Source organism: Streptomyces sp. NPDC051172, from assembly GCF_040682555.1.
Lineage (GTDB): Bacteria > Actinomycetota > Actinomycetes > Streptomycetales > Streptomycetaceae > Streptomyces.
The window spans coordinates 1-40,733 of record NZ_JBFBBE010000084.1; the positions used below are offsets into that span (position 1 = coordinate 1).

A 40,733-nucleotide genomic window follows, 5' to 3' on the forward strand; every position below is an offset into this window, starting at 1 on the left:
CGCAAGCGGGATCAGTGATCTCAACCTTGCTGAGGCGTTCGAGCTCCGTTAGCCGAGCCGGTTGGACCGCCCCTCGGCTGTCGGCCGGGTCAGACCTTCAGCGTCCTGATCGACGTCGGGGCGTGCCCCGGCTCCGTCGCGAGTTCCTCGAACTCCACGACGTTGCTGATGTCGTTGGTGGTCGACATGGCGATGTTGGTGACGCGCTCCAGGATCGCCTCGACGACGACCGGCACCTGGAACTCGGCGGCGAGCTTCTTGGCCTGCTCCAGGGCCGCACCCAGTTCGTTCGGGTCGGTCACCCGGATCGCCTTGCAGCCCAGGCCCTCGGCGACCTTGACGTGGTCGACGCCGTAGACGCCGAGCTCGGGCGAGTTGATGTTCTCGAACTCCAGCTTCACCTGGAAGTCGATGTCGAACGCCCGCTGCGCCTGCCGGATCAGGCCGAGGTAGGAGTTGTTCACCAGGACATGGACGTACGGGATCCTGTGCTGCGCACCGACCGCCAGTTCCTCGATCATGAACTGGAAGTCGTAGTCGCCGGACAGGGCGACGACCTGCGCCTCCGGGTCCGCCTTCGCGACACCCAGCGCGGCCGGGACGGTCCAGCCGAGGGGGCCGGCCTGGCCGCAGTTGATCCAGTGGCGCGGCTTGAAGACGTGCAGCATCTGGGCGCCGGCGATCTGTGAGAGGCCGATCGTGGAGACGTATCGGGTCTCGGGTCCGAACGCCTTGTTCATCTCCTCGTAGACGCGCTGCGGCTTGATGGGGATGTCGTCGAAGTGCGTACGGCGCTGAAGAGTTGCCTTCTTCTCCTGTGCCGAGGCCGCCCACGCTGAGCGGTCGGGCAGCCTGCCGGCCGCCTTCAGCTCCCTTGCCACCTCGACGAAGAGCTCCAGAGCCGCCTTCGCGTCGGACGCGATGCCGTAGTCCGGGGCGAAGATCCTGCCGATCTGGGTGGGCTCGACGTCGACGTGGACGAACTTGCGGCCGGCCGTGTAGACGTCGAGCTTGCCGGTGTGGCGGTTGGCCCAGCGGTTGCCGATGCCGAGGACGAAGTCGGACTCCAGGAAGGTCGCGTTGCCGTAGCGGTGCGAGGTCTGCAGGCCCACCATGCCGGCGTTCAGCTCGTGGTCGTCGGGCAGGACGCCCCAGCCCATCAGGGTCGGGACGACCGGAGTACCGGTCAACTCGGCGAACTCGACGAGGAGTTCGGCGGCGTCGGCATTGATGACACCGCCGCCCGCGACGATCAGCGGCCGCTCGGACTCGTTCAGCAGCCCGATCGCCTTCTCGATCTGGGCGCGGGTCGCGGCCGGCTTGTAGACCGGGAGCGGCTCGTACGTCTCCGGGTCGAACTCGATCTCGGTGAGCTGCACGTCGATCGGCAGGTCGATGAGGACCGGGCCGGGACGTGCTGAGCGCATCAGGTGGAAGGCCTGCTGGAAGACGCCGGGCACCTGGGCGGCCTCGAGTACCGTGACGGCCATTTTCGCGACCGGCCTGGCGATCGAGGCGATGTCGACGGCCTGGAAGTCCTCTTTGTGGATCACGGCGGTCGGGGCCTGGCCCGTGATGCACAGGATCGGGATGGAGTCCCCGATCGCCGAGTACAGGCCGGTGATCATGTCGGTCCCCGCGGGCCCCGAAGTGCCGATGCAGACACCGATGTTGCCCGCGTGGGTACGGGTGTAGCCCTCGGCCATGTGCGAGGCGCCCTCGACATGGCGGGCGAGGGTGTGGTTGATGCCGCCGGAGGCCTTGAGCGCCGCGTAGAACGGGTTGATCGCCGCACCGGGCACACCGAACGCGTTGGTGACGCCCTCGCGCTTGAGGATCTCAACTGCCGCACGGGCAGCGGTCATACGTGCCATCGAGTACTCCTGCTTCGGCTGTCGGACCAGCCCTCCCGTCGCGCCCCGCGGTGAGCTCTTCCGTAATCGGCTTCCATTCACAGTTTCCACATTGTGGAAACTATTTTCTGCTATCTGGAAGCAATGTAGGTGGGCGGAGGAAGGCCGTCAAGAGACGGACAAGCGGGGGCCCGCTGGAGGACGATGTGGGCCATGTCAGAGAGCGTCTCGGTGCGCTGTCCGGCCTGTCGGCGCGAGCACCTCTACGTGGCGCCGTCGTATCCGTGCACGTGCGGGGCGCCGGTCGCCCCGTCGCTGGACCGGCACGGGACGGCGACGGCCGTCGCCCATCGGGCCTGGGCGGAGGACTGGGTCACCCTGCAGTGCGGCTCCTGCGGCCGCCGGGACCAGTGGCCGCGTCCGGAGCTGGGCTGTCCGTGCGGCACGGTGCTGCGGATCCCGGTGGCCGGACAGACCGCCGCGGCACAGGAGAGCGCCGAGGCCGCCCCCGCTCCGGCGAAGCGCCGCCGGCCCTTCCAGCCCGTCACCATCCGCACCGCCCGGGACGCGGTGACGGCCGCCGCCGTGTATCTGCGCTGGCTCGGCTACCGGGACATCCGCCGGGCCGACCAGCGGCCCCCCTCCGGCATCGGCATCGCCGCGCGCGGCCTGCTGGCCCAGGTCGACCCGACCGTGCGCCCGGCCTCACTGCGGGACGTGGAGTGCCTGTGGCTGACCGCCATGACGGAGTCGGCGGGCTGCGCCTACTTCTCCCTGGCCGGCTACACCACCGACGCCCGCTCCCGGGCGGACACCCTCGGCGTGCCCCTGTTCGTCCTGGACCTCACGGGCGCCCCGCAACCGGTCAACGGCCTCGCCGACGAACTGGACGCCACCGGCGTGCGGTAGCCGTGGGCACCCCCGCTCGGTGCGGTACCGCAGAGCGATGTCGTAGCAGCCCGGGACGGTGAGCAGGTCGACGATGATGCCGGCCGGCCGGGACGTGGCCTACGAGCGGCGCAGCGGCCGCACCGGTCCGGGCGCGGGCCGGCCAAGCTGCAGGGCGGAGGAACTCGGCTCGCACCTGGGCGGACAGAGCGCGGACGCGGACACGGGCCTCGTCGATCTGCTGGAGCGCCACGGCTTCGAACCCCGGCCGTCCTTCTGACGGGCGATGCTGCGTGCTGCTCCAGCCGGCCGCCTGGCTACAGGGCGTACTTCTCCCGCAGCTCGACCTTCCGCACCTTCCCGGACACCGTCATCGGGAAGGCCTCCAGGATCTGCAGCCGGCTCGGCACCTTGTAGTGGGCGAGCCGGCCCTCGCAGAAGGCGCGCACCTCCTCCAGGGTCGGCGGGTCGGCCGGGTCGCGCGCGATGGCGCAGGCGAGGACCTCCTCGCCGTAGCGTTCGTGCGGTACGCCCACGACCTGGACGTCCGCGATCTTCGGGTGGCCGTAGAGGAACTCCTCGATCTCGCGCGGGTAGATGTTCTCGCCACCCCGGATGATCATGTCCTTGATGCGGCCGACGATCTCGACGTAGCCGTCCTCGCGCATCACCGCCAGGTCGCCGGTGTGCATCCAGCGGCCGGGGTCGACGGCCTCGGCCGTCTTCTCGGGCTCGTTCCAGTAGCCGAGCATCACGCTGTAGCCGCGCGTGCACAACTCGCCCGGGACACCCCGGGGTCGGGTCACTCCGGTCGCCGGGTCGACGACCTTCACCTCGATGTGCGGCAGGACCCGGCCGACCGTCCCGGTGCGGTGTTCCAGGTCGTCGTCCCTGCGGGTCTGCAGGGAGACCGGGGAGGTCTCCGTCATGCCGTAGCAGATGGAGACCTCCTCCATGTGCATCTCGGCGACCACCCGCTTCATCACCTCGACCGGGCAGGGCGAGCCCGCCATGATGCCGGTGCGGAGGGTGGAGAGGTCGTAGCTCGCGAAGTCGGGGAGGTTCAGCTCCGCGATGAACATGGTCGGGACGCCGTACAGGGAGGTGCAGCGCTCCTGCTGGACGGCTTCGAGGGTGGCCTTCGGGTCGAAGGACGGGGCCGGGATGACCATGCACGCGCCGTGCGAGGTCGCCGCGAGGTTGCCCATCACCATGCCGAAGCAGTGGTAGAAGGGCACGGGGATGCAGATCCGGTCCTGCTCGGTGTAGGCGATCAACTCACCCACGAAATAACCGTTGTTGAGGATGTTGTGATGGGAGAGCGTGGCCCCCTTGGGGAAGCCCGTGGTGCCCGAGGTGTACTGGATGTTGATGGGGTCGTCGCAGGACAGTTCCTCGTACGAGGCCTCGGCCGTCCCGCGGCCGAGCAGCGCCTGCCAGCTCGGGTCGCCGATGTACACGACCTCGCGCAACTCGGGGCAGCGGCCCCGCACCTGGTCGACCATCGCCCGGTAGTCGCTCGTCTTGTGGCTGTGGGAGGCGAACAGCAGGGAGATACCGGCCTGCTTGAGGACGTACTCGACCTCGTGGGTGCGGTAGGCCGGGTTGATGTTCACCATGATCGCGCCGATCCGGGCGGTGGCGTACTGGACCAGCACCCACTCGGCGCAGTTGACCGCCCAGATCCCCACCCGGTCGCCCTTGGCCACCCCGCTCGCCACCAGCGCCCGCGCCAGCTCATCGACGTCCGCCCCGAATCGGGCGTACGTCCAGCGCCGCCCAGACTCCACGTCCACCAGCGCCTCGCGGTCCGGCCAGGCAGCCACGGCCCGGTCCAGGTTGGCGCCGATGGTGTCCCCGAGCAGGACGGTCGGGCTCGTCCCGTGCGTGTACGACAGTGCCGTCACCGGAAGTCCTCCTCGCGGTACTCGTCGGCCGAGCCCGCGGCGGTCGCCTCGCGCAGCTCGATCCGGCGGATCTTGCCGGAGACGGTCTTGGGCAGCGGCGCGAACTCCAGGCGGCGGATGCGCTTGTAGGGGGCGAGGACCTCGCGGGAGTGCTCGAACAACACCTTCGCGGTGTCGGGGCCCGGCTGCCAGCCCTCGGCGAGGACGACGTACGCCTTGGGGACGGCGAGGCGCAGCTCGTCCGGGGCGGGCACGACGGCCGCCTCGGCCACCGCCTCGTGCTCCAGCAGGGCGCTCTCCAGCTCGAAGGGGCTGATCTTGTAGTCGGATGCCTTGAAGACGTCGTCGGCGCGGCCCACGTAGGTGATGTAGCCGTCGGCGTCGCGGGAGCCGATGTCGCCGGTGCGGTAGTAGCCGCCGGCCATCGCCTCCGCCGTACGGTCCGGATCGCCGTGGTAGCCGGTCATCAGACCGACGGGCCGGGCCGACAGATCGAGGGCGATCTCGCCCTCGGTGGCTCCGGGGGCGCCCGTCACCGGGTCGAGGAGCTCGACCTCGTAGCCCGGGCTCGGCCGTCCCATCGAGCCGGTCTTGAGTTCCTGCCCCGGGCTGTTGGCGACCTGCACGGCCGTCTCGGTCTGTCCGAAGCCGTCCCGGATGGTGATGCCCCAGGCGCGCCGGACCTGCTCGATGACCTCGGGGTTCAGGGGCTCGCCCGCCGCCACGACCTCGCGCGGCGGGGTGCGCAGCTGGGTCAGGTCGGCCTGGATGAGCATCCGCCACACGGTGGGCGGGGCGCAGAAGGTGGTCACCCCGGCCCGGTCCATCTCGGCCATCAGCCGGGCCGCGTCGAAGCGGGTGTAGTTGTGGATGAAGACGGTCGCCTCCGCGTTCCACGGGGCGAACAGGTTCGACCAGGCGTGCTTGGCCCAGCCGGGCGAGGAGATGTTCAGGTGCACGTCACCGGGCTTGAGGCCGACCCAGTACATCGTCGCCAGGTGGCCGATCGGGTACGAGGTGTGGGTGTGCTCGACCAGCTTGGGCCGGGCGGTGGTGCCCGAGGTGAAGTACAGCATCAGCGGGTCGTCCGCGAGGGTCGGGCCGTCCGGCGTGAAGTCGGCGGAGGCGGCGTACGCGTCCTCGTAGGCCCGCCAGCCCTCGGGGGCCCCGCCCACCGCGATACGCGTGTACGTGCCGGGCACCTCGTCGAACTTGCCGGTGTCCTCGGCCCGTACCAGCACATGCCGGACCCGCCCGCGGTCGACGCGGTCCCGCAGGTCGGCGGGGCCGAGCAGCGGGGTGGCCGGGATGACGACGGCGCGCAGCTTCATCGCCGCGAGGGCCGTCTCCCACAGCTCGGCCTGGTTGCCGAGCATGACGAGGATCCGGTCCTCGGCGCGGACACCGCGCTCGCGCAGCCAGTTCGCCACCCGGTCGGAGCGGTCGGACATCTCCGCGAACGAGACCCGGACCTCGCTCCCGTCCTCCTCGACGATGTGCAGGGCGGTCCGGTCGTTGCCGTCGGCGATGACGTCGAACCAGTCGAGCGCCCAGTTGAAACGCTCGGGCCTGGGCCAGCTGAAACCCTCGTACGCCTTCGCGTAGTCCTCGCGGTGCTCCAGCAGGAAGTCCCGCGCACCGCGGAAGAGCTCCGTCGCCGTCGTCATCGTCGTTTTCCTCCTCGCCTTCTTTGGTCGTTCACCTCCGGGGCGCTCCCTGCCGGTGTCGAGGACCCGACCGTGCTCAGCCCTTCGGGCCTGCGCACGCTCGGGCCCTCGACACCGGCGCGCCCCTTCGGCTCACTCCGGTACCGGACCATTGCCGGGCGGCTCTCTGTCATCGTGTAATCCGTGATGCACGTCTCACTACCCCCGAACGGGGGTGTGCGCTGCAAGGAGAGGGCGAGCAGGTGACAGCAGACGCGGCCGGGACGGTCGAGATACGCAGTGCGCTGGTACGGCTGCGGCGCACGACCGGGCTGCCGGTCGCCTTCGGCGGTCTGGTGGAGCCGGGGCGCCGGCACATGCGCATCAGCGAGCTCAGCGGCACCGAGACGCCCGCGCTGAGCGGACTGCCGGTGACCTCCGGCAACGGCCTGGGCGGCCGGGCGGTGGCGCTCGCCCGGCCGTGCGCGGTGACGGACTACTCCTCCTCGCGGCAGATCAGCCACGAGTACGACATCCCGGTCGCCACGGAGGGACTGCATTCGATCCTCGCGGTTCCGGTGGTCGTACGCCGCCGGGTACGGGGTGTGCTCTACGGCGCCCTGCGCACGGCGCAGCCGCTCGGGGACCGGACCCTGGGCGCGGCGATGGAGGCCGCGCGGGACGTGGAGCAGGCGCTGGCCGTGGGGGACGAGGCGCGGGGGCTGCTGGCGGCGGCCGCCCGCAGCGAGCCGGAGCGGGGTCCGGCGGCGGGTGCCGCCTGGGAGCAGGTGCGGGAGGCCCACGCGGCCCTGCGGGCGCTGGCACCGCGGATCGCCGACCCGGCGCTGCGGGCGGAACTGCTCGGCGTGTGCGGGCTGCTGACCCCGAGGACGCGGGCTCACGGGGTCGATCTGGCCCCCCGTGAACTGGATGTACTGGCCTGTGTGGCGGCGGGGGCCACGAACGCGGTGGCCGCCGAGCGGCTCGGGCTGCGTACCGAGACGGTCAAGGGGTACCTGCGGTCGGCGATGCGGAAACTGGGTGCTCACACGCGGGGCGAGGCGGTGGCCGCGGCGCGCCGGGCGGGGCTGCTGCCGTAGCGCTCCATTCGTTCACCGGAGCCTTGAATTTCTCCATGCCTGACCGTTGTTATATCCCTCACCACGGCGTCCGTCCGAATTTCAAGGGGAGATTGCCTAGAATTTGGCCCGAACACGACACTCGGAGGGGAGCGGTGACCGTGCGAGGGGACTTGAGGGAGCCTGCCAGACGCCACCCCGACCTGGTCATCGGCCGGGACGAGCTGCTCAGCGCGGCGCGGGAGCAGCTCGCGCGGGGCGGCAGCGTGCTGCTCCACGGCCCCGCCGGAATAGGAAAGTCGACCGCTCTGCGGGCATTGGCATCCGAATACGGGACAGCCGCCCGCACCGTGCTGCGCTGCTCGGCGACCGAGTCCGAATCCCACCTCCCCTTCCTGGCCCTCGCCGACCTGCTCGGCCTGGTCGTGGACCAGGTGTACGACAAGCTGCCCGCCGCCCAGCGCACGGCACTGGAGTCGGCGCTCACCGGCCGCGGCGAGTCCACCCTCCAGCGCGACGGCCTCGCCCTGCGCCTGGCCGTCCTGTCGGCGCTGCGCGCGCTCGCCGAGCAGGGCCCCGTCCTCGTCGTGGCGGACGATCTGCAGTGGCTGGACCCCGCGAGCGCGGAGCTCCTCGGCTTCGCCGCCCGCCGACTGGGCGACACCCCGGTGCAACTGCTGAGCGCGGTACGCACCGAGGGCCAGGAGTACGACCGCCACCTGAGCGCCTCCCCGCCCGACACCCTGGCCGTGCGGCTCGGCGGGCTCTCCCGCGCCCAGGTGTCCGCGCTCCTCGACCACCGCGGCTACACCGGCCTGCCGCGGTCCACCGTCCGGGACATCCACCGCACCAGTGGCGGCAACCCGTTCTTCGCCCTCGAACTGGGCCGGGCCCTGGCCGAGAGCCCGACCCCGCCGCGGCCCGGCGAGCCGCTGCCGGTGCCCACCTCGCTGCGCGCCCTCGTACTGAACCGGCTCGACATGCTCTCCGTCGAGGCCCGCCGCACCCTGCTGGTGGCCAGCGTGGGCGCCCGTCCCACCCTGGCCCTGCTGCACGAGGCCGGCCGGGAGAACGCCGAGGCCGAGACGGCGCAGGCCGCCGAACTCGGACTGCTGGCGACCGAGCCGGAGGGCCCCGCCGTACGCTTCGCCCATCCGCTGATCTCGGCCGCGCTGTACGCGGAGGCGCCCGCGCAGGACCGGCGGGCCGCACACGCCGCGCTGTCCACGGCGGCCTCCGACCCGATCGAGCGCGCCCGCCATCTCGCGCTCGCGACCACCGGCACCGACCCGGAGGCCGCGGCCCGGCTCGCCGAGGCCGCAGCCACGGCCCGGGACCGCGGGGCACCCTCGGTCGCCGCCTCGCTCGGACTGCTCGCCGCCCGGCACACCCCGGCCGACGGGGAGCCGGGCCCGGACGAGCGCCGGCTGGAGGCAGCCGAGGACGCGATCACCGCCGGCGAGGTGGACCTCGCCCGGGACATCGCCCGCGACGTGCTGACCCGGGCCGCCGAGCCCGCGGACCGGGTGCGGGCCTGGATGGTGGTCATCGAGGCGGCCGGGCAGGCCCTCGGCGAGGTCGACACCGTCTACCCGCAGGCGCTGGCCGACGCCGGCGACGATCCGGGGCTGCTGGCCCAGGTCCACTACCAGCTGGCCTGGCGCGGACTGGTCGTGGAGGGCGACTTCGCCATCGGCCGGGAGGAGGCCTCGCACGCCGCCGAGCTCGCCGCGCGGGCCGGCGACCGCCGCACCGAACTCCTCGCGCTGGCCTTCCAGGCGACGACCGAGACCCTGATGGGTCACCCGGACGCCCCGGCGACCATCAAACGCGCGCTGAAGGAACCTCAGCTCCCCGACGTGGCCTGCCACCACAACGGGGCGGGCGCGACCCGCTACCGGTGGCTGATCATGAGCGACCAGCTGCCCGAGGCCCGGTCCACCGTCAACGCGCTGCTGCGCGAGGCACGCCGGCGCGGCATGGTCGAGAGCGAGGTGCACTTCGTGCGTCTGCTCGCCGAGACGGAACTGCGCTCCGGGCACTGCGGCCGGGCCCTCGACCTGGCCCGGGAGAGCATGCGGCTGGCCCGTGACTCGGGGATCGGCGAGATGTCCTCCGCCGTGCTCGCCTCCCTCGCGGAGGCCTCCGGCGGGGACGTGGAGCGGGCGCTGACGCTGGGCCGCGAGGCGGTGGAGCTGGCCGAGCGGGCCGGCGACCAGATGTACATCTCCCGGGGGCTGACCGCGCTCGGGCACGCCCAACTGGTCGCCGGGGACGCCGAGGGCGCGGTCCGCTCGCTGCGCCGGGTGCGGGACCTGGAGAACGGGCTCGGCATCACCGACCCCGCGCGCGGCCGCTGGCACGGCGACCTCGCCGAGGCCCTCGTCCGCATCGGCGAGACCGACGAGGCGCAGCAACTCCTCGACGTGGCGCGCGAACACGCCCTGCGGCTCGGGCGCGCGGGCGTGCTGGCCGTCCTGGACCGGGCCGAGGCACTGGTGCGGGCCGCACGCGGGGAGCACGAGGCCGCGCTCGCCCAGTTGACGTCGGCGCAGGACCGGCTCGCCAAGCTGGGCTACGGCCTGGAGGAGGCCCGCGCCGCGTTCGCGCTGGCGTCGCTGCGTCCCGGCCGGACGGGGCGCGCGTCGTACGACGAGGCGGCCCGGCTGTTCCGCCGTTGCAGGGCGCTGCCCTGGGTGCGTCAGGTGGAGGCGGCGGCCGTGGCGAGCCCGGTGGAACCGATCGCCCCCACCGCCGCGTCGGAGGGCCTGGAAGGTCTCGCCGCGATGGAACGTCAGGTCGCCGCGCTCGTCATGGAGGGCGCGACCAACCGGGAGATCGCCGCGCGGCTGTTCATCAGCGTGAAGACGGTCGAGGCAACACTGACCCGGGTCTACCGCAAGCTGGGGATCCGCTCGCGTGTGGATATCGTCCGTTTGGCGGCGGCACGGCGAGCGAAGTGACGGCGCGCCAGGTTAACTGAACCCGACCGAGGGTTTTCCCTTACACAACCCCCTAGGGGGTTCCCTCATTGGGAGCCGGGGGTTCCGCGTCCTAGCTTGAGGACGTGCCGCTCGCCCGGGCATACGGGGGTCGGTCCCGCGGCCCCCGTGCTCAACCCCCCACGCCCGCGCGACCCCCACCGGCAACCCCCACTGAGGAGACTCATGTTCGGGTCCAACCGTGCCAGGAAGACCGCCGCGGTACTGACGGCGGCCGCTGCAGCGGCCGCCACCGCACTGCTCGGCGCACCTTCCGCGGCAGCCGCGCCCCAGCCCATCGTGGGCGGCTCCACGACCACGACCACGGCCTACCCGTTCGTCATGCAGATCACGGACGCCTCGCAGAACCAGTTCTGCGGCGGCACCCTCGTCTCCGCCACCAAGGTGATCACCGCCGCTCACTGCATGGTCGGGGAGAGCACCGGCAACGTCAGAGTCGTCGGCGGCCGCACCTATCTGAACGGCACCAACGGCACGGTCAGCAAGGTCAGCAAGATCTGGATCAACCCGGACTACACGGACGCCACCAACGGCAACGACGTGGCCGTACTGACGCTGTCGACGTCGATGCCGTACACGACGGCCTCGTACGTCTCGTCCTCGGACACCTCGGTGTACGCGGCCGGCACCACCGCCCGCATCCTCGGATGGGGCACCACCTCGGAGAACGGCAGCTCCTCCAACCAGCTGCGGACCGCGACCGTGCCGATCGTGGCCGACGCCGGCTGCAAGAGCTCCTACGGTTCTGACTTCGTCCAGACCGACATGGTTTGCGCCGGATACACATCCGGCGGCGTAGACACCTGCCAGGGCGACAGCGGCGGTCCCCTGCTCATCGGGGGCGTCCTGGCAGGGATCACTTCATGGGGCAACGGCTGCGCGGAGGCCGGGTACCCGGGTGTGTACACCCGGCTGACCACCTTCTCCAGCCTGGTGACCGCGCAGGTCAACTCGTAGGACGAGTGCTCCAGAAGATCTCCTGAGCACCCCTCAGGTGAGAGACAAGGGGGCGTTGCGGGCTACCACGAGCAGCTCGCAGCGCCCCCTTTCCATGCGCTGCTCGTCGCGCAGGTGGCACTACTTGTCGGCGGTGAGCTTGCCCGCCGCGCCCCAGCTGTCCGTCGGCACCTCGTGGATCCACACCTGAACGGTCTCGGCCGGGATCCGGTAGGCGTCGACGAAGGCGTCGGTGATGCGCTTGACGAGGTCCCGCTTGAGCTCGGTGTCGCGGGGACCCTGCTGGACGGTGACGATCGGCATGACTGAACTCCCTTGAACAGGCTGCTTGTCGGGGCCTGATGCGGCCCCTTTCGATGAGTCCAGTCCATCGCGTCGGGCGCCCGTGACCAAGAATCAGACCGCGACCGCAGCGATCAGTTCTCGTGATCGCCGCAGGCCAGCAGCAGGGTGTCCAGGTGAGGGGGCGGGGCACTCACGGGCACGGCGAGGCCCGTCGACAGGGCGAGGCCCGGCGCACGGAACGGTACGAAGGCGACGCGGGGGCTGCGCAGCACGCGCGCGTGGGACGCGTACACGACGGTCCACAGCGGGCGGCTGCCGATGGTGGCGGGGGTGTCCTGGAGGGAGCCGCTCGCCGGTCCGGGCAGCGGCTCGAACCCGGCCTCGTAGCAGGCGCCGACGACCAGGTCGACCAGGGCGGGGTTGTTGCGGCGCTCGGTGAGGGCGAGCGGGACCTCGGCCAGTTCCTCGATGCCGATCTCCGCGCGGCCGGCAAGCGGGTGCGTGGCGGGGAGGGCGGCCACCAGCGGATCGGGCCACAGGGGCAGCACGCGTACGCCCGACACCGGTTCGACGGCCCGTACGAAAGCGGCGTCCAACTGGCCGCCCGCGACCCGGGCCAGGCGTTCTGCGACCGGCAGCGAGAACAGCTCGACGGGCACGTCCGGCGCGCGGCGCGCGAACGCGGCGAGCACACGGTCGAGATGCGTACCCAGGCCCGTGCTGGTGCCGATCCTCAGGCCGGGCGGCGGGGCGACGACGGCACGCGCCCGGTCGGCCGCCGCCAGCACCTCGCGCGCCTCGGGCAGCAGCCGCTCCCCCGCCGCCGTGAGCCGCACCCGGCGCGGCGTCCGGTCGAACAGCTCGGCGCCCAGCTCCCGCTCCAGGCGCTGTATCTGCATGCTCACCGCGGACTGCACGATGTGCAGCCGCTCGGCCGCCCGCCCGAAGTGCAGTTCCTCGGCGACGGTCACGAAATAGGTGAGCTGCCGCAGTTCCATGGGCTCGACTCTAGAGGGGCCGGGCGGGCGGCTGTTTGAATCAGCGCCCGAGGGACGCGAGCGGAGCTGAGCTTCGCCGCGATGTCCCTGCTGGTGATCGTGGTGCCGAGCCCCAGCGTCCTGTTCGTCATCGGCCGCACGCTCGCCCACGGACGCCGTACGGCGGTGGCGACGGCGGTCGGCAACGTGTTCGGCTCGTATCTGCTGGTGGTGGCGGTCGTGATCGGGACCGCACCTGGTTCGCCTTCCCCCATGGACCGCCGTCTGTCGACGATCGGCGGCGCGGGCGGCTCCGCGACGACCGGGCTGGGCCTGACGGTGGCGGTGACGGGCCGGGCGGACTGAGCCCTTACGGCATCACGGTCCCGAACCGGATGTCGTACGACGTCCCCGGATGCATGGTGTCGAGCATCCGCGCCGCTTCTTCCTCGAGTTCCGCGCGCTGGGCCTTGCCGAGTGCGCCGAACGGCTCGATGACGAGCGCGCCCTCCGCCAGCCTCCACACCCCCGCCAGGAAGCCGTCGACGAGGAACGTGCAGTACGCCTGATTGCCCACCCAGCTGCGCCCCCAGTACTCGGCCGGAACGACCCGGGTGCGGTCGGCATGGGAGAGGAGCAGGTTGTCGAACTCGGGGAGGAAACGGGGCGGCGCCGGAGTCTCCGCGTCGGGCCGCGGCGCCTCCGGCAGATCGAAGAGCTCGACGCCACTCTCGTCCCGAAAGGTGACGAGCCGCGGCCGAAGCCGCTCGAAGACATCACGCAGCCGGGTCAGCCCGGCCCAGGTCTGCATGTCCTTGACGGATGCGGGCCCGAAGGCGGCGAGGTAGCGCAGGACGGTGGCGTCGGGGGACGGGGCGGTTTCGGCGGGGGGTGCGGACGAGGTCTGGGCGGCCGGCGAGGCCGCGGTCGGGGCGATTGCACTCACCGGAGTGGTGCCCGGCGCAACCGCGGCGAGCGACACCGCAGCCGACGAAGTCACGCCCGGTGCTGTCGCACACGGCGAAGCCGCGCTCGGTGTGGACACACTCGACGAAGCCGCACCGTCTGCAGCCGGGGCGGGCGAAGCCGCACCCGGCGCCACCGCGGCCGGCGAAGCCGCGCCGGGGGCAACCGCACTCGACGCAGCCCGGCCCTCTGCAGCCGCGGCAGGCGAAGCCGCACCCGGGACAGCCACAGACGACGAAGCCGCGTCCGGTGCCACCACAGCCGACGAAACCGCGTCGGGGACAACCGCAGCCGACGAAGCCGTGCCTTGTGCGGTCGCGGCGGGCCTGGCCACCTCCGGTGCAGCCGCGGTCGACGAAGTCCCGCCCGGTGCTGTCGGGCTCGGCGGATTCGTGACCGGTGAAGTCGCGGTCGACGAAGCGGTGGCGGGGGGCATCGAGCGGGCGGCCGGGGTGCGGCCCAGCCAGTGTTCCGCTGTGGTCAGGGCGACCTGGCCGCTTTTCCCCCACAGTCCGCGCGGGGTGACCTGGACGAGGGGGAGCTTGCAGCGGGCGGCGATGGCGAGGGCCTGTGGGTCGGCATCCGGCCACTCGGCCTGCAGGGCCTCGCGCAGCTGCTTCATGGTGCGCGGCTCGGCCTCGACGAGATCGCGGGCGAGGGCGGCGAGTCGGTCGAGGTCCACGCCCACAAGTCCCTTGCGGAAGTTGGTGAGTTCACGGTCACGGGCCGACTGGACGAGCGGACGCAGGGTGAGGGCGTCGGCGGCGGTGTGGGTGTGGATGGTCGAGCGCATGGTGACGATACGGACGACCTCGCGGTCCGCCATCAGCCCGGACAGCTCCTCGGGGGTGAAGCCGTCGAGGCGGGCGGCGAGCGCGTAGTACGGCGGCTTGACGTTCTGCGCCTGGAGCCCGAGGAGATGCTCGACGGCGGCCTTGGCCGAGAGCGGGGACCGGCGCAGGAGCAGCTGCCGTTCGAGGGTCGCGCGGTTGAGGGCGCGGGTACCGAGCACAGGAGCCGTCACCGTCGTCTTCGTCATGCCCCGCACGCTAGCCGTGCTTGCGGACACCTGCTGTCCGCAGGTCTCACGGAGCCCCTGACGCCCAGGCCACCCCGGCGCCGTTTTCCAATACCCCCTAGTACCCGACCGTGCCGTGAAAGCCCCGGACGGCCAGCGACAGTAGGGGCCGACGGTTGGTGAGGAAGGACAGGGCGGGTGTCGGCGCGGTCTCCACCTCGGTGCGGCCCGCCGTCGGTCGCCCCTGGATGCGCAAGGGGACACGGCACATGGTTCCGTCAGGCAGCTCCTGGACCCGACGGGCGCGGCAGCCGTGGTCCCCGTGCGGGTGGCTCGCAAGCGCTGCACGAATCCCCGAGCTACTGGGCACCGCCACTCTGGAACGTGCCGGCGTCATGTCGTCCCCCGGTCTCGGAGTTCGGTCTCGTACGGGCCGCGGACGGCGGCCTCTGCGTCCTGGGCGATGGCATCCGTGCCGAGCAGCGCGTCGATCATGTCGTCGGCCCAGTGGGGCAGCAGGGCGGTGAGCGACAGCAGGCGTGCCGCGCGCGGTACGAACACCTGCGGGCGGGGCCGTTGAAGGACGCCGGCGACCGCGTCGGGCGGGCAGAACGCGGGGCCGGATACCGGCTGCGGCAGCGGTGTGCACCATGTACGGCAGGATTGCGGTGACGTGGATGCCGTCGACGCGCAGTTGCCCACACATCGAGCCGCCCGAAGTGCGCCTCGGCGGTTCGGGCGGCCCCACCCCGCGTGCTGCTCCAGTGACGACAGCGACCGGTGACGGACCAGTGACGGTGCCTTCCCTGCGCGGCCTGCGCACCGGGCGCCGGTTGCCCCTATCTCCATGCACGTCCCTCCAAGGTTGCCGGTCCCGGTCCGTCACCGAAGGAAAGGAGGAAGGCAGCCAAGTGTTGTTGCGAGGACGACGAAGCCGCGTCACATGTGATCGTCCGATCAATCCGATGGGCGCCACCTGGTCGCGCCATGGTCGTTGGGTCAGGACGTGATCAGAAATGTCGATCGTCCGACCAGAATGACGGAGCGCACGAGCAAGCTCCGATTCACCCTGGCTCCTGCGCCCTTGTCCATCGCCGGCACCGCCCTGCCGGCCGGAAGCGCACAAGGTGCCGTGTCGGTGGCCTTCGCGGGCCAGGTACTGGTCACAGTGCACGCTGCGCGGGTCTCCGGCTCCGGCCTGACGGCCTCCCCTGCGGGATCCGGCCGTGGCGGGCTGCTGCCGGCACTGGCGACACGGCCGGGGCACGCTCGCGTGGAGGACGCCTGCGCCACGCCCACCGCTCAACTGCCCCTCGTCGGAGCAGCGACGGCAGTCGTCCGTATCGACCGGGCCTCCGCCACAGGGCTGACGGTGGAGCCGGGCAAAGTCACCGCGCGACCCGTGTCCCTGACCCGGCCCACGGGTCTGTTCAGCATCGGCGCGCGCAAGGTCAGCGGCCGCGAAGTGCGCACCGAGCCGACGGACTTCACCGCCGGGACGATCACAGCCGGTGGAGTCACCATCGACCTCCACCAGGGCGAGGGCGGCTGCGCGCGGGAGGAGCACCGGTGACCGCCACAGTCGTCACTCATCGATGGTCGAGGTGGCGGGAATGGCGAGGCGGCCGCCCGTTCGCCGCCGGGCTTTTGCTGGCTCTGGGCGGGCTGGAGATGATCTGCGTCTCCTGGAGCGGCCTGGGGTTCCTGCGGTTCACCGGCACGGCGGGCGCCGCCTCGTGGACCTTGGGTGCGTTGTTCGCCGTGGCCGGGCTGACGACCTGGCACAACCCGCCGCTGCGCTACTTCGCCGGAGTTCTGTCCGCCGTCCTGTCCCTGGTCAGCCTGATGGCCGCCAACCTCGGCGGCCTCCTGCTCGGCTTCCTGCTCACCGCCGTGGGCAGCGCGCTGGCCCTGGCCTGGGTCCCGCAGCAGCCCGCCGCCGATGAAGAGGAGGCGTGAGAAGAACCCGTCCGCGGTGTGCACGCTCCCGCCCTGCGCCACGGGTACGCCATGTGCCGGCGCGCCACCCGCTCCACCGGGGAGATCGAGTACGCCGTCTCGCTGTTGTTGCCCCCGCCGCTGCGGCTCGCCGTCTGGGCGCTGTACGGCGCCGTAAGAGCCGTCGACGACCTGGTCGACACCGAGACCGACACCGAGACCGACACCGAGACCGACGAGGCTGTCGCCGGCGTGGGGCGGGCCGAGCGGCTGGAGGCATGGATCGCGGCGTTCGACGCGGACCTGCGCGAGGACACCAGCACCGACCCGGTCCGGCTTGCCCTGATCGACACCATGCCGACCTGGAATCTGCGGCCGGAGTTCCTGCACACCCTGTTCGAGGAACTGCGTCAGGACGTCCATGGCCGGCACTTCGCCACCTGGGAGGAATGGAGGCGTTACAACGGCCTCGTCGACACCCTGCTCGTGCTGCGGACCGGCTCGTTGCTGCTGCGGGCCGCGGGCCTGCCCGCCGAACCCGAAGCCCCGGCCACCGCCGTGCCCGGCGAGGCCGCGGCCCGGCAGACGGCCGTCGACGCCGTCCACCTCACCGACGCGCTCGTCGACCTCGCTGACGACCTTGGTCGCGGCCATGTCCCGCTGCCCCAGGATGCCTTGGACCAAGCCGGCGTCCGGCGCGCGGACCTGCTGAAGCGGCGCGGCACCCCGGCCTACGAACGCATGGTGCGGGATCTGGCGGACCGGGCCCGCAGCCGGTTCGACCGCACCCCTGTCCCGCCCGTGCTGCACCCGGCCGTCGGCATCACACCGCACCCGCCGCTACGGCACCGTCCCCCGGATCCCCGCTCCCGCACCGGCGCCCGCGTGAGCGGCTCCCTCGGAGGGGGCACCCGCCCGCACGATGGTCTTGCCGGTGTTCCGGCCCCGCAGCATCCCCAGGAACGCGTCCACGATGTGCTCGAACCCGTCGACCACCGTCTCGTCCGGAGCAAGCCGGCCGCTCTGCAGATGCGGTACGGCGAACTCGTACAACTCCTCCTGCAGATCCCGGTGGTTGCTGACCAGGAAGCCTTCCATGCGCAGGCTCTTCTCCACGATGTCCGCGTAGTTGAAGCGCGGCGGTGGCGCGTCGGGGGTGTTGTACTGGCTGATCGTGCCGATGCGGACGATACGTCCGAACTCACGCAACGCCCCTACGGCTGCGGCCAGTTGGTCGCCGCCGACGTTGTCGACGAAGACGTCGACGCCGTCCGGTGCCGCCTTGGCGAGCAGGTCGGCGGCGGGTCCTTCGTGGTAGTCGAAGACGGCGTCGTAGCCGACCTCGCGCATGAGGTGGCCGGCCTTCGCGGCCGAGCCCGCACTGCCCACCAGCCGTCCGGCGCCGAGCAGGCGGGCGAACCGTCCGGTCGCGGTGCCGACCCCGCCCGCCGCGGCCGACACGAACAGGTCCTCGCCCTCCTTCAGCCGGGCGATCCGGGTCAGGCCCACATAGGCGGTCAGGCCGGTGCCTCCGAGGACACTGAGGTACGCGGTCAGGGGCACGCCGTCGAAGCGGGGCAGCCGCCGGGTCTCCTCGGGTGCGACCACCGCGTGGGTGCGCCAGCCCTGCCGGTGGAACACGATCTCGCCCTCGGTCAGCCCGGGAGTGCGCGAGGCGATGACCCGCCCGATGGTGCGGCCCTCCAGCGGGGCGTGGAGCGCGAAACCGCCGGGCACGTCGTCCATCATTTCGCGGTGATAGGGGTCGACGGACCAGTAGAGGTTCTCCACCAGCGCGCTGCCGGGAGCGGGGTGGGGAAGCGCGGACTCCATGAAAGCGAAGTGTTCGGCGGTGGGGAAGCCGTGCGGGCGGGCGGTCTGCTGCACGGTGAGCGCGGTCTCGTTCATGGCCGGACCGTAGGGCGGGAATGCGCCCGGCGGGCAGCCGGTTGGGCTCATGCGACGCCCCGTTCCATGAGCAGTTCTCATACGTTGAGGTGAGCGCCCCGTGGCCCGCACGACCGACTCCGATCTCGCCCCGCACGAACTGCGCGTTCTGGTGGCGGTCGCGGACACCGGTGGTTTCTCGGCCGCGGCCCGGGCACTCCGGCTGACGCAGTCCGCGGTCTCCCACTCGGTGCGCGGCAGCGAGCGCAAGATCGGTGCCGTGCTCTTCGACCGCGGCCGCAGCGGCGCCCGCCCCACCCCCGCCGGAGAGAGGGCCGTGGCGCACGCCCGCCGTATCCTCCGTCTGTTGGACGTCCTGACCGCCGAGGCGCGCGGTGCGGCCCGGTCCGACGCGGCGGAGGGGCCGCTGCGGATCGCGGCCTTCCGCAGCGCGGCTCTCCATCTGCTGCCGCCCGTCCTCGAGCGGCTGCGCGCGCGACATCCCGGGATCGAGCCGCGGGTGCGGATCGTGCGCGAGGTGGGGCGCGGCACCGCGGGCGAAGTCGCCGACGGGAAGGCCGACCTCGCCATCGCCACGCTGGGCGGGTCCGTGCCGCTGCCGCCGGGTCTGGTCGCGAGCGGCCTCTTCGAGGAGCCGTACGCCCTGGTGCACGCGGCGGGACACGCCGCCCCGCGCTCACTGCCGCTGGTCGACTGGGCCGAGAACTGCGGCTCGTACACCCGTGACTGGTGGGCCGCACAGGACTGGATTCCGAAGGCGACCGTCGAGGCCGAGGACGACGGAGCGGTGCTCTCCCTGGTGAGCGGAGGACACGGAATGGCGATCATGCCCGCCCTCTCGCTGGTCGGAGCACCGGACACGGTCGGGATCGCCGATCTCGGTCCCGGGCGTCCGACACGTCAGGTCGGCTACGTCACCACCTCCGAACTGGCCGGATCCGCCGTCGTGCGCGCCTGCGTGAGGGAACTGCGGGCCACGGCCGTGCATCTGCGACTGGCTGCGGGAACCTTGCCAACAGCCGCGCCGGCCTGAGGAAATCAAGCCCATGTCCTCCTCCCCCGCCACTCTGGCCTCCTACGTCGAGTCCTGGCACCCCGAACCGGTCTCGGACCGGGACGCCCTGCCGGCCGGGCCGGCGGCGGCTCTGTCGGCGGTGCTGGACCTGCCCGGTCCGGCCGCCGAAGTCGGTGATCCGCTGCCTCCGCTGTGGCAGTGGCTGTACTTCCTGCACTGGCCGCCCCGGCAGTCCATCGGCCCGGACGGGCATCTGCGCGACGCCCGCTTTCTGCCGCCCGTCCCGAGCCGTCGGCGGATGTTCGCCGGCGGACGCTGCACGATCAGCGAGCCCCTGCTCCTCGGCGAACCGGCCGAGCGGATCAGCAGTCTGGCCGCGGTCGTCCCGAAACAGGGCCGCAGCGGAGAGCTGCTGTTCGTCACCGAACGCCAGGAGTTCCGGCAGCACGGCCGTACCTGTCTGGTCGAGGAGCAGGACATCGTCTACAGGTCGGGCGCGGGCGCCGCTCCCCGGCACCCGGCCACGCCCGACGACTCTGCCGTACCGGAGGCGGAGGGTCCGTGGCACCTGCGGCTGCAGCCGGACGAGACCCTGCTCTTCCGGTTCAGCGCGCTCACCGCCAACGCCCACCGCATTCACTACGACGCCCCGTACTGCCGTGCCGTCGAGGGCCATCCGGGCCTCGTCGTGCACGGCCCGCTGCTGGCGGTGGTGATGCTGGAACTGGTCCGCCAGAACACCCCGAAGCGGCAGGTGCGGTCACTGTCCTACCGGCTGCACCGTCCGGCATTCGCGGGCGAACACCTCCTCGCCTACGGCACGCCCTCCGACGGACAGGCCCGGCTGCACATCGCCACCACTCGCGAGAGCCGGCACGCGAGAGCCGAGGTGACCTTCGCCTGAGCCGGAGGAGCCCGAGTTCCGGGTGCGACCAGAGGCGGGCTCTCTCCCCTGTTGCGACGGCAGATGTCAACGCTTTCCCCTTCCAAGGCTCTTCCAGGACGGTTCCGGGCACTCGGGCGGTCCGAACGAGGGACATTGCGTGTGTCAGCGGGGTGCGCCGAGACGCAGAGCGCCAAGGTGTCCGCCATGAAGAAGAAGATCGTGCGCTTGTTCGCGCTGTCGACCGTCCTGACCTGCCTGCTCGGTGCCGCCTCCGGCGAACCGAAGGAGGGGGCGGAGTACTTCCGCCTCAAGCACCCGGTCAGCGGTGTGCCCGCGCGGGAGGTGGCGGAGCTGTTCTGGTACGACTGCCCGCACTCCTACGAGCTCGAGAAGCCGCTGGAGGACTGGGCGGCACGGCAGAGCCCCCCGGTGAAGGTGGTGCGGATCCCGGCCACCTGGGAGGACCAGCCCGACATGGTCGCCTACGCCCGCCTGTACTACACACTGGACCGGCTCGGCCTCGCGGAGAAGGAGGCGATCCCGGTCTTCCAGGCCGTACGGGACGAGGGCAAGGACCTGACCACCGAGCGGAACGTCGTGCGGTGGGCGGTCAGGCAGGGGCTCGACGTGGCGGCGGTACGGCACGCCTACACGTCGAAGCAGGTCGACGACGCCGTCAAGGCCGCCCCCGCACTGCGTGAGCGTTACCAGGTGAACGAGATGCCCACCGTGGTCGTGGGCGGCCGCTACCGCACCACGCCGATGCTGTTGGGCAGCGCGGCCAAGACCATCTCGGTGCTGGACCACCTCTATCGCACCTCAGCACGTCACTGAGCGACCGCCCGGCAGGCGGGAGCTCAGCGGTAGGTGAGCAGTCGGCGGCCGTCGCCGGTGAAGTGGGCGTGGTCGTTGAAGGTGAGGAGGCTGGTCCCGGAGCCGCCCACGACGAGGGTGGTGACGGAGGCGTTCACGACGACGCGGTTGAGGGCGACCACCGAGGCGGGCGGCAGCGACAGCAGGGTGCCGCAGAGCGCGGCGAGGACGCCGCCCGAGGTGACCACGACCGCGTCGCGGCTCTGGCCGAGGGTCGTGGTCAGCTCGGCCAGGGCCGCGGTCGCGCCGCCCGCGAACGCCGTCCAGCCGGTGGGGCCGGTCTCGGCGGTGTCCTCGATCCACCGCCTCAGGGCGTGGTCGAGGACCACCTGCACCGCGCGGGAGTCCGCCCGGTCGTCGGGCCCCGGGTGCTGGGGGTAGCGGGACATCAGGGCGGTGTGGTCGTACTCGTTCCAGCGCGGGTCCTCGGGTGAGGGCTTTTCGAAACCGGCCGCGTCGGCGAGGAGTCGGGCGGTGTCGCGCTGGCGGGTCAGCGTGCCGGAGACGACCTGCGGGTCGCGCAGGCCGCGGCGGGCCAGTTCCCGGCCGACGGCGGTGCCCTGTTCGCGGCCGAGGGCCGACAGCGCGTCGTAGTCCTGCGCGCCGAAGGAGGCCTGGCCGTGGCGGACGAGGCAGATGAGCGGCATACGGTGTTCCTGCTTCCTGCTTCCCGCACCTCGGCGGTCGGTACGGCGGATCGTCGGGCGTCGACGTGGACGTGGACGTAGAGGCCGATCAAGGTAGTCGACGGGCTGTCATGCAGTCGCGGGCGGTCCCAGCCTGCGTTCGGCCAGGGCCCTCGCTTCGTGCAGCGGGGTCGTGCCGTTCGTGCGTGACCTCTCGAGCAGCAGGCGTACGGTGTCGCCGATGCCCAGCACCCGTCGTACGGCCTCTTCCTGGGTGCAGCCGTCGCATTCTCGGCCCAGGGTGAACACGACGCCGCCCGCGCTCGCGACGAAGTCCGGTACCCACACGATGTCCTGCTTCGCCAGCAGGTCGGCCGTCGAGTCGTCGGTGAGCTGGTTGTTCGCCGGGCCCACCACCAGACGTACGTCGAGCCGAGCGACCGTCCCGGGGCCGAGTACTCCTCCGATCGCGGCCGGTACCAGCACGTCCGCCCGGGTGCCGGGCACCTCGTGGGGTTCCAGCCAGCCGAAGCCCGCGCCCACGGCGGTCTCCCGTTTCGCCGTGTCCACGTCGGAGACCAGCACCCGTGCGCCGTCCGCCGCCAGGCCCGCGGCGACACGGCTGCCGACGGAGCCGAAGCCGCTGACGACGACGGTGCGGCCGGTGAGCGAGCGGGAGCCGAAGACGTGCTCCGTGCCGGCGCGCAGGGCGGCGAGGACTCCGGTGGCCGTGGGCGTGCTGGACGTGCCCGTGCCGCCGTGCTCCTCGGGCAGGCAGAACACGTAGGGGGAGGAGCGGCGCAGCACCACCATGTCGTCGGGGGTGGTGCCCACGTCGGGGCCCGCGAGGTAGGAGCCCTCGAAGGAGGCGATGAAGTCGCCCATGTCGGCCAGTGCGGCCGCGCGCAGTTCAGGGGTGAGTTCGCTGTGCTCGTCCAGGGCGATCACGCTCTTGCCGCCGCCGAAGTCCAGTCCGGATGCGGCGCATTTGAAGGTCATCGCCTCGGACAGGCGCAGCGCGTCCGCGAGGCCCTCGCGCCAACTCCCGTACCGGCGAAGACGGCAGCCGCCGACGGCGGGGCCCAGCGCGCGGGAGTGGACCGCGATGATCAGGGGCAGCCCCGAGCGGGGTCCGCGGCGGATCGTCACCTCTTCGTGCTCGATTGTTTGCGTCATGGCCCGGAGGTTAGGGAGATGTTCCGGTCCGTGGACGAGGTCCCGAACGAAATTCGGGAGCGGTGAGGGAAGGCGATCGTGGACGAACTTGATACGGCGATCCTGCGGCATCTGCAGGAGGATGCGCGGCAACCCAACCGGGCCATCGCGCAGAAGGTCGGCATCGCGCCGTCCACCTGTCTGGAGCGGATCCGGCTGCTGCGGCAGCGCGGCGTGATCCGCGGCTATCACGCCGAGGTCGCGCTGCCGGCGCTGAACCGGAGCGTGCAGGCGATGGTGGCGGCGACGGTCCGGCCGCTGAGCCGGGAGGTGGTGGCGGAGTTCGAGCGGTCGGTGTCCCGCCTGCCCGAGGTCCTGTCCGTGTACACAATGGCGGGCAGCGACGACTTCCTGGTGCATGTCACAGCGCAGGACATCGAGCACCTGCATGCGTTCCTGCTCGACCGGTTCACCGAACGCCGTGAGATTCTGAGCTTCCGCACCATGATCATCTACCAGCACCTGACCAACCAGGTGCTGGATCCGCTGCCGCCGCCCTCGGGCTCCGGCTCGGTCACACGCTGAGCGGACACAGCCGGGCGTCACCAAGTCAGGTGCAGGCTCTCCGGTGAACGGTGGATCATCGTCGGCCGCATGGTGACCGGACGGTCGTCCGCAAGCCGCAGTCTTGGCAGCCTGCGGGTCAACTCCTCCAGGGTGAGCCGGAGTTGCTCGCGGGCCAGCTGGGAGCCGGGGCAGCCGTGCACGCCGAGGCCGAAGGCGAGGTGGCGCTCCGGGGGGCGGGTGATGTCGAACTCGTCGGGGCGGGGGTGCCGGGAGGGGTCCCGGTTGGCCGCGCCGAAGGCCACGAACAGCACGGTGCCGGGCGGGAGTTCGGTACCGGCGAGGGTGACCGGGCCGGTGGTGACACGGCGGAACCCCTGCAAGGCGGTGTCATGGCGGGCGGCCTCCTCGACGGCCGCCGGAATCCGCTCGGGCTCGGCGCACAGCAGCTCCCACTGGCGGGGGTGCCGGAGCAGGTGCAGGACGGTCGTGCCGATGAGCGCGGTCGTCGTCAGATGCCCGGCAATCAGCAGGTTCTGGAGATGGGCGACGAGTTCGTGCCGGTGTTCCAGGGTGAGCTCGTGCTCGCCGACGACCGATGTGACGAGTTCCGTGCACAGGTCCTCGCGGGGGGCGGCGTGCCGCTCCCGGGCGTACCGGTCGAGGATGTGCTGCATCGCTACGACATCCTCGGCCGCGGCGATCTGCTCGTCCTCCGCCAGAGGGCGGAACAGGAGCTCCTCGGCGCGATGGCCGCCGTGTACGACGGCGGGCACGTCTGCGGGGTCGAGGCCGACGATACGGCCGATGACCTCGCCGGGGAGCTTCCCGGCGTACGCCGACATCAGCTCGACGTGCCCGTCCTTCATGAACCCGTCCACCAGGGCGGCGGCCCGCTCGGCCGCGTACGGCAGTACGGCCGCGACGCGTGCCGGTGAGAGCCCGCGGACGATCGGCGCCCGTAAGCGCTGGTGCTCTGTGCCGTCGGCGGTGACGACGACGGGCCGCCCGCCGAACCCGCTGCCGAGGACGGCGAGCGCGGCGGGCCCGGGCAGCACGTCGGGAGTCAGCGCGTTCGCCGACGAGAAGTCCTCCGGCCGGCGCAGGACTTCCCGTACGTCGGCGTCACGGGCGACCAGCCAGGCGTCGAGCTCGGCGACGTGGGTCAGGCCCTCGGCATGTCGCGCCCGTTCGTAGTGCGGGTAGGGGTCGCGTTGCAACTCGTCGAGTCTGCCGTGCAGTTCACGGTCCACGGGACGCCCTCCCGGCCGGCGGTGGTGCGGGGTCGGGCTCATCGTGCCGTACGGGTGTGCGAGTGCGGTAGAGGGCTTCCGTGCGCGGCAGGTGCCTTTCCGGGTCGGCGTCCTTCCGAGCGGGCCGGGCCGCATTGCGCAGCCGGCGTCCTGTCTACGCATTCTGGCGCTCGCGCCGCTGGGCCAAGTGCGTGACGCGCGGATGAACACCCCGCTGAGCAGCCCGGATTCCCTACGATTCGTCACGTGGTCAACTTCCTCGTCCAACGCACGGCACCGCTCCCCCTCGACGAGGCGTGGCGCCGCCTGACCGAGTGGCCCCGGCACGGCGAAGTGGTTCCGCTGACCCGCGTCACGGTGACCACTCCCCCGCCGACGCACGAGGGCACGGTCGTCGTGGCCCGTTCGGGACTCGGACCGCTCGCCTTCGACGACCGGATGGAGGTCACGGTGTGGCAGCCGCCGACGGACGACGCGCCCGGTCGGTGCCGGCTGGAGAAGCGCGGCCGGGTCGTGACGGGGTGGGCGGAGATCGAGGTGCGGCCGGGGCCCGGGGGCCGCAGCCGGGTGATCTGGCGGGAGGAGCTCCGCGTCCGGCTGCTGCCGGGCTTCTTCGACCCGCTCCTGCTGCGGACGGCCCGGTACGTGTTCGGGCGGGCGGCGAACCGCCTCCTCAGGATGCCGTGATGCCCGCCGACCGCGGCCACTGGGAGCACCACTTCGCGGAGGGCAAGGGCTTCCACCGCCCCGATGCCCGCGAGATACGCCTGCTGGGCGAGGCGCTGGGAACGCACCGCGGCGCCCGGGCCCTCGACGTCGGCTGCGGCCTGGGCACGTACGCCGCCGCACTGGCCGGCCTCGGCTACCGCACGCTGGCCGTCGACTGGGCCGATGCGGCGGTGGCGGCGACGCGGGACCGGTACGCGGACCTGGAGCCTCGGCTGGAGGTCGCCCGGCTGGACTTCGAGGACGCGACGGCGCATCTGCCGCCTGCTGCCTTCGACCTGGTGACGATGCGGCTCGTCTTCGCGTTCATGGCGGACAAGGAGGCGGCCGCCGAACGCGTGCGCGGGCTGTTGGCGCCGGGCGGCGCGTGGGTGGTGACGACATCGCTGGCTCAGTGGCTGCCCGAGGACCGCCGGCGCATCGGGCTGACGGCGGCCGAGGTCGGCGGGCTCATGGGCGGCTGGGGCCGGGGGCACTGGTACGACCTGGAGCCTGGCGTACTGCGCGTCTTCGTGCTGCGGGCACCGGCCGGCCGAGCCGATGACCTGCGGTGCGGGCTGGGCGGGCGGTGCTGATCATGCAACAGTGGGCGCCATGACGGCAGTTGACGGCACGGTCATGGTGGACGAGGTCGAGGAGCTCGCGGCGGACGGCCTGCGGTGGCTGCTCGCGGCGGCACGGGAGACGGAAGGCGGCGGTCTCGGCTGGACGGGCGTCCACTCGGACGACGAGCTCGACCCGGCGTTCTACGGCGGTACGGCCGGGGTGGTGCCGGTCCTCCTGGAGGCGCGCCGGCATTTCGGTGACGACTCCTACGGCGAGGCCGCCCTGCGCGCGGCCCGCAGCCTGGCCGCGGCCGTCACCGAGGTCGACGACGACTCCCTGTACTTCGGCCGCACCGGAATCGCCCTTGCGCTGCGGGCCGTCCACGACGAGCTCGGCGACGGCACTGCCGAAGCCGCCGTGGGCCGGGCCCTGCACATGGTGCGGTCGCGCTTCGACGGGGCCCGCTGGGGCGAGCTGTTCGAGCTGATGGGCGGCAACGCCGGGATCGGGCTCGGCGCTGCGGAGCTGGGCGATGCCGAGTTGGCCGTACTCGCCCTGGAGCCCTATCTGCGTACGGCCGAGAAGACCCCGGCGGGCGTGCAGTGGGCGCACCGTCCGGACCGGGAGTCACGTCTGAACCACATCTCGCACGGCACCCTCGGCATCGTCGCCGCGCTGGCCCGGGTGGGCCGGGCGACCGGCCGCGCGGACTTCGTGGAGGCGGCGCTGGCGGGTGCCGCGGACGTCGTGTCCCGCGACGAGGCCGGCCCCGACGGCTTCCTGGTCCCGCACTCCGACCCGCTGTACCGCCCCGACGTGGTGCAGCGCATCAGTTACGGGTGGTGCCACGGCCCGGCGGGCGACGCCCAGGTCTTCCGGCTGCTGCGGGACGTCACCGCCGACCCGGCCTGGGCGGCCCTCGGCGACCGCTGCTGGCAGACCGTGACCGGTTCCGGGATTCCCGAGCGGCTGCGCCCCGGGTTCTGGGACAACAACGGCCGCTGCTGCGGTACGGCCGGTGTGCTCGCCCTGGCCTGCGACCGGATGGCCGAGCAGGACGACGGTGCCGGCTTCGCCCAGGCGCTCGTCGCGGACCTCGCCACCCGGGCGACCCGGGACGGCGACGGCACGCGCTGGTCGAACGTCGAGCACCGGGCCGCCCCGAGCGCCCTCGAACCCCACACCGGGTGGGCGATGGGCAACGCGGGCATCGTGCGGGAGCTGCTGCGCTTCGTGCGGCTCGGCCGCGGCGGCGACCCGGCGTACGCCTTCGGCTGGCCGGACCAACCCGCTGTGCGCCGGGCGGTCTGAGGCCGTCGCGTGCCGCTCAGGCCACCGACCCGATCCGCCCCCTCGGCACCGACGCCGTGTCGCGGTGGATCGGCGTGTGCGCCCCGGTGAGCGAAGCCCCGCTGCCGCCGCGGCGGTTGGCGACGATCTCGGACGCGATCGACAGGGCCGTCTCCTCCGGGGTGCGGGCACCCAGGTCCAGACCGATGGGGGAACGGAGACGGGCCAGCTCCAGCTCGGTGACACCGACTTCGCGAAGGCGTTCGTTGCGGTCGAGGTGGGTGCGGCGGGAGCCCATCGCGCCGACGTAGGCCACCGGGAGGCGCAACGCCAGCTGCAGCAGCGGGATGTCGAACTTGGCGTCATGGGTGAGGACGCACAGGACGGTGCGCGCGTCCACGGACGTCTGTGCGAGGTACTTGTGGGGCCACTCGACGACGATCTCGTCCGCCTCCGGGAAGCGGGTCCTCGTCGCGAAGACGGGGCGCGCGTCGCAGACCGTCACGTGGTAGTTCAGGAACTTGCCGATCCGCACCAGCGCGGACGCGAAGTCGATCGCGCCGAACACGATCATCCGGGGCGGGGGGACGGAGGACTCCACCAGGACCGTGAGCGGGGCCCCGCAGCGTGAGCCCTGCTCACCGATCTCCAGGGTGCCGGTCCGCCCGGCGTCCAGGAAGGCCGCCGCCTCCCCGAGCACCGTGTGGTCCAGTTCCGGGTGGGCGCCGAAGCCGCCCTGGTAGGAGCCGTCGGGGCGCACCATGAGCGCCCTGCCCTGCAGTTCGGCCGGTCCCGACACGATCCGCGCCACCGCCGCCGCCTCCCCACGGGCGGCGGCGGTCAGCGCGGACGCGACCACCGGGCGGGCGGGATCACCGGCCCGTACCGGCGTGACGAGGATGTCGATGATGCCGCCGCAGGTCAGGCCGACCGCGAAGGCGTCCTCGTCGCTGTACCCGAAGCGCTCCAGGACGGTTTCGCCGTCCACGAGCGCCTGCCGGCACAGGTCGTACACGGCGCCCTCCACACAGCCGCCCGAGACCGAGCCGATCGCCGTGCCGTCGGCGTCCACCGCGAGGGCGGCACCCGGCTGGCGGGGTGCGCTGCCGCCGACGGCCACCACGGTGGCCACGGCGAAGTCACGTCCCTGCTCGACCCACCGGTTGAGCTCCTCGGCGATGTCCAGCATCTCTCGGTCTCCTAACGGGGTTGGTGTGGAGGGCCGTTCAAGGGCGTCTAGTGGACGCCCATCCAGCTCTCGATCGGATTGAGGGCGAAGTAGACCAGGAAGACGGCCGTCAGGCCCCACATGAACGCCCCGATCTCCCGCACCTTGCCCTGGGCGAGCTTGATCGCGACGTAGGAGATGACTCCGGCGGCGACGCCCGCCGTGATGGAGTACGTGAACGGCATGATCACCACGGTGAGGAAGACCGGGATGGCGGTGGCACGGTCGGCCCAGTCCACATGGCGGGCGTTCATCATCATCATGGCGCCGATGACCACCAGGGCCGCGGCCGCGACCTCGCCGGGGACGATCGCCGTCAGCGGGGTGAAGAAGAGGCAGGCCGCGAAGAACAGGCCGGTGACGACGGAGGACAGGCCCGTACGGGCGCCTTCGCCGACGCCGGTCGCGGACTCGACGAACACCGTCTGGCCGGAGGCGCCCGCGACACCGCCGATCGCGCCGCCCGCGCCGTCGATGAACAGCGCCTTGGACAGGCCCGGCATCCGGCCCTGCTCGTCGGCCAGCTTGGCCTCGGTGCCGACGCCGATGATGGTGGCCATCGCGTCGAAGAAGCCGGCCAGGACGAGCGTGAACACGATCATGCCGACCGTCATCGCGCCGACGCTGCCCCAGCCGCCGAACTCCACCTTCCCGAAGATCGAGAAGTCCGGCATGGACACCGCGCTGCCGTGCAGTTCGGGAGCGCCGCTCGCCCACTGCTTGGGGTCGATGACGCCGAGTGCGTTGAGCAGTACGGCCATCACGGTGCCGCCGACGATGCCGATCAGGATCGCGCCGGGGACGGCACGCGCCTGGAGCATGAAGATGACGAGGAGGGTGGCGGCGAACAACAGGACGGGCCAGCCCGCGAGTTCACCCGTCGGGCCAAGCGTCACCGGAGTCGCCTTGCCCTGGTGCACGAAGCCCGCCTTGACCAGGCCGATCAGGGCGACGAACAGGCCGATGCCCATGGTGATCGCGTGCTTGAGCGCGAGCGGAATCGCATTCATGATCATCTCGCGCAGGCCGGTGACGACCAGCAGCATGATGACCACGCCGTACATCACGCACATGCCCATGGCCTGCGGCCAGGTCATGTGGGGCGCGACCTGCGAGGAGAGCACACCGGAGACGGAGAGGCCGGCGGCGAGGGCGAGCGGCACCTTGCCGAAGAAGCCCATCAGCAGCGTGGTGAAGGCCGCCGCGAACGCGGTCGCGGTGATGAGTGCCTTCTGGCCGAGCGTGTCCCCCGCCACGTCCTTGCCGGACAGGATCAGGGGGTTGAGCAGGAGGATGTACGCCATCGCCATGAAGGTGGTGATGCCGCCGCGCACCTCGCGCGCGACCGTGGATCCTCGCTTGGATATGTGAAAGTACCGGTCGAGCCAGGACCTGCCGGCCGGGATACGGGTTCCTTCACCCGCATCGCCGGCGGTGGCCGTCGGCTCAAGTGACTGCTGGGTCATGTGGGCCTACTCCCAAGGTTCACAGGGGCACCCGCGATTGCCTTCGGCGGTGCGGGATTTGGGAAGGTGCTTCGGCCGCACGACCCGGGGGACGGCCCGAGACGAACGATCTGGTTGCTCCGGGCGGCGCGGAGTGTGTGACGTTCCGTGCGCCGCCCGGAGGTCTTTCACACGGTTCCGGTGAGGTGCTCGGGCCGGACCGGGGTCCTGTTCAGCTCCAGGCCGGTCGCGTTGCGGATCGCCGCAAGGACAGCCGGAGTCGAGGACAGCGTGGGTGCCTCGCCGATGCCCCGCAGCCCGTACGGGGCGTGGTCGTCTGCGAGTTCGAGCACGTCGACCGGGATGATCGGGGTGTCGAGGATGGTCGGCAGCAGGTAGTCCGTGAAGGACGGGTTCCTGACCTTCGCGGTCTTGGGATCGACGATGATCTCCTCCATCACCGCGATGCCCATGCCCTGGAGGGTGCCGCCCTGGATCTGGCCGAGGACGGACAGCGGGTTGAGCGCCTTGCCGACGTCCTGGGCGCAGGCCAGCTCGATCACCTTGACCAGGCCGAGTTCGGTGTCGACCTCGACGACGGCGCGGTGCGCGGCGAAGGAGTACTGGACGTGGCCGTTGCCCTGGCCGGTGCGCAGGTCGAAGGCCTCGGTGGGGCGGTGCCGCCACTCGGCCTCGACCTCGACGGTCTCGCCCTCCAGCACGTCCGCCAGGTCGGCGAGGACCTCGCCGCCGTCGGTGACGACCTTGCCGCCTTCCAGGAGCAGCTCCGCCGTCGCCCAGGCCGGGTGGTAGGTGCCGAACTTGCGGCGGCCGATCTCCAGGACCTTCTCGCGCACCAGCTCGCAGGAGTTCTTGACGGCGCCACCGGTGACGTACGTCTGCCGCGAGGCGGACGTCGAGCCGGCGGAACCGACCTGTGTGTCCGCCGGGTGGATGGTCACCTGCGCGACGCCGAGCTCGGTGCGGGCGATCTGCGCGTGGACGGTGACACCGCCCTGGCCGACCTCCGCCATGGCCGTGTGCACGGTGGCCACCGGCTCGCCGCCGACGACCTCCATGCGGACCTTGGCGGTGGAGTAGTCGTCGAAGCCCTCGGAGAAGCCGACGTTCTTGATGCCGACCGCATAGCCGACACCGCGCACGACGCCTTCGCCGTGGGTGGTGTTGGACAGACCGCCGGGCAGCTGTCGGATGTCGGAGCCCTCGCTGGACTCCCACTGGCGCTCCGGCGGCAGCGGCATCGCCTTGACGCGGCGCAGCAGTTCGGCGACGGGGGCCGGGGAGTCGACCGGCTGCCCGGTCGGCATGATCGTGCCCTGCTCCATCGCGTTGAGCCGGCGGAACTCGACCCGGTCCATGCCCACCTTGTCGGCGAGCTTGTCCATCTGCGCCTCGTAGGCGAAGCACGCCTGGACCGCGCCGAAGCCGCGCATGGCGCCGCAGGGCGGGTTGTTCGTGTAGAGGGCGATGGCCTCGATGTCGACGTCGTCGATGACGTACGGGCCGACGGAGAGCGAGGAGGCGTTGCCGACGACCGCCGGGGAGGCGGAGGCGTAGGCGCCGCCGTCCAGGACGATCCGGCACTTCATGTGGGTGAGCTTGCCGTCCTTGGTCGCCCCGTGCTCGTAGTAGAGCTTGGCGGGGTGGCGATGGACGTGCCCGAAGAAGGACTCGAAGCGGTTGTAGACGATCTTTACGGGTTTGCCGGTGCGCAGCGCCAGCAGACAGGCGTGGATCTGCATCGACAGGTCCTCGCGGCCGCCGAAGGCGCCGCCGACGCCGGCGAGCGTCATCCGGACCTTGTCCTCGGGCAGGCCCAGGACCGGGGCGATCTGGCGCAGGTCGGAGTGGAGCCACTGGGTGGCGATGTAGAGGTCGACGCCGCCGTCCTCCGAAGGGACCGCGAGACCGGACTCCGGGCCGAGGAAGGCCTGGTCCTGCATGCCGAAGGTGTACTCGCCCCGGACGATGAAGTCGGCCTTCTTGGCGGCCTCTTCGGCGTTGCCGCGCACGATCGGCTGACGGTGGACGATGTTCGGGTGCGGGACGTGACCGATGTGGTGGTCGTCGCGGTTCTCATGGATGAGGATCGCGTCCGGTGCGGTCGCGGAGGCCTCGTCGGTGATGACCGGGAGCTCGCGGTAGTCGACCTTGATCTTGGCGGCCGCGCGGCGGGCGGTCTCCGGGTGGTCGGCGGCGACGATGGCGACCGGCTCGCCGTGGTGGCGTACCCGGCCGTGCGCGAGGACCGGGGTGTCCTGGATCTCCAGGCCGTAGTTCTTCACCTCGGTCGGCAGGTCGTCGTACGTCATGACCGCGTAGACGCCCGGCGTCTTCAGCGCCTCGCTGGTGTCGATCGAGACGATCTCGGCGTGCGCGACGGTGGAGCGCAGGATCTGGCCCCAGAGCATGTCCTCGTGCCACATGTCGGACGAGTACGCGAACTCGCCGGTGACCTTGAGGGTGCCGTCCGGGCGGAGCGTGGACTCACCGATGCCGCCCTTGGTCTTCGAACCCTGGGTGACCTTGGTGGGAGTGCCGATGGGAGCACCGTTGGTTGGCATCGGTCAGACCGCCTCTCCCTGCCGGGCGGCCGCCAGACGGACCGCGTCCATGATCTTCTCGTAGCCCGTGCAGCGGCACAGGTTGCCCGACAGGGCCTCGCGGATGTCCGCGTCGGTCGGGTTCGGGTTGCGCTCGAGCATCTCGTCGGCGGCGACCAGCAGACCCGGGGTGCAGAATCCGCACTGGACGGCGCCGGCGTCGAGGAACGCCTGCTGGATCGGGGAGAGTTCGGTGCCCTCACCGGTCTGCGAGTCCTGGCCCTTGGCCGCCCATTGCTGAGCGTCCTGCAGCGAGGTACCACAGGCCCCGGAGGCGCAACCACCGTGCTCGGCGCGCTGCTTGGCGAAGTCAGCCAGCCCCTCGACGGTCACGACCTCGCGACCCTCGACCTGACCGGCGGCCACCAGGCAGGCACACACGGGCACGCCGTCCAGGCGGACCGTGCAGGACCCGCACTCGCCCTGCTCACAGGCGTTCTTGGAGCCGGGAAGCCCGAGGCGCTCCCTCAGGACGTACAGCAGGGACTCGCCTTCCCATACGTCGTCGGCTTCCTGCGGACGTCCGTTGACGGTGAAGTTGACGCGCATCACGCAGCTCCCTCGGTGGTGCGGCGGGCGCCGCGGTACGACTCCCAGGTCCAGGTCAGCGTGCGGCGCGCCATGACGCCCACCGCGTGCCGGCGGTAGCTCGCCGTGCCCCGGACGTCGTCGATCGGGTTGCAGGCACCGGAGCACAGCTCCGCGAACTGCTTGGCGACCGACGGGGTGATGATCTTCCCGTTGTCCCAGAAGCCGCCCTCTTCGAGCGCCGCGTTCAGGAACTCCTCCGCGGCCTTCGCCCGGACGGGGGTGGGTGCCGCGGAGCCGATGCCCGTACGGACGGTGCGCGACGACGGGTGCAGGGCCAGACCGAAGGCGCACACGGCGATCACCATCGCGTTGCGCGTGCCGACCTTGGAGTACTGCTGCGGGCCGTCGGCCTTCTTGATGTGCACGCGCTTGATCAGCTCGTCGGCGGCGAGCGCGTTGCGCTTCACGCCGGTGTAGAACTCGTCGATGGGGATCAGCCGGGAGCCGCGCACCGACTCGACCTCGACCTCGGCGCCCGCCGCGAGCAGCGCGGGGTGGGCGTCGCCGGCCGGGGAGGCGGTGCCGAGGTTGCCGCCGACGCCGCCGCGGTTGCGGATCTGCGGGGAGGCGACCGTGTGCGAGGCGAGGGCGAGACCCGGCAGCTCGGCGCGGAGGCTCTCCATGATCTTCGAGTACGGGACGGAGGCACCGAGCCGCACACTGTCCTCGCCGACCTCCCACTCGTAGAGGTCGCCGATGCGGTTCAGGTCGAGCAGGTACTCGGGCCGGCGGTGGTCGAAGTTGATCTCGACCATCACATCGGTGCCGCCCGCAATGGGCACAGCGGTGGGGTGCTCGGCCTTGGCGGCGAGCGCCTCCTCCCAGCTGGCGGGGCGAAGGAAGTCCATGACCGGCTCTCTTCTTCGTCTCGTGAGTCGTAGGGATCAAGCCAGATCTGGTGCGGCGGGCCCGGCTTGTTCATGTGCTGTTTACGCGGAGTGGAGCCAGTACACAGCGCGGTACTCCACCCAGGTCAGTCACGGAAACCATGAAGGAGTTGGCTGGCCAGGCCGGGCATCTTGTAGATTCGTATGAACGGAGGTCATCAGTAACCTCTTCGTTTTCCTGTAGAAACGCAGGAAACAGCCTGGCAATCAAAGGATGCGCCGTGCGCACCGGTCGCCGGGCTCCTCCCACCGACCATCCTCACGACTCATCGTAGATTTCGAGACAAAGAACGGCGGCGACGAGAATGCGGCTGCGCGCACTGCTGGACACCGACGCGCTGGGCCTCAAGCTGCTCGGCGGCGAGGACGAGCTGGACCGCACCGTGCGCGGTGTGATGACCACCGACCTCAGGGATCCCAGCCGCTACCTCTCGGGCGGGGAGCTGGTCCTCACGGGGCTGGCCTGGCGCCGTGACGCCGACGACTCCGAGGCGTTCGTACGGATCCTGGCGCAGGCCGGGGTGGTCGCGCTGGCCGCCGGCGAGGCGGAGCTCGGGGACATCCCGGACGACCTGGTGGTGGCCTGCGCCCGGCACCGCCTGCCGCTGTTCGCGGTGCACGAGTCGGTGGCGTTCGCGACGATCACCGAACATGTCGTACGGCAGGTGTCCGGGGAGCGCGCCGGGGACCTCGCGGCCGTGGTCGACCGGCACCGGCGGATGATGACCTCCGGCCCGGCGGGCGGCGGTCCGGACGTGGTCCTCGACCTGCTCGGCTCCGACCTGGACCTGCGGGCCTGGGTGCTCTCCCCCGCCGGGCGGCTGATCGCGGGCCCGAAGGTCGCGGGCCCCGGGCTGCCCGCCGACACCTGCGCCGAGCTGGCCGCCGAGCATCTCGCCGCCGCCCGCACGGGCCGGCGCGGACCGCACCGGGCGACGCTCGGTGCGGCCACCTACAGCCTCTTCCCGATCCGCAGCTCCGGGCACCGCCCGACCGCCGGAGCAGGGCGCTCGGCGCAGGCCTCCCGGGACGTGCGCGAGACGGTCCTGTCGGACTGGCTGCTGGCCGTCGAGGCGGACGCCGGGGACTGGCCCGCGGAGCGCCTGGACCTGCTTCAGGGTGTCACCCAGCTGATCTCGGTGGAGCGGGACCGCCGGGACGCGGCGCGCACGGTGCGCAGGCGGCTGGCGCAGGAGGTCCTGGAGCTGGTGCAGACGGGTGCCGCGCCCGCCGAGATCGCCGCCCGGCTGCGGGTGGCCGCGCCGGTGCTGCTGCCCGGTCTGGGGGCCGCCCCGCACTGGCAGGTGGTCGTGGCCCGGGTCGAGTGGGAGGGCGGCGACATCGAGGCGGGGCCGGTCGCCCAGTCGCTCCTGGAGGAGATCCTCGTCGACCCGCTCGCCACGGGCCCCGAGCCCTCCGACCGCATCGCCGTGGCCCACACGGGCGACGAGGCGATCGCCCTCGTACCGCTGCCGGCCGTCTCCACCGAGCACGACGGCTCGGAGTCCGGCATCCTCGCGGACGCGCTCCTGGAGTCCGTACGGGAGCCGCTGTCGGCCGGTCTGGACGGCGACGGGCAGGTCACGCTGGGCGTCAGCGCGGCCGTGCACTCGGCGGAGGGGCTGCGCGGGGCGCTGGAGGAGGCGCGGCACGCCCGGCGGGTGGCGGCGGCGCGACCCGGGCGGGTGTGCGCGGCGGGCCACCAGGAACTGGCCTCGCACGTCCTGCTGCTGCCGTTCGTCCCGGACGACGTGCGGCGGGCGTTCACCGCGCGGCTGCTGGATCCGCTGCGGGACTACGACCGCCGGCACCGCGCCGAGCTGATCCCCACCCTGGAGGCGTTCCTCGACTGCGACGGCTCCTGGACGCGCTGCGCGACCCGACTGCACCTGCACGTCAACACGCTGCGCTACCGGGTCGGGCGGATCGAGCAGTTGACGAGCCGTGACCTGTCGCGACTGGAGGACAAGCTCGATTTCTTCCTGGCGTTGCGCATGAGCTGAGGTCACCGGGGCTTGCCACGGATGGGGGTCTCCCGGCTCGAGCGCAGCCGAGAGTTGGGGGAGGCACCAAGTGCCGTCACTGTCCCACGACTTTGTGAAATCCTTCACCCACCCCCTTGGCCGGGCGCCGCGATTCGTGCTGAGATGCCGCCACCACTCATAGCTCGATGGCGTGCTCGGGGAGGGCAACGTGGCGCATACCGCCATGTCTGGTAACGGAACGACTGCCGGTGACGATCCCCTCCAGACCGCGGTATGGCGGCTGCGCTCACGCGCCTGCTGGGCCGACGCGGCGGCCCTGCTCCAGCCCGATACCGCGGACGCCGCGCTGCAGCGGGCCGCGCTGCTGGTCGAACGTTGTCTGTACACCGAGCAGGGCTGGGAGGAGGCCGAGGACGCGCTGCGCACGGCCGAGGCGCTGGCCCACACGGACGACGAGCGGGGCGCGGCCGCTTGTGAACGCGGGTACTTGGCGTACGCCGCAACCCTGCTGGGGGTCCGCGACCGGGCCGACGAGGCGCGCGCCGCGCTCGGACGGACGGCGGCGCTGATCCCTCCGGGGGCGGCGGGACGGGCCTTGCTGGACTTCCGGCGCGGGCTGGTGGCGCAGAACCTCGCCGACGCGCCCCAGGCGGCGCGGGCCGCGTTCCGGCGCGCCCATGCGGGGGCGACCGCGCACGGCGATCTCCTGCTGCTGTCCTTCACCTGGCGGCATCTGGCGGGACTCGCGCTGCGGGAGGGGGAGTTGGCGGAGGCGCGGCACGGGTTCACCGAGTCGCTGCGGATCCGCGAGGAGCTGGGGTATCTCGTCGGTACGGCACCGGCGCTGGCGTCCCTCGCGGATGCGGAGGCCGAGCCCGAGGCCTCGCGGTTGCGGGAGGAGGCCCGGCGGTTGTTCCAGTTGCTCGGCGGTGTGCCGACGTGGCTGGCGCGGCAGTTGGCGCCGCCTGCGGCGGGGGCGGCCACCGCCTGAGAGGCGCCGCGGTCGAGAGGCCACTCAGAGGAACCTGAGAGGTTGCTGTGCCAGGGTGGCGCGCCCGACCCCCCATGGAGGAACGCCTGATGAGCCTCGTCAACGGCTTGCCCGCACATGTCCTGCTGGTCCATTTCGTCGTGGTACTGGTACCGCTGACAGCGCTGGCCCTGGTCGTGTGCGCCGTGTGGCCGCCCGCCGCCCGCCGCCTGGGCCTGGTGCTGCCGGTGCTGGCCCTGGTCACCCTGGCGAGCGTGCCGCTGACCACGGGGGCCGGCGAATGGCTGGAGAAGCACGTGGGCAGCAACGCCCTGGTGCAGCGGCACGCGGACCTCGGCGACGGGCTGCTCCCCTGGGCCCTGGGCCTGTTCGTCCTGGCGGCGGCGGTGTGGTGGACGACCCGCCGGTCATCGGCGCAGCAGGACGGTGCCCGTTCCGGGTCCGTCATCCGGATCGCGGCCGCCGTGCTGTCCGTCGCGGTGGCGGCGGGCGCCGTCGTCGACGTCTACCGCATCGGCGACTCAGGCGCGAAGGCGGCCTGGCAGGACGGCTACTCGAAGACGGCGACCGGATCGGCCGAGGGGAACGGCTGACCCGGTCGGCGCCCTGACGGGACGTGCGGGGGTTCCAGTCGGCGGGAACCCCCGCACGGACCATGAGCACCACAGCCCTCGGAGCGCCCCGCGCAGCACTCCCACCAGCTTGCGCGCCACATCCCGATCCCGCCTGATCAGGGACGACCGACTTCCGTGTCGGCACCACGACGGGACACAGTGGCGGACCGACCGGTGGGGACACCGCACGGACCACACGTCCCGCAGCGCTCAGGACGCCCCCGCGAAGTGTTCACCCACCAGTGCCCGCACCACGTCGAGGTCCCGTGCGATCAGCGCGTCCAGGAGCGTGGTGTGTTCGGTCGCGTCCGCCAGGAGCGCGGCGTGGCCCCGGGCGGACGTGCTGCCGACCAGAGGCCACTGGGCCCGGCGGTGGAGGTCGTCGGCGATCTGGACGAGCTGCTCGTTGCCGGACAGGGCGAACAGGGCGCGGTGGAAGGTGCGGTCGGACTCGGCGTAGGTCGCGCGGCAGCCGGATGACGCGGCGCGGAGGGTCGCCTCGGCGAGAGGGCGCAGTGCGGTCCAGCGCTCGGCGGGCACCGTGCGGGCCAGGCGGAGCATCACCGGGATCTCGATCAGCGCGCGGACCTCGGCCAGCTCGGCCAGTTCGCGGGCACCGCGCTCGACCACCCGGAAGCCCCGGTTGGGGACGACCTCGACGGCGCCCTCCAGCGCGAGCTGCTGCATGGCCTCGCGCACCGGCGTCGCGGAAACCCCGAACCGCTCTCCCAGTGCGGGCGCCGAGTACACCTCGCCCGGCGTCAGCTCGCCCGCGACCAGCGCGGTGCGCAACGCGTCGAGGATCTGCCCGCGCACGGAGGCCCGCTGGACCAGGCGGGGCCTGGGAATCGGCGGTTCGCTGTGCGTGTGTTCGCCCCGAGTGGCCCCCGCGTCGACGCCCCGCTCCCGGTCCACCTCCTGGGCCCTGGACTGCGGCGGAACCCGGCGCACCCCGCCGGTCCCGGCCTCAGGAACCCCCGTGTTGGCGGAGCCGTGAGTGCTCTGCTGCACGGGTCCTCCTCCGGACGTGTCGGTACTTGGGGTCATTACGGCGGGTTGTTACTCGCCCGTCAAGCACCTTAGGCGCAGTTGTCATCAGTTCAAATCCCATTCGGTTTAGGTAAGGATAGGCTTACCTTTTCAGTCGTCATGCATTCGTCATGAATCGGTGGTTCACGCATGCCCGCCACCCCACCGGCACGCAGCGCCGCCTACGCCCGCCTGAACAGGACCTTCCCCGGGCCGGCCGTCATCGAGGTGGGCGTCACGAGCAGGTCCCGAGGGGCGGTGGATGGGCCTCCGCCGCCTCGCTCGCGGAGGGTGGCGTCGATCTCGACACATTTCCGGCACAGGACGACGCCCAGGTGCTGGGCGACTACGGAGTGCGCGCCCGGCCGGACGCCGTCGCGAGCTCGTGGCGAGCCGGAGGCGCTGCCGCCGGGGACCACCAAGCCGTACGCCGGGCCTGCGGTCTTCCGGGAACTCGCCGGCCCCGCCGGGGAGCCCCGACCCACCCGGGACCGGGTGGGTTGCCGCATGTTCCAGGCAAGCTGTCGGCCGCCGCTGCGAGTTGAGGCACCCTCAGGCACACCGGCCGCCGGCCGTCCCGTAAGATCGGCGCGAACAAGGCGCCCGCCCGGTTACAGGCAATTCACAACTTCCTCACTTGCCGCAGGAACTTTCCGTGGAACCATCCGTACGGGTAGTCTTATTCGAACTCAACTCCCGCCCCTCAAGCGGCAGTTCGAGCAGAACGCCGCCCTGGGCATCCCCTTGCACTTCCTTGGCGGCCTCTTGCCCCGAAACCCCCTGAGGGCCGGTGGGATTGGGCCACTATGGCGGGCGTTACGCCCTATCCCAATGCAAGGGACCCCAGATGAGACTGACCGACATATCGCTGAACTGGCTGCTTCCGGGCGCCGTACTGCTCCTGGGCATGCTGGCGGCGGTGGCGGTGCTCGCGCGCAGCAAGCGCTCCGGGGAGCACGCGAAGACGGACGATTCGTGGGAGCGCAGCGAGGAGCGCCGCCGGCGCAAGGAGGCCATATATGGCACCGCCTCCTATGTCCTGCTGTTCTGCTGTGCGGCGGTCGCCGCCGCCCTCTCCTTCCACGGCCTGGTCGGCTTCGGCCAGCAGAACCTCGGCCTGACCAACGGCTGGGAGTACCTGGTGCCGTTCGGCCTGGACGGTGCGGCCATGTTCTGTTCCGTGCTCGCGGTCCGCGAGGCCAGCCACGGTGACGCGGCCCTCGGCTCCCGGATACTCGTGTGGACGTTCGCGGGCGCCGCGGCCTGGTTCAACTGGGTGCACGCACCTCGGGGCATCGGTCACGACGGTGCGCCCCAGTTCTTCTCCGGCATGTCCCTGTCCGCGGCCGTCCTCTTCGACCGCGCCCTGAAGCAGACCCGCCGGGCCGCACTGCGTGAGCAGGGCCTGGTGCCGCGCCCGCTGCCGCAGATCCGTATCGTCCGCTGGCTGCGGGCCCCCCGCGAGACCTACAAGGCGTGGTCGCTGATGCTCCTGGAGGGCGTGCGCAGCCTGGACGAGGCGGTCGACGAGGTGCGCGAGGACAAGCGCCAGAAAGAGGAGAACCGGCTGCGCCGCCGCGAGGCGGACCGCCTGGAGCGGGCCCAGCTCAAGGCGATCAGCCGGGGCCACCGCGGGTTCGTCGGCCGCGGCGGCGGACGCCAGGCGGAGCCCCAGGCCCTGGAGCGAGCCTCCGCCTCGGTCTCCGCGGAGCCTGCCATATCCAGCGCGGAACCGCTGCCCGTACGCTCACGCCCGTCCCTGCAGCCCGTCCGCAAGGCCGGCTCTGAACCGGTGACCGTCGACCTCACCGCGGAGGACGACACAATGGCCCTGCCGCGCCTCGACTCCCTTGAGCGCAAGCTCAAGGACCTCGAGCAGCAGTTCGGCTAGTGAGCCGGTCTTGAGGTCTCGCTTCGCCACGTGAGCTGTGTTCTGTTTCGGATCATGGCTGTGCTGGTGACAGCGGTGCTGTTCTTCGGT

The 40,733-nt window shown here is 71.8% G+C and carries 36 protein-coding genes and 3 pseudogenes; 20 read left to right on the top strand and 19 right to left on the bottom strand.

Annotated elements, in window-relative coordinates:
- Positions 1-89: 89 nt before the first annotated feature.
- Positions 90-1,874: a glyoxylate carboligase gene (gene gcl, locus AB0N07_RS35870; RefSeq protein WP_365842450.1), complete on the bottom strand. Its 1,785-nt coding sequence runs from the start codon at positions 1,872-1,874 to the stop codon at positions 90-92.
- Between the two features lie 183 nt (positions 1,875-2,057).
- On the opposite strand from gcl, the gene AB0N07_RS35875 reads away from it, so the two are divergent.
- Together AB0N07_RS35875 and AB0N07_RS35880 are read left to right on the top strand one after the other, a co-directional pair.
- The gene (locus tag AB0N07_RS35875) at positions 2,058-2,762 is read left to right on the top strand and encodes a hypothetical protein (RefSeq protein ID WP_365842452.1); all 705 of its coding nucleotides are present in this window, start codon (positions 2,058-2,060) and stop codon (positions 2,760-2,762) included.
- A 58-nt stretch (positions 2,763-2,820) separates the two neighbouring features.
- Positions 2,821-3,021, top strand: coding sequence for a hypothetical protein (locus tag AB0N07_RS35880; protein ID WP_365842454.1), 201 nt, complete (start codon positions 2,821-2,823; stop codon positions 3,019-3,021).
- Positions 3,022-3,058: 37 nt separating this feature from the next.
- Here the strand turns inward: AB0N07_RS35880 and AB0N07_RS35885 are convergent, their stop codons facing one another.
- Together AB0N07_RS35885 and AB0N07_RS35890 are read right to left on the bottom strand one after the other, a co-directional pair.
- Entirely contained in the window at positions 3,059-4,648 is a 1,590-nt protein-coding gene (locus AB0N07_RS35885; protein WP_365842456.1) for an AMP-binding protein, read from the bottom strand.
- Positions 4,645-6,315, bottom strand: a complete 1,671-nt coding sequence (locus AB0N07_RS35890; RefSeq protein WP_365842458.1) for an AMP-binding protein — start codon at positions 6,313-6,315, stop codon at positions 4,645-4,647. The genes AB0N07_RS35885 and AB0N07_RS35890 overlap by 4 nt, the downstream gene beginning before the upstream one ends.
- Positions 6,316-6,557: 242 nt before the next feature.
- On the opposite strand from AB0N07_RS35890, the gene AB0N07_RS35895 reads away from it, so the two are divergent.
- The 3 genes from AB0N07_RS35895 to AB0N07_RS35905 all read left to right on the top strand — a co-directional run bounded on the left by AB0N07_RS35895 (position 6,558) and on the right by AB0N07_RS35905 (position 11,332).
- A complete protein-coding gene (locus AB0N07_RS35895) occupies positions 6,558-7,394 on the top strand; it encodes a helix-turn-helix transcriptional regulator (protein ID WP_365842460.1) in 837 nt (278 codons plus the stop codon).
- 134 nt (positions 7,395-7,528) lie between these two features.
- Positions 7,529-10,336: an AAA family ATPase gene (locus AB0N07_RS35900; RefSeq protein ID WP_365842462.1), complete on the top strand. Its 2,808-nt coding sequence runs from the start codon at positions 7,529-7,531 to the stop codon at positions 10,334-10,336.
- Positions 10,337-10,540: 204 nt separating this feature from the next.
- Entirely contained in the window at positions 10,541-11,332 is a 792-nt protein-coding gene (locus AB0N07_RS35905; protein ID WP_365842464.1) for a serine protease, read from the top strand.
- A 120-nt stretch (positions 11,333-11,452) separates the two neighbouring features.
- On the opposite strand, the gene dmpI is transcribed toward AB0N07_RS35905, so the two are convergent.
- Complete coding sequence (gene dmpI / locus AB0N07_RS35910) at positions 11,453-11,635, bottom strand: 4-oxalocrotonate tautomerase DmpI (RefSeq protein WP_030940445.1); 183 nt, start codon at positions 11,633-11,635, stop codon at positions 11,453-11,455.
- Positions 11,636-11,748: 113 nt separating this feature from the next.
- Positions 11,749-12,615: a LysR family transcriptional regulator gene (locus AB0N07_RS35915; RefSeq protein WP_365842466.1), complete on the bottom strand. Its 867-nt coding sequence runs from the start codon at positions 12,613-12,615 to the stop codon at positions 11,749-11,751.
- Between the two features lie 81 nt (positions 12,616-12,696).
- Between AB0N07_RS35915 and AB0N07_RS35920 the strand changes: the two genes are divergently transcribed.
- Positions 12,697-12,960 (top strand): hypothetical protein, encoded by a 264-nt coding sequence (locus AB0N07_RS35920; RefSeq protein WP_365842468.1) that lies wholly within the window; start codon positions 12,697-12,699, stop codon positions 12,958-12,960.
- A 4-nt stretch (positions 12,961-12,964) separates the two neighbouring features.
- On the opposite strand, the pseudogene AB0N07_RS35925 reads toward AB0N07_RS35920, so the two are convergent.
- The 4 genes and pseudogenes from AB0N07_RS35925 to AB0N07_RS35940 all read right to left on the bottom strand — a co-directional run.
- Positions 12,965-13,480 (bottom strand): annotated as a pseudogene (locus AB0N07_RS35925) (winged helix DNA-binding domain-containing protein); the annotation flags it as partial.
- A 225-nt stretch (positions 13,481-13,705) separates the two neighbouring features.
- A pseudogene (locus tag AB0N07_RS35930) lies at positions 13,706-14,599 on the bottom strand (crosslink repair DNA glycosylase YcaQ family protein); the annotation flags it as partial.
- 97 nt (positions 14,600-14,696) lie between these two features.
- Complete coding sequence (locus AB0N07_RS35935; protein WP_365842470.1) at positions 14,697-14,834, bottom strand: hypothetical protein; 138 nt, start codon at positions 14,832-14,834, stop codon at positions 14,697-14,699.
- A 137-nt stretch (positions 14,835-14,971) separates the two neighbouring features.
- Positions 14,972-15,139, bottom strand: a complete 168-nt coding sequence (locus AB0N07_RS35940) for a hypothetical protein (RefSeq protein WP_365842472.1) — start codon at positions 15,137-15,139, stop codon at positions 14,972-14,974.
- Positions 15,140-15,614: 475 nt separating this feature from the next.
- On the opposite strand from AB0N07_RS35940, the gene AB0N07_RS35945 reads away from it, so the two are divergent.
- The 3 genes and pseudogenes from AB0N07_RS35945 to AB0N07_RS35955 form a co-directional block, all read left to right on the top strand.
- The gene (locus tag AB0N07_RS35945) at positions 15,615-16,151 is read left to right on the top strand and encodes a DUF6230 family protein (protein ID WP_365842474.1); all 537 of its coding nucleotides are present in this window, start codon (positions 15,615-15,617) and stop codon (positions 16,149-16,151) included.
- Positions 16,148-16,537, top strand: coding sequence for a DUF6114 domain-containing protein (locus tag AB0N07_RS35950; protein ID WP_365842476.1), 390 nt, complete (start codon positions 16,148-16,150; stop codon positions 16,535-16,537). The genes AB0N07_RS35945 and AB0N07_RS35950 overlap by 4 nt, the downstream gene beginning before the upstream one ends.
- Positions 16,538-16,588: 51 nt before the next feature.
- Positions 16,589-17,287 (top strand): annotated as a pseudogene (locus tag AB0N07_RS35955) (squalene/phytoene synthase family protein); the annotation flags it as partial.
- A gap of 69 nt (positions 17,288-17,356) precedes the next feature.
- On the opposite strand, the gene AB0N07_RS35960 reads toward AB0N07_RS35955, so the two are convergent.
- A complete protein-coding gene (locus AB0N07_RS35960; RefSeq protein WP_365842478.1) occupies positions 17,357-18,424 on the bottom strand; it encodes an NADP-dependent oxidoreductase in 1,068 nt (355 codons plus the stop codon).
- A gap of 100 nt (positions 18,425-18,524) precedes the next feature.
- Between AB0N07_RS35960 and AB0N07_RS35965 the strand changes: the two genes are divergently transcribed.
- The 3 genes from AB0N07_RS35965 to AB0N07_RS35975 all read left to right on the top strand — a co-directional run bounded on the left by AB0N07_RS35965 (position 18,525) and on the right by AB0N07_RS35975 (position 21,159).
- Positions 18,525-19,457: a LysR family transcriptional regulator gene (locus AB0N07_RS35965; RefSeq protein ID WP_365842480.1), complete on the top strand. Its 933-nt coding sequence runs from the start codon at positions 18,525-18,527 to the stop codon at positions 19,455-19,457.
- A gap of 13 nt (positions 19,458-19,470) precedes the next feature.
- A complete protein-coding gene (locus AB0N07_RS35970) occupies positions 19,471-20,343 on the top strand; it encodes a hypothetical protein (RefSeq protein ID WP_365842482.1) in 873 nt (290 codons plus the stop codon).
- 186 nt (positions 20,344-20,529) lie between these two features.
- The gene (locus AB0N07_RS35975; protein WP_365842484.1) at positions 20,530-21,159 is read left to right on the top strand and encodes a thiol:disulfide interchange protein DsbA/DsbL; all 630 of its coding nucleotides are present in this window, start codon (positions 20,530-20,532) and stop codon (positions 21,157-21,159) included.
- Positions 21,160-21,182: 23 nt separating this feature from the next.
- On the opposite strand, the gene AB0N07_RS35980 is transcribed toward AB0N07_RS35975, so the two are convergent.
- Complete coding sequence (locus AB0N07_RS35980; RefSeq protein ID WP_365842486.1) at positions 21,183-21,845, bottom strand: histidine phosphatase family protein; 663 nt, start codon at positions 21,843-21,845, stop codon at positions 21,183-21,185.
- Between the two features lie 108 nt (positions 21,846-21,953).
- Positions 21,954-23,000, bottom strand: coding sequence for a Glu/Leu/Phe/Val dehydrogenase dimerization domain-containing protein (locus AB0N07_RS35985; protein ID WP_365842488.1), 1,047 nt, complete (start codon positions 22,998-23,000; stop codon positions 21,954-21,956).
- Between the two features lie 78 nt (positions 23,001-23,078).
- Between AB0N07_RS35985 and AB0N07_RS35990 the strand changes: the two genes are divergently transcribed.
- Positions 23,079-23,564: an Lrp/AsnC family transcriptional regulator gene (locus AB0N07_RS35990; RefSeq protein WP_365842490.1), complete on the top strand. Its 486-nt coding sequence runs from the start codon at positions 23,079-23,081 to the stop codon at positions 23,562-23,564.
- Positions 23,565-23,581: 17 nt separating this feature from the next.
- On the opposite strand, the gene AB0N07_RS35995 is transcribed toward AB0N07_RS35990, so the two are convergent.
- Positions 23,582-24,796 (bottom strand): cytochrome P450, encoded by a 1,215-nt coding sequence (locus AB0N07_RS35995; RefSeq protein WP_365842492.1) that lies wholly within the window; start codon positions 24,794-24,796, stop codon positions 23,582-23,584.
- 246 nt (positions 24,797-25,042) lie between these two features.
- On the opposite strand from AB0N07_RS35995, the gene AB0N07_RS36000 reads away from it, so the two are divergent.
- From AB0N07_RS36000 to AB0N07_RS36010, 3 genes are read left to right on the top strand one after another with little or no spacing between them, the layout of a single operon-like run.
- Entirely contained in the window at positions 25,043-25,483 is a 441-nt protein-coding gene (locus tag AB0N07_RS36000) for an SRPBCC family protein (RefSeq protein ID WP_365842494.1), read from the top strand.
- The gene (locus tag AB0N07_RS36005) at positions 25,483-26,097 is read left to right on the top strand and encodes a class I SAM-dependent methyltransferase (protein ID WP_365842496.1); all 615 of its coding nucleotides are present in this window, start codon (positions 25,483-25,485) and stop codon (positions 26,095-26,097) included. The genes AB0N07_RS36000 and AB0N07_RS36005 overlap by 1 nt, the downstream gene beginning before the upstream one ends.
- Positions 26,098-26,116: 19 nt before the next feature.
- Entirely contained in the window at positions 26,117-27,379 is a 1,263-nt protein-coding gene (locus AB0N07_RS36010) for a lanthionine synthetase LanC family protein (RefSeq protein WP_365842498.1), read from the top strand.
- A 16-nt stretch (positions 27,380-27,395) separates the two neighbouring features.
- Here the strand turns inward: AB0N07_RS36010 and AB0N07_RS36015 are convergent, their stop codons facing one another.
- The 5 genes from AB0N07_RS36015 to AB0N07_RS36035 all read right to left on the bottom strand — a co-directional run bounded on the left by AB0N07_RS36015 (position 27,396) and on the right by AB0N07_RS36035 (position 34,094).
- Positions 27,396-28,547, bottom strand: a complete 1,152-nt coding sequence (locus AB0N07_RS36015) for an XdhC/CoxI family protein (RefSeq protein WP_365842500.1) — start codon at positions 28,545-28,547, stop codon at positions 27,396-27,398.
- Positions 28,548-28,594: 47 nt separating this feature from the next.
- Positions 28,595-30,052, bottom strand: a complete 1,458-nt coding sequence (locus AB0N07_RS36020) for an NCS2 family permease (RefSeq protein WP_365842502.1) — start codon at positions 30,050-30,052, stop codon at positions 28,595-28,597.
- Between the two features lie 167 nt (positions 30,053-30,219).
- Positions 30,220-32,616: a molybdopterin cofactor-binding domain-containing protein gene (locus tag AB0N07_RS36025; protein WP_365842504.1), complete on the bottom strand. Its 2,397-nt coding sequence runs from the start codon at positions 32,614-32,616 to the stop codon at positions 30,220-30,222.
- Positions 32,617-32,619: 3 nt separating this feature from the next.
- Positions 32,620-33,204: a (2Fe-2S)-binding protein gene (locus AB0N07_RS36030; protein WP_365842506.1), complete on the bottom strand. Its 585-nt coding sequence runs from the start codon at positions 33,202-33,204 to the stop codon at positions 32,620-32,622.
- Positions 33,204-34,094 carry a xanthine dehydrogenase family protein subunit M gene (locus tag AB0N07_RS36035; RefSeq protein ID WP_365842508.1) on the bottom strand — a complete coding sequence of 297 codons (891 nt, stop codon included), beginning with the start codon at positions 34,092-34,094 and terminating at the stop codon, positions 33,204-33,206. Before AB0N07_RS36035 ends, AB0N07_RS36030 begins: the two co-directional genes overlap by 1 nt.
- A gap of 344 nt (positions 34,095-34,438) precedes the next feature.
- On the opposite strand from AB0N07_RS36035, the gene AB0N07_RS36040 reads away from it, so the two are divergent.
- The 3 genes from AB0N07_RS36040 (at position 34,439) to AB0N07_RS36050 (ending at position 37,702) form a co-directional block, all read left to right on the top strand.
- Positions 34,439-36,136, top strand: a complete 1,698-nt coding sequence (locus tag AB0N07_RS36040) for a PucR family transcriptional regulator ligand-binding domain-containing protein (RefSeq protein WP_365842510.1) — start codon at positions 34,439-34,441, stop codon at positions 36,134-36,136.
- A gap of 190 nt (positions 36,137-36,326) precedes the next feature.
- Entirely contained in the window at positions 36,327-37,109 is a 783-nt protein-coding gene (locus AB0N07_RS36045; RefSeq protein WP_365842512.1) for a hypothetical protein, read from the top strand.
- A gap of 89 nt (positions 37,110-37,198) precedes the next feature.
- Entirely contained in the window at positions 37,199-37,702 is a 504-nt protein-coding gene (locus AB0N07_RS36050) for a DUF2231 domain-containing protein (protein WP_365842514.1), read from the top strand.
- 231 nt (positions 37,703-37,933) lie between these two features.
- On the opposite strand, the gene AB0N07_RS36055 is transcribed toward AB0N07_RS36050, so the two are convergent.
- Complete coding sequence (locus tag AB0N07_RS36055) at positions 37,934-38,734, bottom strand: GntR family transcriptional regulator (protein WP_365842516.1); 801 nt, start codon at positions 38,732-38,734, stop codon at positions 37,934-37,936.
- 865 nt (positions 38,735-39,599) lie between these two features.
- Between AB0N07_RS36055 and AB0N07_RS36060 the strand changes: the two genes are divergently transcribed.
- Positions 39,600-40,643, top strand: coding sequence for a DUF2637 domain-containing protein (locus tag AB0N07_RS36060; protein ID WP_365842518.1), 1,044 nt, complete (start codon positions 39,600-39,602; stop codon positions 40,641-40,643).
- Positions 40,644-40,733: the final 90 nt, after the last annotated feature.

Coding starts and splice junctions, on each gene's coding strand:
- gcl (WP_365842450.1), bottom strand. CDS start 1,874: ATGGCACGTATGACCGCTGCCCGTGCGGCAGTTGAGATCCTCAAGCGC.
- AB0N07_RS35875 (WP_365842452.1), top strand. CDS start 2,058: ATGTGGGCCATGTCAGAGAGCGTCTCGGTGCGCTGTCCGGCCTGTCGG.
- AB0N07_RS35890 (WP_365842458.1), bottom strand. CDS start 6,315: ATGACGACGGCGACGGAGCTCTTCCGCGGTGCGCGGGACTTCCTGCTG.
- AB0N07_RS35905 (WP_365842464.1), top strand. CDS start 10,541: ATGTTCGGGTCCAACCGTGCCAGGAAGACCGCCGCGGTACTGACGGCG.
- dmpI (WP_030940445.1), bottom strand. CDS start 11,635: ATGCCGATCGTCACCGTCCAGCAGGGTCCCCGCGACACCGAGCTCAAG.
- AB0N07_RS35915 (WP_365842466.1), bottom strand. CDS start 12,615: ATGGAACTGCGGCAGCTCACCTATTTCGTGACCGTCGCCGAGGAACTG.
- AB0N07_RS35920 (WP_365842468.1), top strand. CDS start 12,697: ATGTCCCTGCTGGTGATCGTGGTGCCGAGCCCCAGCGTCCTGTTCGTC.
- AB0N07_RS35945 (WP_365842474.1), top strand. CDS start 15,615: ATGACGGAGCGCACGAGCAAGCTCCGATTCACCCTGGCTCCTGCGCCC.
- AB0N07_RS35960 (WP_365842478.1), bottom strand. CDS start 18,424: ATGAACGAGACCGCGCTCACCGTGCAGCAGACCGCCCGCCCGCACGGC.
- AB0N07_RS35970 (WP_365842482.1), top strand. CDS start 19,471: ATGTCCTCCTCCCCCGCCACTCTGGCCTCCTACGTCGAGTCCTGGCAC.
- AB0N07_RS35975 (WP_365842484.1), top strand. CDS start 20,530: ATGAAGAAGAAGATCGTGCGCTTGTTCGCGCTGTCGACCGTCCTGACC.
- AB0N07_RS35980 (WP_365842486.1), bottom strand. CDS start 21,845: ATGCCGCTCATCTGCCTCGTCCGCCACGGCCAGGCCTCCTTCGGCGCG.
- AB0N07_RS35985 (WP_365842488.1), bottom strand. CDS start 23,000: ATGACGCAAACAATCGAGCACGAAGAGGTGACGATCCGCCGCGGACCC.
- AB0N07_RS36005 (WP_365842496.1), top strand. CDS start 25,483: ATGCCCGCCGACCGCGGCCACTGGGAGCACCACTTCGCGGAGGGCAAG.
- AB0N07_RS36010 (WP_365842498.1), top strand. CDS start 26,117: ATGACGGCAGTTGACGGCACGGTCATGGTGGACGAGGTCGAGGAGCTC.
- AB0N07_RS36015 (WP_365842500.1), bottom strand. CDS start 28,547: ATGCTGGACATCGCCGAGGAGCTCAACCGGTGGGTCGAGCAGGGACGT.
- AB0N07_RS36020 (WP_365842502.1), bottom strand. CDS start 30,052: ATGACCCAGCAGTCACTTGAGCCGACGGCCACCGCCGGCGATGCGGGT.
- AB0N07_RS36025 (WP_365842504.1), bottom strand. CDS start 32,616: ATGCCAACCAACGGTGCTCCCATCGGCACTCCCACCAAGGTCACCCAG.
- AB0N07_RS36030 (WP_365842506.1), bottom strand. CDS start 33,204: ATGCGCGTCAACTTCACCGTCAACGGACGTCCGCAGGAAGCCGACGAC.
- AB0N07_RS36035 (WP_365842508.1), bottom strand. CDS start 34,094: ATGGACTTCCTTCGCCCCGCCAGCTGGGAGGAGGCGCTCGCCGCCAAG.
- AB0N07_RS36040 (WP_365842510.1), top strand. CDS start 34,439: ATGCGGCTGCGCGCACTGCTGGACACCGACGCGCTGGGCCTCAAGCTG.
- AB0N07_RS36050 (WP_365842514.1), top strand. CDS start 37,199: ATGAGCCTCGTCAACGGCTTGCCCGCACATGTCCTGCTGGTCCATTTC.
- AB0N07_RS36060 (WP_365842518.1), top strand. CDS start 39,600: ATGAGACTGACCGACATATCGCTGAACTGGCTGCTTCCGGGCGCCGTA.